This window comes from Kitasatospora cheerisanensis KCTC 2395 (assembly GCF_000696185.1).
GTDB lineage: Bacteria > Actinomycetota > Actinomycetes > Streptomycetales > Streptomycetaceae > Kitasatospora > Kitasatospora cheerisanensis.
On record NZ_KK853997.1, the window covers coordinates 2,696,647 to 2,752,325 of the forward strand.

Sequence of the window (55,679 nt, forward strand, 5' to 3'; positions counted from 1 at the left end):
CGGACCGTGGCGCTCGTGCAGTGGCTGATGGCCATGGAGTTCCCGACCGTTGAGCTGCTGCCGGTGGAACAGCCCGTCGTGGTCGGCCGGCACGCCGTCACGTTCTGGCGACACCTTCCCCAACCACCGCGAGTCGTACCGGCCGCCTACCTCGCTGATCCGCTCCGCGCCCTTCATCAACTTCCTCTTCCTCCTTTCGCTGTCCGCCCGCTCGACACCGTCGCGGCCATCCGGCGATCCATCGCCGCCACTGCGGAGTTGCCGACACGTGATCTGGACTTCCTCAGCGCACATGTGTCCGCGCTCGAAGCTGCGCTCGCCCAGATCCGGTACGTACTCGCACCTGGGCTTCTGCAAGGCGATCCGCAGCACCGGAATGCACTGCACCGCCACGACGCGGCGGTGCTGTGCGACTGGGACACCGCGTGTTTCGGCCCACCCGAACTCGACCTCGTGACAGTGGAGATCCATTGCAGGAGATTCGGGTACGGCCGCTCCCACTACGAGGAGTTCGCGGACAGGTACGGCTTCGACGTCACCAGGTGGGATGGCTACCCGGTGCTGCGTGATCTCCGTGAGCTGCGGATGGTCACGACGAACGCGAAACGTGCCCCGGCCGGCAGCGAGACCCTTGCTGAGGTCCGGCGGAGAATCGCCGGAATCACGGAAGCGGACGTCGAGATGCGATGGAGCATCCTGTAGCGGATGCCTCGGGCAAGCCGTCATCTCCCTGCTTCGGTTGCCGGTCCTGCAAATCAGCCAATGTCGGGGAAGACGTCCGCCGGGAAGGTGCCGAGCCAGAACGCTGCGGTGGAGGGCAGGTTGAGGCCGGCGGTGGAGCCGTCGTGTGGGAGGAGTTCGGTGGGCGCGAGGTAGGCGTCGCCGGGGTCGAGGCGCAGGCGGATGCAGGCCGGGTCGCCGCCGCTGGCGATGTACCGGCGCAGGTCGTCGGTGTGCGGGCAGCGGGCGGTGTAGTCGTCGGGGTGGACGGTGCGGGTGATGTGCTGGGCGTCGTGCCGGCCGAGGATCAGGTGGCGGGGGCCGGGGCCGAGGTTGACGCACAGGCGGCGGCGCGAGAGGTGCCTCCGCAGGTACGGGAGGCGGTCCCAGTTGTCGAGGTGGACGCCGAGTTGCTGCCCAGTGTGGTGGTTGAGCGTGGTGGTGGCCTGGCCGGGCGGGCTGGTGACGGTTCCGAGGTAGTGGACCGGGCCGTCGGCGACGGTGGGCAGCAGGGTGGTGCCCGTCGGGGTGGCGAGGGCCTGGTCGAGGTCGAACGAGGGTGGCAGGGCGACGAGTTGGGTGAGGACGTTGGCGGGGGTGCCGGTGGTGGCGGCTAGGCGGCGGGCGTCGGCCGGGGCGAGGGGGGACCACTGGCCGGCGGGCACCACTGCGCCGGGCTCGTAGGCCGGGTCGCGGTCCTCGATGCGCAGCGTCCCCGTCTCGGCGCGGGCGGCCAGCGCGGCCAGGCCGGAGGGCGGGACAGCGATGGGCATGCCGGGTCTCCTTGTCAGGGATTGTCGAGCGGGCGGACGGTGGCGCCGAGTTCGGTGAGCAGCGCGCGGGTGAGCTGGTCGGGCTGGGCGGGGTCGAGCAGGATGCCGCCGGTGAGGTTGGCGGTGCCGCGGATGGTGCTCAGGTCGTTGCCGCGCAGGTCGGTGTCGCGGTGCTTGCCGTGGCCGAAGGCGGTCCGGTCGAGGGTGCAGTCGCGGAAGACGGCGCCGGTCAGGTCGCAGCCGGTGAAGGTGGCCTCGGTGAGGACGCAGCGGTCGAAGACGAGGGGGCCGGTCGCGCGGACGTTCTCGAAGGTGGCGTAGTCGAGGCGGCAGCCTTCGAAGAGGACGTCGTTGAGGGTGACGTTGCTGATGGTGGCGCCCATGAGGCGGCTGTGGGCCCAGTGGGTCTGCGTGGCGCGGCTGCCGGACCAGGCCAGGGTGCCGATGGTGCTGGCGGTGATCTCCAGCGACGACAGGCGGACGCCTTCGAGGGTCGTGCGCTGGGCGGAGAGGTTGCGGATGCGGCCGACGAGGAGCGCGGTGTCGATGAGGTCGAGGTCGCGCAGGTCGACGTCGGCGTACAGGAAGTCGCGGACGGTGTCGCCGCCGAGGAACGCGACTGGGTTCAGGTGCTGGTCGGTCTCGTCGAGGCCGGGCAGGGTGACGCGGGTGGTGCCGTAAGTGCGGGTCTTCACGGTGGTGCTCCGGGAGTTCGGTCGGGTGCCGGGCCCGCGGCGCTGCGGGCCCGGCCGGTGGCACTGATCGTGGCAGGGGCGCGGGCGGCTACCGGTTGTTCGGGAAGTCCGACCAGCTCGGGCCGTTGTGCCAGTCGCTCCAGGGGTTGACGGGGGTGTTGTCCCAGCTCGGCGTGTTGTTCCACGGCGAGCCGGGGTTGTTGGCCCAGGTCGCCTGGTTGTCCCAGCCGCCGGCGGCTGTGGTGCTGCTGCCGGCGCGCTGGAGGAGGTGGTCGAGCTCCGGGGAGTCGGCGGCGGCGAGGGTGGCGAGGGCGTTCATGCTGCGGTGTCCTTCCTGGTGGTGTCGGCGGCGGCGAGGACGAGGGCCTGTTCGGTGGAGCGGCAGTACGCGGTTTCCGTGGCGGTGAAGGTGCCGTGCTCGAAGTAGCGGTTGCCGGCCTGGGAGCCGCGGCAGAAGTCGAAGAACTCGCAGCCGGCCCGGCAGTTGTCCAGGCCGGTCAGGAACTCGGCGACGTAGCGCAGCCGGTGGGCGTCGGCGAGGATCGCGGCGAGCGACTGCTGAAGGACGTTGCCGGCGCGGAAGTCGTCGTGCGCGGGGGCGGTGGTGTCGGCGAGTTCGGGGCTGAGCAGGACGACGTCACCACTGGCGGCGACGGTGGGGATCGGGTCGTGCCTGGCGTCCTCCCACTGCGGGCGGGTGCCGTCGCGGGTCATCCGCAGGTAGGTGCCGAGCCGGTCGAGTTCGCGGACGGGCGGCGCGTCGGGGTGGGCGTGGCTCCAGGCGAGCACCCGGGCCCAGAAGCCGACGGTGTCGTGGAGATCGGGCGTTGCCCGGCTGGTGTTGACGCCTTCCTGCTCCTCGATGTTCAGGCCGATCGACCGGCATCCCAGGGAGGCGAGGAAGTCGAGCAGCGCCTCGGGCGCGTTCAGGTTCTCGCGGCCGACGACCGAGATTACCGAGAACGGCAGGCCGTGCTCGCGCAGAGTGTCGATGCCGCGCAGGATCCGGTCGAACGCCGGCCGCCCGGCCCGGTCGACGCGGCGGGCGTTGAGGGCGCGCGGGCCGTCGATGCTGACGCCGACGCGGACGCCGTGGGCGGTGAACAGGTCGCACCAGCGGCGGTTGATCAGGGTGGCGTTGGTCTGGACCGCGTGCTGAACGCGGCCGGCGGCGCGCAGCGGCTCGAACGGGGCGAGGAGTTCGGCGAAGCGGGTTCGGCCGAGGGCGAGGGGTTCGCCCGCGTGCCAGATGATCCGAACCGGCGGGCCGCCCGCGTCTGTCAGCTCGGCGACCGAACGGGCGACGGCCTCGGCGACCTGAAGGGGCATCGTGGTCTTCACCCCGCGCCCCGGCAGGTAGCAGTAGGAACAGTCGAGGTTGCAGAAGGTTGTGGGTTGGAGGACGACCTGCCTGGGCCGGTCCGCGATCCACCGCCGGTAGCGGGCCCTCGGTGGTTCGAGGAGCGCCGAGCAGGTTTCGGGCTGGGCTGGTGCTGGTTCTTGCACGTCTACCTCCGGCTGTCGAGGGCCGATGCGATCAGCGTCCGGGCCTGCGGGCCGCGAACGACCAGCACCCGCAGGCCCGCATCGGCGAGCTGTCGGTGGCGCGAGGCACGTTCAGGGGCCGCGCCCAGGTGGGCGAGGGACGGCAGGACTATCCCGTACAACCCGGGACGGTCCGTGATTGCGGAGAGGTCGCCTCCGGTGGTGACGTCCGTGAGGTCGAGTTCCCGGCTGCGGCAGAACTCGGCCAGGGCCTCGGTAAGGGCCGACTGCCGAGCGGGCGTCTCGGTGGTCAGGCGCAGAAGACCGACGACGGCGGGCGCACGAACGGGCCGCTGCTCGGTGAGTTCCACACTGCGTTCCCCTTTCTGCCGGCCGGGCGGCTCGGCTGGGTCCAGCGTGCCGTCGCTCCGCAGAGGCGGGTATGCCCTGCCGTGGCAGTTCCGTGGCAGTTCTGACACCCCGACAGGTCGTGGAGTGCTTCGATGGTCGCCGAGCCGGGAGGTGGTCATGGCGGCGGTGGGCGAGTGGACCGGAGTGGAGGCGCGGGCGCTGCGGCAGGCCAGCCGCAGGAGCGTGCGCGACTTCGCCGCGGATCTGGGTGTGGCGGTACGAACGATCACGAACTGGGAGCGGCTGGGCGCCGGGACTCGGCCACGCCCGGATACGCAGGCCATCCTGGACACGGCTCTGGGCCGGCTCGATGCGGCAGGCGTGCTCCGGTTCGAGGCTCTCCTGTCCCGATCCCGCGGTCCTGCCGTCGCCGCGGTGCGAGGCGGGCCGAGGGTGTGGGAGTACGAGACGTGGACGGAGGACATCGAGCGGGCTGTCACCGCCGCGTCCCACCAAGACTTCACAGCCGCCTCCGACTTCCTGGAGCGGTGGCGAACCCGGTGGCCACCGCAAGACTTGGACGACCGGGGTCTGTACCTCTTCGCGCGGACGACGGCCCTGGCTGGTGATCTGCTCCGGGATCGGGGGGTGCTGCTCGGGCCCAGGTCGGCAGCGCGCTCCTACGCGGACGCCCGGTCGTTGTTCGAGCAGCTCGGCATCCCCCGCAGGGTCGCGCAGCTGGACTTGTCGCTTGCGGTCGTCACGGAGATGTCCGGTGACCTCCGCGGGGCCGCGGCACGGTACGCCGAGCTGAGCCGCGACAACCGGCTGAGCGACCGGGACCGGCTCCGGGCGCAACTGTGGGTGGGCACCGCGCTGGACAAGCAAGGGCTTCACGACACGGCGATGCCGTTGATGGCCTCGGCGATCAACGGATTCGAGGCGGTGAACGAGCAGGAGGACTGGGGCACCGCGCACCAGAAGCTGGCGCTCGCGCACCGCGGTGCCGGGAACCTCGGGGAGGCCGCGCGGTTGATCGGTGTGGCGGAGTCCGCCGGCGGCAGCACGTCGCCGATGCAGCAGGTGCGGCTGGCCACCGCGCGCGGGCACGTGCTCCTGTCCGACCGGGCGACCGTCCAGGAAGGGCTCGCGGTGCTCGACAAGGCGGCGGCCACGGCCGCGACGTACGGTATGAGCCACCAGCTCCGCAGCATCGACGGCATCCGCAAGAACGTCGAACTGGGAGGCAGGGCAGCCAAGTTCAGGTAATCAGGAGAGATACGTGACCGGCACGACGAAGCGCGAGATCACCGACCGGCAGTGGGCGGACACCGCGCTGCTGTGGGACTACCAGCAGATGGGCCACGCCCTGCGGCCGTGCGACGTGGCGATCGGCCTGGGCTCCCACGACCTCGGCGTGGCGGCGGAGACCGCCGGCCTGTACCTGCGCGGCCTGGTGAAGCTGATCGTGTTCACCGGCGGCCCTAACCCGAGCAGGCCGGACCACTTCCCGCGCGGCGAGGCCGTGCACTTCGCGGAGCACGCGCTCTCCCTCGGCGTGCCGGAGAGCGCGGTGCTGATCGAGCCGAAGGCGCGAAACACCGGGCAGAACATCGCGTTCTCCCGCCAGGCCCTCACCGAAGCCGGCGTGGCGGCGTCGTCGGTGCTGCTGGTGTCCATGCCGTACATGGAGCGCCGGGCATATGCGACTTGCCGTCAGGTGTGGCCGGAGGTGGAGGCGGTATGCGCGTCCACCGCGATGAACCTGCACGACTACGTGAAGACGATCGGCGACGACCAGCTCGTGATCGACAGCCTGGTGGGCGACCTCCAGCGGGTCATCGAGTACCCGAAGCAGGGCTTCGCCGTCGCCCAGGACGTACCGGAGAGGGTGCACGATGCCTACCAGCGGCTCATCGACGCCGGGTTCACCAGCCGACTCCTCTGACCGGCCCGCCGGCACCGCCGACGAGCTGGTGTGCGCAATCCACCAGCCAAACCTGCTACCGCGGCTGTCCACGCTGGCGAAGATCTACGCGGCGGACGTGTGGGTGGTGCTGGACGACGTCCAGCACACCCGCCGCGACTACCAGCACCGCGCCCGGCTCGGTGCCCTTCACCACGACGCAACCCGGTGGCTGTCCATGCCCACCCACCTGCCGAATGGCCGTGCCACCTTGATCCGGGACGCCCGACTCGCCGAACCGGCACTCACCCGGCGCCGGATGGAGGGCATCCTCCACGAGCAGTACCGCACATCCCCGTTCTGGCCGGCGTTCGCCGAACAACTGCGCCCACTGCTCGACCTGTTCGACACGACTGACCGGACCGCCGACATCACCGAAGCATCCACGCTGCTGCTCCTCGACCTCCTCGGCTGGCGAGGCCGGGTAGTGCGCAGCAGCAATCTGCCGGCCCGAGCCGGGCGAACCCAGCGGCTCGTGGACCTGTGCCGGGCGGTCGGCGCCGACACGTACGTCTGCGGCACCGGTGGCCTCCGGTATGTTGCGCCGACCCGGTTCGCCGATGCCGGGATCGACTTGCGGTGCTTCGTCGTGCCGGACACCGGCGTATGGGTCGGTGCCCGGACTCTCAGCGCGGTGCACTCTCTGCTGGTTCGTGGTGTTGAGGCTGTGGCGGAAGCCGCGACGGGGCATACCAGGCGGGTGCGACTTGGCGGCGCGTTTCCGTCGTGAGCTTCCCACGTGAACGCACACGCTTTGAATCAGCGAGAACACTTTCTGTTACCGTACACGTCGAGTCAACGCTCGTTGGGGGGCAGATGACTGGGTTCCACGTCGATCCGTCGCAGATGATCGTCTCGTCCGCCGGGTTCACCGACCTGCAGACGTGGGCGGCGCAGATCCACAGCGGGTTGGTCGGTTCGTTGGACGACGCGGCCGGCATGGCGGGTGACGACGACACGGGCCGGGCGTTCGCCGCCCGGTACGACCCGGCCGCGCAGTCGGTGGTGAACGCGCTGGGCCGGGTGTTCGGCCAGTTGGGCGGGACCGCGAACGGCCTCTACTCGATGGCGATGAACTACATCCGCACCGACGCGGACGTCGCCGAGAGCATGATGCAGCCGCAGGAGTTACCGAAGTCGTCGGACCCGCAGTGCGAGCAGGAGCCCCGGGCGGTCACGATCCCGACCGCGGTGGGCCGCCAGAACTGGGCGGTACGAGAGATCATCGCCAAGTTCTGGCCCCAGGGCGATCCGGTGAAACTCCGCCAGGCTGGCCAGGACTGGAAGCGGGCGGCGCAGCTGTTCAGCCAGCTCGGGGCCGAGGGCGATGCCCGGGTGCGGGCGGTCACCTCCAGCAGCACCGCGCAGGCAGTAGACAGCATGGCCGCGAACTGGGCCAAGGTGCATGACGGTTGCGCCACGTCCGGTCCGCTGCTGAACACGATGCAGCACGTCGCCCACCAGCTGGGCGTGGCGTGCGAGGCGTACGCCACGGGCATCGAGGATCTGCGGGACACGCTGGAGAACCTGCTGCTGATGGCCGGGGGCGTCGCGGTCGTGGGTGTCGCGCTGACCGTCTTCACGCTCGGGCTCTCGGACGTGGCGGCAGCGGGCGGTGAAGCGGCGATCGTCGCCGAGGCCGGCGCCGCCGCGATCGCGCTCACCGCGGAGATCGAGGCGAGCGCCGAGATCGCCGTCCTGGCCGAAGCCGCCGCCATCGTGGACGCGGCCGCAGCCGCCATCGTGCCCGTCACCATCGTCGGCGGCGCCACGCTAATGATCGCCGCCGTCGCATCGCCCGCGAACGCGGCACCCGGCCTCACACCGGGAAGCACGCCCGCACCCACCCCAGGCGTCGGCCCACTGCCCCACGACCCCGCGAGCGCCTTCCCCCTCCTGCCGCCGGCGCAGCAGCAGGAGGTGCGGACCTGGATGGCGCAGCTGGCCCTCGACGGCCGGACCTCAACGTCCCCCGGTCCGATCGGCAAGCCCAAGATCGACGCGCAGCGGGCATACGAGCTGCGGGTGGCCGGCGGCACGCAGTACGAGCTGTACACGACTGTGCCGGACCCGAAGAAGCCCAGCGGGGAAAAGACCATGAACGCCGACGGCGTTCGCGCCGAGGACGGCGCGGCCATCGACGCCAAGTACGTCGGCCAGCAGAAGGGTTGCAGGTCGCCACTGCGGCTCGGCAATGTCGACAACGTCCCGGACTTCGTCTACGAGAACACGATGAAGAGCCAGTCGTTCGAGATGACCAAGTACAAGTCGGCGTTCGAGGACCCCCGCAACAAGGTCAACCACCTGGAGGTCATCACCAACGACGACAGGTCCGCGGCGTACTTCGCCGCCCTGATGACCGCGCAGCAAGTGCCCGGGGAGACCCGCGTGGTCCCCTAGGTCGAAGCCGGCATTCCAACTTCCCTGCCTTGGAGGACACCGTGGGAGCCCAGTTCTACGTCAGCGTCGACCAGTCCGCAGCCCCGGCCTGGCCGTTCACGCAGCAGCAGCTCGCCCAGGCCGTACAGAGGCGCTGGCCCGAGAGCACCAGCGGCGCCGACCCCGGCAACGAGGTCCTTGAGATCGACGTCCGGGTCGGCGACGCGCACTGCGAGATCGCCTACCACTACGACCGGCACTTCTTCGCATTTCCCGACCAGGCCCCTCTCAGGACCCCGGTCGTCATCATCCACACCCTCCTGCGGGACCTCGCCCCCACCACCCCGGCGGTCTGGTGGGCCGACTACGACGGCACCCCGGAGCCCTTCGACCTCCGCGACGACGCGGAGCAGGTCGCTGAGGACTTCGGCGAGTGAGTCACACCGTCGGCGTCGGACCGATGCCCACCTCGGCGTCCGGACGCAGGCCGAACGCCCTGGCACAGCGGGGGTGCGCGATGGGCCACTGGGCGGCGTCCTCGACGGTGCGGACGGTCCGGGCGGCCTTGTCGGGGTCGGGATGGCTGGTCCATCCGCAGTCTGCGCCGTCGGTCACTTCGACGTGCGGGATGCCGTGTTCGCGGGCGACCGAGAGGGTGCCGGCGTTGTAGGCGACGGCGGTCCGGGCGAGAGTGGCGGCTTCGGCCCAGGCTCTGACGGGCATCCGCGCCCCGTTACGGTAGACGACCCGGTCGAGGGGGTGCGCGGCAGCAAGCTGGGCGGCGCTGGTGGGGGTGAAGCTTCGACGGGCGGCGGCCCGGACGGCGCGATGGAACGCCGCTGCGACGCGCGCGGCTTCCTGTACCCGCAGCGACAGATCGGTGTAGGTGTCGGCGGTGAGGGCTTGCAGGGTTGCCCGGTGCGCCGGGGTCCAGCTGAAGGGCCGGTTGATGCTGGCCGCGGCAGCACGGGCGGCGGCCTCGTAGCGTTCGGGCACGACGCGCAGAGCGAAGTCCCGGACAGCGCGGTCGGCGGCATGGCGGAACGCCTTCGCCTCGGCCGCGAAGTCGGCGAGCGCGGAAGCAGCAGCGGTCCGGTGTCGGCGGTCGAGTGTGGCAAGGGCGGCGGCCTGTGCGGCGGCGAGCCGGGTCCACGCCGCTTCCAGGTCTGCGGCGGCCTTGTCGTTCGGCTCGGCAGCGGGCCGGGGCTGTGTCATCGGGTGCGGTGAGAGGGCACGAGGACCGTGGTGGCGAGGTCGGTTGAGGTGTCGGCGACTTCTCCGTTGGTGGTCTCGTCGGGGCCCTGCATGTCGTGGAGTGCGGCGAGCTGGCGTTCGAGGCCGGTGAGGTTGGCGGTGCGGTCCATGGTGACCACGCCGTCCACGACCAGGCGCAGGGGGTCGGCGAGGAGTGCGGCGCGGCGCTCGTTGAGTACTTCGACGGCGACGGCGCGGGCGGTGCCGAGGCGGCGGTAGCGGTCGGTGAGGTCGTCGGTGCTGGTGGCGGGGCCGAGTTGGGCGTGTAGCCAGGCGAGGGCGGCGGGGTCCACGGACGGGATCCTGTCGGTGATGCGGCGGACCGGTGCCCCGGGGTGATCGGGGCGCCGGTCCTGGGCGGCTAGTCGGCGTCGGAGCGGGGCTTGCGGGTGCGGGTGGTGGGCTTGGCCGGCGGCGTGCCGTCGTCGGTGCTGGCCGCCTGGCCGCCCGGCTCGGGGCCGTGGTCGTCGGCGTCGGGTCCGGGGTCGGGAGGGTCCTCGTCATCGGCGGACTGCCAGGCTCCGGGGTGGGTGATCAGCTCAGCCAGTTCCTCGGGCGGCACGTCGCCGGGCAGGAGGATGAGGTGGTCGCCAGTGACGGGGTGGTCGAGGTGGACGGCGAAGGCGAGCCGGCGCGGCATCACAGCACCTTCGCCACAATGTGACAGTCCGGGGTGTGGAGGACCGGCATCGACACGGCACCGCCCTTGGTCCAGATCTGGACCGGGTCGCTCTGGACGTCGCGGGTGATGATGATGCCCGGGGCGTCCTCGCGCAGGATCTCCGGGTTGGTGCCGCGGGAGAGGACCAGGGCCTCGGCAGTGACGCCGTACTGGGTCTGGCCCCACTTCGCACGGTCCGGCGGGAGCATGATCCAGCGATCGTCCGGCAGGACGCGGGTGGCCGCGCCGTCGACGTTGACCTGCGCCTTGTACAGAACGACGGGCGGCAGGCCGTAGTCGGCGCGCACCGCGTTGACCTCGGCCTCGTTGAGGGTGCGGGTGGGTGTCGTGGACGGGTTGACGGAGCGGTAGTAGGCGGCCCGGTAGGCGTTGTTGCGGGTGAGCGCGGTGAACGCCTTCTTGGAGGTGAGGACGATCTCCGGCTCGGGCGCGCCGAGGTCGTCGAGGTACTGCATCCAGCCGAGTTCGTCGGCGATCGGGTCGGAGGTGGGGTCCGACCACGCCTTCGCGGCCACCGGCATGTTCCCGGCGGGGACGCCAAAGTCGACCTCGATGGTCAGGCCGTTCTCGTTGGTGAGGGAGAACTTGCCGTCCACGAGCACGTCGCCGGCGGCGAGTTCGAGGCGGGAGCGGATCGCCTCGACGTGCCGCTCGACGTCGTCGTAGAGCAGTTCGATCAGGCGGTCCTGGTCGGCGCCGTGGGACTGCTCCAGCAGGATCTGCTGCTGCTCGCCGACGACGAGCTTCTGCCCCAGCGGGGGGAGCAGGCCCTCGCGGGTGGTCTCCCACGCGGTGCGGTCGGCCAGCGGCACCGAACTGTCGTAGGCACGGTAGGACGCGGTGTTGACGCGGCGTCCGTTCTGCTTGAGCCGCCACTTCACGTCCCGGGTGACGAGCGTCGGGAAGACGAGGGAGGTGAGGAGGAAGTCCTTCGGGGTCGGGATCGACCGGGCGAAGGTCGTCAGGTCGTTGGCGCTGACGCCCTTGATGAGGTCCTGGAGAGACATTGTGGGCGGTCCTTACACGAAGCGGATCTGGGCGCCGACGGACGACGGGGTGACCTTGGTGGGGTCGATTCCGCCGGGGACCTTGGCGGTGCGGACGACGCCGTGCCACAGCAGCGCGGCGGCGATCTTCGGCTGGCCGGGGGCGAACAGGGCCTCTTCGAAGGTGAACCCGGCCAGCACCTGGCGGCCGTCGGCGGCGGCCGGGTCGAAGGGCCCGTACAGGCCGGACGCGGTGACCTTGCCGAGCGGGATGCCGGACAGGACGCGGTGGTAGGGCTGGACAGCGTCACCGACCGTGTAGTGGGTGCCGGCGACGAGCTTGGAGGCGTCGAGGGTGACGGTCTCGGTCTGGTCGGTTCCGTGTAGGGAGGCGAGCCAGGGTCGGCCCGCGTTCAGCGTCACCGTGGTGGTGATCGGCTGGACGGTCAACGTGCCCTCCGGGGGCGGGAGATGGCGGTCCCGCACTCACCGGTTGGTGGTGCCGTCCACGGGAACGGGGCGTGGTCCCCTGCTCCCGGTGCGCTGCCGGGTCAGATCGAGGTTGGTCAGGTCAGGTGGTGATGTAGCCGCGGCGGCGGGCCATGTCCAGACCGGCGGAGCCCGCGGTGGGAGTCTGGCCGCGGGGCGGCAGGCCGCCGGCGGGCGAACCGCTCGGTGCGGGCGGCGGCGTCACCGGCGCGGCCTGGGCGAACAGTTCGGGGCGGCGCTGCGCGAGTGCGGCGGCGGCGTCGGCGACGGCCTGCTGGTCGGCGTCGTCCGGGACGGCCAGCAGGCGGATCGCGTCGTCCAGGTTCTGGCCGGTCGCGCCGAGGCGGCTCAGCGCGGCGTGCCGGACGGCCTGGTTGAGACGGTCCAGGGCCTCCTGCTCGCGCTGGATCGCCTCCTGCTCGCGCTGGGCGGCGGCCTGTTCGCGGCGCTCGACCTCGGTGAGGGCGGCCTGCTGGGCGGTGCGCTGCGCCTCCACCCATGTCTGGAGCGCGGCAACGTCGGCGAAGCCGAGGTCGGTGACGAGCTTCTTGACGCCGGCTCGGGAGCCCTGGTCCTTCTCACGGGCGAGAAGCCGCGACAGGGTGTCCTGGGTGATGAGGGCGCTGCCGGGGTCGGCGGCCGGGGGCTGTGCCGGGGCCGGGTCGCCGACGGGCGGGGTCGCCTGGGGCAGGGGGGCAGTCATCGGATTCCTCCGCAAGCAGCGCCCCCGCGCCAGTGATCAGTGTAGCTACTCCTTCGACATGACGGTCTGGGCAATCACGCCGGGCACCGAAACAAGCTCCCAGGCACTCTCCTGGGTCCAGCGGAACACGGCATCTCGTTCGGCAGGGTTGGCGAGCCACAACTCATCGAGGACGGCGGGAACGGCGGGCTTGCCAGGGGGCTGGTAGGCGCGGCGGAGCGCCATGCCCACAGTCATGGAGTCCGCCCATGCAAACAGCAGCGTGCGCAGGCCCTTCTCTTCCTTGGCGCGCTGGAGCTTGTCCAGCTTGTTCTTCGCCGTGGCGCCGCGCAGGAAGTCGTCGACGTAGGCCGTGAAATCGCCGACGTTGTAGCCGGAGATGGTGAGCGTGCCGATCCGGCGCGGGGGGTCCAAGTCGGCGCCGTTCCGGCGGCGGGCATCCAAGTCGAGGTCGATTCGGGTAACGGAAGCCAGGTTCAGCGCGCGAAGGTCAGCGGCGAGGGGCCCATCGTCGTATGCGCTGACCCGAGTGACCCTTTTCTCTTCCTTGCCGCTCTGGAGGTGCTCCAGACCGGCAAGGAAGTCGAGCAGCGCCTTCTGGTCCCGGCCTCCGACGCGGGAGTCCAGAGTGAACTCCACGACCCAGCTCCCAGTCAGCTGGGGGAACTCCTTCTCGCCGTAGTGCCTGCGGAGCGCCGCCCCCAGTTCGGTGTGGCGCTTGTCGAACGTGGAGGTGATCTCCAGGGCGATGGTCGGATGTACCTGTCCGGGCTCACCGAGGAGGGCGTCGATCATGGCGGGCGCGGAGTTGTCGTCCCGCTTCAGCGTGGTGGTGCCCAGCACGTGGTTGACGACGGCCTCGGCGGCCAACTCCTCGGCCCGGGGCGGCTTCGGCTTCTTCGGCATGCCCACCAGGGTAGCCACGGGCCCGGCGACTCCCTATGGGTTTCCTTGGGGAAACCCATAGCCCCGGACCTGTGGGTTGCCCCAGGGAAACGCATGGGTTTCCCTGGGGCAACCCAGTACGTTTCCTTGGGGAAACCCCTTTCTTTCCTTGGTTTCTCCCTCTCTCCTACCTATCCCCCAACCCCCCACGGCTTCGCCGCAGGGGGCTCTGAGAGCCCCCTGGCGGGCTTTCAAGGCAGCTGGGGTGATCTTGTGCCTATCGGCCTATCCGAGGGGCGCAGAGGGGATCTCAGGGCCTCCAGGGGGCAGGTTGAGGAAGGCCCTGACGACGGCGGTGTCGCCGGTGGCGTCCGCGAGTTGCCCGGCCGCTGCGAAGGCCCGGGACTGGATGCGGCGGACCTCCTCGGCGATGTCGGTGATCGGGTAGCCGGCGTCGGCGAGCATCCGCACGCACGTCTCCAGGGAGAGCAGCCCGGCCTCGTAGCCCTTCGCGGCCTGGTCGAGGGCCTCGGCCTTGTCGGTGGGCACGTGCGGGCCCCACACGATCTCGGCCTGCGGCAACTCCCCTACCGGCCAGCCGACCTGCCCGGCCTGGAAGAGACGGCCGACGAACTTGAACAGCAGCCGGTACTTGTGGGCGCGGGCGAGCCGCATCTCCCCGACCAGGGCGTCCAGCGGGCCGAGGGCAAGCGCGAGCGCGTACCCGGACGGGACTTCGGACGGCTGGACGGTGCCGAGCCCGGACGCGGTGAGGCGGCTGTTCGCGGCGAGCCGGTCGAGGAGGTGATCGGTGCGCTCCCGCAGCTCCCGCAGTTGCGGGGACGTGTCGAGGGTCGACATCGACCCGCCCTCGTTCAGCGACCACACCGTGCCGGCCTGCACCCGCAGCGGCACTGCGGTGCCGGTGGCCCGGTCCTTGGGCAGCCGCACCCCGGACAGGGCGATGATCGGCGTGCCGGTCGTCCCGGACGAGGCGGACGAGTCAGTGTCGGTCGCGGCGAGCTCGTCGAGGACCTGCATCACCCGGGAGATCACCGGCTGCCCCCACTGCTCGCCGGTGTCGGGAACGGAGTTGGTGAGGTGCACGATCGGCAGGAAGTCCAAGGCCAGGTCGAGGCCCTGGAGGACTTCCCCGTCCTTGCGGACCCGATAGCGGGCCCGGTGGGCAGGCAGGTTGTAGACGCTCTCGCCGGCCTTGAGGTCTTCGAGCAGCCACTCTGCGTCGGTCAGGTAGCAGGTGACGGCCGAAGGACGGTCCGGTGCCCAAGGGTAGACCCGGGTCACCCGGCCCGTGCCCGCCTCGATCCGGTCGCCCGGCCGCAGCACCATCTCCCCGTCCGGGCCCTGCACCCACTCCCGGTGCCCGGTGCCGTCCGGGTGGACGACCGACACAGTGGTCCCGCCGATCGGGCCCAGCTCGTAGGTGATCCGCCGCACCCTCGCCCGCTGCCCGGTGGCCGGGTCGGCGGGCAGCTCCCACGCGAAATGCACCCGCGACGGGAAGCCCGTGGTGTCGACCTCGTCCTCCGTCAGCTCCGGGAAGTACCAGCCCGGGTCCATGGTGCGCAACATCGGCCGTCCCGCGTCCGCGTCCCAGGCCAAGGTGTAGACGGCATCGCCGTAGCGCACCGCAGACCGCTCGGCCTGCTGCATCCGCATCGGCAGCAACTCCCGGCGGGCCCAGTCCCGAAGGCGATCCTGCACGTCCCGGGCGAGCACGGCCTCCGGCCCCGGGTCCTGCCCGATCGCCTCGGCTCCGGGCACCACAATGCTCTGCGACGCCCCGAGCAGGTAGCCGAGCGCGGAGGTGTTCAGCTTCGCGGCGTCGCCAAGCTCGCGCCGGTCGAGGCCCGCCTCGTCGCCAGCCGCAGCGGTCAGGCCGCCGGCCTGGTTCTGGTCGTAGGCGGCAAGGATCTTGTACGCCTGGAGGCGGCGCCAGTCCTCGGGCGGTACCCAGCCCGAGGCGAGTTCAGCGAACGGTCCGCTTCCCCGCCTCGGCGGGCTGGACATGACCGGCTTGTAGTTCAGCCAGCTCCAGGCGTCGATGATCAACTCGCGCAGGCCCACGGCCGCTGCCCTCCCAGGCAACTTGGCCCCACGCCGAAGATCAGACTACGGGGTGATCAACCCGCTTCCGCCGCCGTCCGCCGGCTGCCACGATCAGCACACCACACCGGGAGGGGCAAACATGGCAGATCTCGACTTCGGCGCCTACAGGCTGTACCTCAAGGAACAGCGGCACGCGATCAGCATGCTGACCGGGTTCGGCGCACACCGCCTGACCATTCATCTGGAGTGCTCGGCCACCGGGACGTTCCCCGACAAGGCGGCCCACTCCGTGGCCGGCGAGTTGTGGGCCGACGACCTCGGGCAGTCGGGCTGGCTCGGCCACCTCGTCCAGGAGTGGCCCGTCGAGGCCGCCAGCCCCGGCGTCACCATGGGCCTCACCATCACGCTCACCGACACCCAGCTCGCCGCCCTGGAGAAGGCCCGGCAAGGAGCCGACCTGCGCCTGCGCCTGCACCTCACCGTCACCGCCCTGAACGGCGACGGCGGCTGGCCGGCATGCACGACTCAGGTCACGTTCACCGTGCCGCACAACGAGTGGTCGCAGGTCGTCACCGAGGCCGGCCACGGGGCCTTCGTCACCGTCCTCGTCCCGATCACCGCCGACGAGCATCGGAGCACCGCAGCCCGACGGCTGCGGGAAGCCCAGACCGCGATCCGCGCAGGCGACTTCGAGACCGCGGTGTCCAAGGCACGCCTTGCCATGGACGCCGTACGCCCGGCCAACCACCAGAAGGCGTACTCCGCGGCGAGCTCCAAGAAGGCGAAGGACCGCGACCAGGACGAACGGTGGACCGTCCTGCTCCAGGCCACCTACGACTTGTTCGGCGGCGCCCACCACGACGACCCCGACACGACCGAGCACTTCACCTGGAGCAGGGCGGACGCGATGACCGCGCTGGCGCTCACCGCCGGGCTACTCGACCGCCTCGACGGTAAGTAGCCCCGTTACGCGGGAACCCGGCAGCCTTCGTCGAAGCCGCCACGGTCCACCAGCAGCTTCTGGGCGGGGGTGAGCTTCGCCCACTCCGCGTCGCACAGCGCGGTGTCGCCCTGGCGGCCGCCCGCCTGGACGATGTGGAGCTGGGCATACCGGCCGACGACCTTCGAAGCTTCCCGGTGCTGGGCGCCGTCGCCGGCGAACTTGGCGGCCCACTCGGGAGTCCCGGCTGACGGCGACGCCACGGCCGACGGCACGGAGCCGCCGGCACCGGCTGGCGGCTGCCCGCTGCCGTTGGACGCGCAGGCCGCCAAGCCCCCGAGAAGTACAAGTCCCGCTACAGCGGCACCAAGCCGCACCCCACCCTTGATCATGGACAGGGAACGTAGCAGGGGACACGAACAATCCGCGACGGAACCGGGCCGCCGTCTCACCCAGCGGCGCTGCTCCCCGAAGACAGTTCGGCCAGCTGCGCCCACAGCCCGGCCGGGTAGAGGTCGAGGGACAGCGCCACCTCCAGGCGCGTGATGGTCACCATGTCCGCGGACTTCTCGCCGGCCACCAGCCGGTTCACTGTGGCGTGGCCCACGTCGGCGCGCCGCGCAAGTTCGCGGGCGGACCAGCCCTTCTCGGCCAGCGCATCGCGCAGCCGCTTCGACACGGCCCTTGCCACCACCGCTTCCACCGGTGCGTCCGGAGCGAACTCGACGTCCGGCCACTTCCCGGACAGCGCGTACCAGGCGGCGGGCTGGATCTCACGCGACGGCACCGGCGTCCTCCTGTGCATCCGATGGCATTGACCGCCCCATCCTGCCCGGTCACCAGCCCCTACCCCAACGTTCCGGCCCCTGATGCCGCTTGCCCCGGCACGGGTGGATCACATATGGTCCACCCAGGTGGATCACACGTGATCCACCTGGGTGGCCGGTGTCGCCGATCTTCAACTGCCCGAGCTGTGTCGTGGCCAGCGGGCAGAGCGGGGGAGGTCGGCGCCCCGGCCGCCCAGAGGAGGACCGCCGGGAGGGCAGCGACATGAAGACGTGGGCGCTTTACGCCGGGATCGACTGGTCCAAGAACCTGAACGACCTAGCCGTGGTCGACCGGACCGGCCAGGCAGTCGCCGCCCACCGCTTCGAAGCCACCCCCGCCGGCGTCCGCGAGGCCCTGGCCGTGATCTCCGCGCTGCGCGCCAGCCACGGCTTCTCCCGCAAGTCCGTGCCGGTCGCCATCGAGGCCAGCCGCGGCCTGCTCGTCACCGCACTGCGCCAGCACGGGCAGACCGTAGTGCCCGTCCACCCGGCGACCGTCGCTCGCTACCGGGGCCGCATCAACCCAGGCAACCGCAAGAAGTCCGACGCGGGCGACGCCGCGCTGCTGGCCAACATCTTGCGCACCGACGGCCACCTCCACCGGCCACTCCCCCGCCACAGCGAACTCGTCGAAGCCCTCGGCACCCTGACCCGCGCACAACTGCGCGCCGTCCGCACCAGGCAGCACCACTACCTGCAACTCCGCTCCCAACTTCGCGCCGTTCACCCCACCGCGGTCACGGCTTGGGCGCACCTCGGCGGCCGCCTGTTCCGGCCCGAGGCCCGGGAGGTCATCGCGCTCGCACCAGCCAGCGGCAGCGCCGCCCGACTGACGCGCCGACAGATCCGTGCCGCCCTCGAACGCGCCGGCCGGACCCGTTTGCTGGACGCCGAGACCGAACGGCTGCACGCATTGTTCCAGGTCGCAGCCCTCCGCAACCCTCCGATGGTCGAAGACGCGCTCGGCCGTGAAGTCCGCGCCACCGTACGGCTCCTGTCCGAAGCCTGCGCCAGCGCCGACGAACTCGCTGAAGCCGCAGGCGAGCTGTTCACCCAGCACCCGCAACACCCGATCTACCTCTCCTTCCCCGGCGTCGGCCTGCTCACCGGCTCCCGGCTGCTCGCCGAACTCGGCGACGACCCCAACCGGTTCGCCACTGCGAAGGGCATGGCCGCCTACGCCGGCGCCCGCCCCTTCACCTGGGCGAGCGGCGACTCCCGCAAGGTGCTGCACCGCCGGACCGCAGCGAACAAGCGCCTCGCCGCCTGCGGGCATCACTGGGCGTTCTCCACGCTGACCAACTCTCCGGAGTGCCGCGCCTACTACGACCGACGGCGCGCGGCAGGCGACCGGCACACAGCGGCCTTGCGCCGGCTGTTCGCCCGGCTGCTGTCGTCACTGCACCATTGCCTGCGTCACGACGAGGAGTTCGACGCCTCCGCCTGGCCGCGCGCGCCCGAGACGCCGGCCGGCTGACCCCCGGGTCGGCGGACAGGCGGCCGGGCCGGGAGAACGCCTGATGATTCACCCCGGACCACGAGTCCCGACGCGGGAGCGGTGCCGCGTCCGGCCGCCTCTCCGTCGACCCGGAACCCCAGATGGACAGGCGGCCGGAGCGAGACGCCCGATTCTACGAGCCGGGCCCCGAGCCCCGAAGAGGGTACGGCGCCGCCCGGCCACCACCCACCATCTTCAACTCCCGATGACTGGAAGGACTTTGATGCGCGGCCTCCTCAACGAAACATACCTGAACGACCTCTGCGAGCACCTCGCGGTTCGCCCGCCGACGCGCGGCACGTGGCTGGACCGGGCGCGAGGCTGGTCGGCCCCGCCGGGCGACCGCCGCCACGGAGCCTGGCTGCGGATCGTCACCACACCGCACATCCTCTACCAGGTCGCCGTCGAAGCAGAGGTACCGCTGCCCGCCCACACCCGCGACGCTCACCCGCTGCAACTCGTCGCCGAGGAGAACGCGATCGCCACGACCCTCGCCGTGTACGCCGCGCTCATGCCGACCGCCCCCGGAGGCGAAGCCCACCTCGCGGGCGGCCCCAGCATCGGCACGATCATCGGCACCTCGACCAAGCGCGGGCCCGCCCACGAGGTCACCGCCCGAGCCACGATCCGGGAGATTGCCCGCAGCGGACGTCCCGCCATGTCCCGACTCGTCCACGACGCCGGCCGGGCCCGCGGCTCCCGCGTCGACCTGCGCACCGTCGTCGCCGTCGCCTTCGGCATCGCCGGCAGCCAGCGCCCCCAGCGCCTCACCACCAACCCCACTGGGCACTGGCCCAACGCCCTCGACACAGAGCAGCAGGTGTGGGAGCCCGCCACGGAGGTAATCGGGGACTTCACCGCCGCCGCCCGGTAGGGCCGGGGACCGTCACCTCCGCGGTACCGCCGCTGGGCCGCTCACCGCCCACCAAGACGGTGCTGTGCAGCGGCCCGATCGGCAGCCCCATCCCGATCAGTTGAACGGCCCTCGACCGGTAGCAGGCGGAGCTGACGCTAGGTTCGCTCGATGTCCCGACGCGTTCTAGCGATCTTGTCCATGAAACGAACCGCGCGCCGACCAGGCGCTTCCAGGTCCGCCCGGCCATGGTCGGCCGCCTCGTTTCCGGAGGTGAACAGCGGCAGAGGCGACTCGTATCCGATGGTGGCTTCATACGCCGCAACGGTCAGGCGCCCACCCGCAACTGCGACTCGAAGCGCGAGGAGACTACTCGCGTCATGGCACCCGGCCCAGCCAGCGCAGATTCGGCTGGCCGGGCTGCCCTTGTCGTTCTGGTGGCACGAGAAGATCGCAGCGGGTTGATACGGCGTCTCACGGTCATAGCGGCGTAGCTTCTCGTACTCCTCGTCCGCCCATATCCCAGAGGGCACGTCTCGCCTGTAGGGGCAGCTGTCGCACGGGCGTGGAGCTGGCGGACGGATTGAGTCGGACACCCCGCAAGTATCGTGCATCCCAACGACACGACAGGCCTGGTCCGACCGTCCAAGCCCTCAACGCTTCCCCGACGATCGGCCTATCGGCGGCCCCGCAGTCGACCATCATCCATGCCCTGCCCAAGCGCGTCGGTCTGACCACTGCCGGCCAGTTCGGTGAGACCGTGGACCGCGGCGTCCATCCGGTCGGGGCTGTTCATGCCAGCCACCCAGGTCACCATCTGCCCTTCCAGCTCCGTGAAGTGGCCGACGTGGTGAACCCGGCCCTGGTCGTACAGCTGCGCCACCGGTTCGGCCCGCAGCCGCTTGCCAACCTTCGCGTTGACTTCGACGATCATCGGCATCAGCTCGCCGCGGGTCTCCCCGTCGCGGGCGAGCTGCTCCCACGCCTGCGAGACCACGGACTTGGCCATGTTGCCGCCGTAGTTGGCCTCCACCACGATGGCGTCCGCGCGCAGCGACAGCGCGAGGCGGCATGCGGTCAGGCCCCAGTCGTTCGCGCCGAGGGTGCCGGACTTGTCGGCCAGCACGTACAGGTGCTCGTCGTAGTCGGCGCCGAGGCCGACGATGCCGGTCTCGTCGTTGACGGTGGAGTCACCGCCGGACGGGTCGACCGCGACGACGACCCGGGCCAGCTCGACTGCGGCGAACTCGACCGGGGTGAGCCGGTGCTTGTCGATCCAGGCTCGCTGCCACACCCCGCCCTCGACGGGGCGGGGCTTCTGCTGGAACAGGCTCCACCACACGCGCTCGCCGACGGCGCGCCGGATCGCCGCCAGGGCCTTGCGCCCGTAGCGGGCCGGCCACAGCGGTTCGCCGATCTTCCGGCCGAGCGGGTCGTCCTCGCTGTCGGCGATGGCGGGCAGGTCGATGATCGTCCAGTCGGAGGCGGTCTCGCCGGCGAGGATCCGCCCGGCGAGGTCGTCCTCGTGCCAGCGGGTCTGGATGACGATCACGGACCCGCCCGGCTCGACCCGGGTGAGGAGAACGGCCTGCCACCACTCCCACAACCGCCGTCGCATCGTGGGTGACTGGGCGTCGGCGTCGTCCTTGATCGGGTCGTCGACGACGGCCAGGTTCGCGCCCTTGCCGGTCAGGCCGCCGCCGACACCGGCCGCGAACAGGCCGCCCTCCTTCGAGAGGATGTCGAACCGGTTCGCGGCCTTGCTGCCGGGGTGCAGGTTCAGGCCGAACTGCTCGCCCCACTCGGTGATCGCGTCCCGGATCCACCGGCCGTGGTCGTCGGCCAGGTCCGAGGAGTACGAGGCGATCATGACCCGGTGGTCCGGGCGCTGGGCCAGGTACCACAGCGGCGCCCACCGTGCCGCGCGCCGCGACTTGCCGTGCCGGGGCGGCATCGTCAGCAGCAGCCGGATCGACTCCCCCGCGGCGATCCGCTGGAACACCTGGTCGATCAGGTCCAGGTGCGGGGCCTGCATCTCCTTGCCGTCGGTGAGGACCGCGGCGAGCGCCCCTGGCGAGTGCCGCAGCGCCAACTCCCGCTCCACCGCCGCCAGCCGGGTGCGCAGCGCCGGCGACGCCCGGGCTGCGATCTCCCGGCGCCGCTCCGCCGACAGCTTCCGGTACTGCTCGACCAGGACGTCGACGCCGCTCACCGGCCGCCCCGCTCGGCGTCCGGGTCGGTCAGCGCGATCAGCGCCGCCAGCTCGTCGGCGGTCGCGTCGGTGACCTCGATCGGGCCGCCGTCCTGCCCGCTGATCTCCGTGCGCAGCGGCCGGTCCAGGCCGCGCAGCCGGGCCCGGCGCTCCATGATCCGCAGCGCCCGGTCGATCGCGGGCAGCTCGCCGTCGCGCACCGCCCGCCGGTACGCGACGAGGAACAGCCGGTCCAGCCGGGCGTCCTCCAGGGCCCGCAGCGCCTCCACGTCGGCCTGCGACGAGGCGATCCGCTGTTCCAGGGCTTCCGTGATGTCCCGGTTCACGGACCGGATCAGGGTCTCCTCGTCCGGCGCGGGGCGGCCCTTGGCGTACAGCTCGTGCCCGTACCCCAGCGGGTAGGCGATCCGGTCGGAGTTCAGGGTCGGGTCGGCGGCGAGCTTGCGGCCGACGGTCAGCGGGTCGGCGCCGGCCAGGCGCAGTTCGACGGCGTCCGCCCGCCGCTGAGCGATGGCGGCGCGCTGAGCCCGAGTGGGGCGGGGCATGGGCGCTAGTCCTCCAGGGTGCGCCCCCGCGCCACCACCCATGATCCCCTACCACGGGCGGGCCTCACATTTCAGGCGATTCCCGAAGATCACCCCGCTACGAAAGGCCGCTCGGTAGCGTCGGCCCCATGGACTTCGACTCCCTCCGCGACGTGGTGCAGCGCACAGTGCTGTCGCTGCCTCACGGCCCGCGTGGGCGAGGGAAGCTGCTGCTCCCCGGCCAGGGAGCCAACACCAGCAACTCCGACTGCGAACCTGACTTCGTGGCCGTCAGCGGCATGGACCTGGTCGTCATTCAGGCCAAGTCGATCGTGGCGGCACGGGGAAGCCAAGCCGAAGTAACACGGTTCACAGAGCATTTCCTCGCAGAAGCATCCCGACAGGCGGAGAAGGGCGCCGACCTGCAGGACGGCCTCAGTGCCTCAATCGTTCTCGCCAGCAGCACACTCGAAGTCGGCTGTGACCTGACCGGCGTGCTCGCCATGGCCTTGTCGAAGCCGACATCAACACGCTCCCGGGAGCAGTTGGTTGGCAGGGGCTTGCGGGCTTTCATCGGCGGCAACGCACTACGCCGTCGTGACGACCAAAACCGCCAGCATGTCGACCTGTCTCCGCTGAATAGCAAGCTGTTCAGCAAGCCTCCCAGCAACGCCGCCCCCGGCGCTGACCACCAGCGTTGGCGGCGCCAGGTGGAATCGGGCTACCTGCTGCTGCGCAGTCGAAGCGCCGGCGTCTCCCTCTTCGACAGCAAGGCCGCCCTCTGGCAGCGTCAACTGGAATCGGCGTACCTGCTGGTGCGCAACCGCCGCGCCGAGTCGGCGCGACTGCTTCTCCCCGGCTACATCGTGGCGGGCCCCAGCGGCTTCGGGAACAGCAGCGAGACCGACCGGCTGGCGACAGCCTGCGGCCTGACCCGCCTCAGCGTGGCCCTGATCCCGCGCCCGCCCAGTACCGCAGCCTCCGGGGCTGGTGCCCCCGGCCGCGCGGCCAGGGAGAGAGCTGCGTGGAATTCTCGTGGGCACCGTTTCAGCCTGGCGGCCTGACGCTTCCGTCCGCCCCAGCTGACCCCTCAACTCTCTCTGGGTCCTTGTACATACAAGATCAACGAGAGGATGACCACTCTCATGAGTGGCGACATCACGATCAGGTTCGGGCTGCTGGAGCTCACCATGCCCGCCACCCCAGCCGGGTACGGCATCGCGCTCCTGGCCCTCGGCGGACTAGTGTCCGCCTACTACGTCTACGTCGTCAGGAAGCGCCGTCGGGACGACGAGTTCCCGCCGGGGCCCAACGGCTCGGGTGAGTCCGTTCCGTTGGAGCCCGGCGACCCCGACGGGCCCACCCCGGTCGACTCCCGGCCCCAGTTGCCAGAGCCCCGTGGACAGCGCAGCCGCCCCCAGCCGAACCGTCGTCGGCGGGCCCGGCAGCGGCAGTCCCGAAGGGAGCGGCGCCGGCCTCCGGCCCGCCACTGAACACCCCGCTGGGCCCCGCCACGTGGCGGGGCTCAGCCCGTTTCCGCCCCAGCGGCTCCAGCCGGGCGGGTACGATCCGCTGTGCGGCGACCAGTGTGCCGCGGTGCCCTCCAGCGGGATCGGCACGCCCACGGCCACGGTGGGCCTGGTGTTCGGCACGGCTGCCGGGGTGAGGATCGCAGGCTCGGCACGGCCCTCCACGAGGGCCTGGCCGTTGACGCCCTCACCCGCCCAGCAACCCGGGAGCGCCCGTGGCCACCACCGCCTTCACCAAGACGCTGCCGGTCGGCCGGGCCGTGTCCGCCACCTCCCTCGTCACCGAGTTCGGCGCGGTCCCCTAGACCGTGACGGACAGCACGGTGGTGCACGGCTGGCGGGAGGAGGCGACCGAACACGGCGTGCCAGCGGACCGGGTGCCACCCGAGTACACGCACCTGATCACCGGGGCACGCGACACGCCGAGCGGAGAAGTCCGAGGCCGACGGGACGCCTCACGGTCTCGCTCACTGCTCACGGAGATGGCGCATCACGGTCGGGCTCCCCGATCCGGGGGAAGCTCCCCGACACCGAGGTCGATGCGGGCGCGGTGGGCGCGGACGGGGTGGCGCCAGCGCCCGGCGCTGTCGCGGGCGGTGTCAGCCGACACTTCCAGCACTACCTGGGGCTCGACCAGGCGGACGTCGAGCTTCTCCCGACTGCCCCAGCCGGCCGAGAACGTCCATCCGGTCCACGGGTGTCCGGTACCCTGGGCGGGCGTCAGCCGCCCAGCCAGGTCCCGAGCCAAGGCAGGGCTGAGGCCGGTGGTACGGCCGACGTAGCGCAGTTGCCCGTCCGGGTCCCGGCGGCCGAGCAGGACCGTACCGGGCATCGCCGGGGTGCCGGTGACCGCGCCAACGATGGCCTCGGTGGTCGTGCGGACCTTGTACTTCCGCCACGCCCGCCGACCCGGCAGGTACCGCTCGTCCAGCCGTTTGAAGCAGAGGCCCTCCAGCCCGGCCGCGGTCCACCCGAGCCACTCCCGCGCCACCGCCGGGTCGGTCGTCGACGGGCACAGCGCCAACGGCCCCGCCGCCGGCAGACCGGCGAACAGCTCCTCCAGCGCGGCCCGGCGCCGCACATACGGCCACCGGCTCAGGTCCTGCCCGCCGTCGTGCAGGAAGTCGAAGGCGACGTAGTGCGCCGGCCATTCCCGGGCCGCATGCTCCGCCCGCGCCCCGCGCGAGGCGAGCCGGCGCTGCAGCCGCTCGAACGCCAACCGCCCGCCTTCCCACACCACCAACTCACCGTCCAACCCCACCCCCTCACCCAACTGCGCCTGCGCGGCGCGCACAACCTCCGGGAACGCTGCCGCCATCTCCGCCCCGCGCCGCGACCGCAACGCCACTCGCCCACCCTCACCGACCGCCAACTGCGCCCGGTACCCGTCCCATTTCGGCTCCGCCGCCCAGCCGATGGGCAGGTCGGGGCTGCTCACCGGCTCGGTAAGCATCGGCTCGGGCAGTGTCCACGAGGTCACGACTCCCATCGTCGGGGCGGGAAGCGGCGGGTGCAGCCGGTGCCGTCCCTGGCCGGCACCGGCTGCGCCCGCCGCGTCCTGGTGCTGCGGGTGGTCAGCGGGCGCGTACCACGGTGATGACGGGGTTGTCGCAGCCAGCGGCGATCCGCTGGACGGCGGTGTGCTCGGTGAGGTCGACGCTCAGGCCCCAGCGGGTTTTGACGGTGACCCAGTCGGCGATGTAGCGGCAGGTCGCGCTGGCGGCGGGGGGCATCCACTGGGCGGGGTCGCGGTCGGCCTTGGACTGGTTGGCGCTGTCGTGGACGGCGAGGAGGGAGCGGCGGTCGTCGAGGTCGTTGGCGTAGGCCTGGCGCTCGGCCGGGCTCCAGGCCGCCGCGCCTGAGTCCCAGGCCTCTCCGAGGGGCACCATGTGGTCGATGTCGACGTCGAACTTGTCGGTCTGCGTGGTCTCGTCGTACCAGGACTTCCACACGCCGGTGCCGGCGACGATGGTGCAGCGCCCGGTGATCTCGGGCGCGACGACGGCGTCGCGGAGCAGGACCTCGTTGCGGGTGTTGCAGCCGTCCCGGTCGGCGTCGATCCAGTGTTTGAACTGCTCGCGGGAGTAGCCGTCGCGGGGGCCTTCGTCCTCGACGGGCAGGGCCGCGACCAAGTCCGACAGCGGGGCGCTGACCACGTCCCCGGCCGCGGCCGCGGCGGTGCTGGAGGGCAGGAGAAGGGCGGGAACGGCGAGGGTGGCGACGAGCACGGCGCGCAAGGTTCTCATGACCGGGTCTACGCGCCCGGCAGGCAACCGGTGACGGGCCGGTGCCGGAATTCATTCGATCGAACGGCAGCTGGTCGGCTCAGGACACCCCGGCGCGGTTCCCGGGTGCCGCCCGCGCCGCCTCACGTCTGCCGCAGCACCCGCTCGCACTCCAGGCACCGTACGGCGGCGAGCTCGGGCGGGTACCACCGCTGCCCGGGGCGGGTGCGCTGGTACTCGGAGTGTTCCATCTGCGCGGTGTCGAGGCCGCACAGCGTCACCGGGAGCGGATCCAGCGGCACATCCGGATCGGGCCCAGCGGCGTGCACAGCCACAACCGCCGGGTCGGCGCCGCCCGGGCCGACACCTTGGTCGGCGTCCCGCTCGACCAGCACGATGATCGACATGCCTCCGAGCCTCGTCCCGTCCACCGCCCGGCGCCACCCGGCAGGTCGCCGGCCACGGCCAGTGGACGAGCGCCGTGCTTGCCTTGGTCGAGGGCGGGGTCCGTGCCGTTCAGGGCGTGACAGCGTCAGCGGCGAGGTCTACGGTCTGCACAACGCTCGTCCGCCGGGCAGCCCGAGGCCGACGGACGTGCCAACGATCCCCGTCCCGGGTGCCCCACACGCGCGCGGGACGGATACGGCCGGCGGAGCAGTGGCCGGCCAGTACGCGGCTCTCCGCGGTGCCACGCCCTCCCCTGTCGCGTGCACCCCGGAGGGCCGCCACGCAGCGAGAGACCAGGCGACTCGCGGGGGATTCCGCCCGGGGCCAGATCGACACGCCGAACCAATTCCGGCCGCCAGTCGACTTTGTGACGATCAATCACATGAACGACGACCGGCACCCGTTGTCAGTGCCCCGGTCTACAGTCACTTCTCGTCGATGCCGGCGCCGGTTCGCGGAAGGGGTGAGGTCTGTCGTGACACAGGTGGAGACGCTGCGCGCGTACAAGTTCGCCCTGGACCCGACCGCTGCGCAGCTCGCCGACCTCGCCCGGCACGCAGGCGCGGCCAGGTGGGCGTTCAACCACGCCCTCGGCTCGAAGGTCGCCGCGCACCGCCAGTGGCGCGCCGCCGTCGATGCCCTGGTCGCCGGCGGCATGCCGGAGCCGCAGGCCCGCAAGGCCGTGAAGGTCCCGGTGCCGGGCAATCAGGCGATCAAGAAGACGCTGAACGGGTTGAAGGGCGACTCCCGCTCCGACCCGGCACTCCCGGACGGCTTCCACGGACCTCCCCGGCCCTGCCCCTGGTGGCACGAGGTGTCGACGTACGCCTTCCAGTCCGCGTTCATCGACGCGGACCGGGCGTGGGGCAACTGGCTGGACTCCCTGACCGGCCGACGCGCCGGCGGCCCGGTCGGCTACCCCCGCTTCAAGCGCAAGGGCCGCGCCCGCGACTCCTTCCGTCTGCACCACGACGTGAAGAAGCCGACGATCCGCCTCGACGGCTACCGGCGGCTCCAGCTCCCGCGCCTCGGGTCGATCCGCGTCCACGACTCCGGCAAGCGCCTGGCCCGCCTGATCGCCAAGGGCCACGCCGTGATCCAGTCCGTCACCGTCTTCCGCGGCGGCAACCGCTGGTACGCCAGCGTCCTCGCCAAGGTGCAGCAGGACATCCCCGACAAGCCGACCCGCGCCCAGACCGGCCGGGGCACCGTCGGCGTTGACTGGGGCATCAAGCACCTCGCCACGCTCTCCCAGCCCCTCGACCCCGCCGACCCGGCCACCCTCCACGTCGCCAACCCGCGCCACCTCGACGCCTGGAACCGGCAACTCGCCACGGCGCAGCGCGCGCTGTCCCGCACCGAGCGCGGGTCGAAGCGCCGCGCGAAGGCGGCCCGCAGGGTCGGCGCCATCCAGCACCGGATCGCACAACGGCGCGCCACCACGGTGCACCTGCTCACCAAGCGGCTCGCCACCGGGTTCGCCACCGTCGCCGTCGAAGACCTGAACGTCCGCGGCATGAGCGCCTCCGCACGCGGCACCGTCGAACAACCCGGCAGCCGCGTCCGACAGAAAGCCGGCCTCAACCGTGGCATCCTCGATGCCGCCCCCGGCGAACTCCGACGCCAACTCACCTACAAGACTTCCTGGTACGGCTCCACCCTCGCGGTCCTCGACCGCTGGCACCCGTCCAGCAAGACCTGCTCCTCCTGCGGAACAGCGAAACCCAAGCTGACCCTGAGCGAGCGGGTGTTCACCTGCACCACCTGCGGCCTGACGATCGACCGCGACCACAACGCGGCCGTCAACATCGCCAGACACGCCGTCGTCCCCCTGGTAGAGGGGGACGCTAACGCCCGCAGAAGTCCACGCCCGGCCGATGCAGGCCGGGACGGACACGCCGAAAGGCAGAAGCGGGAAGGCCCACCACCCGGTGGGTCACCTCGGCGGGAGTAATCCCCCCGACAGCCCCCACACCCCGGACAACTCCACAGAGGGTCAAGAAAGCGCAAAGCCCGGACAACATCCCAGGTCGCAAAGGGTCCGGCCCGGGCGCGCAGGGGCTGACCGACGCACCTTCTCGGCCCCTTCCCGGCGAGTGAGTCCGGCCCGGGCGCGCAGGGGCTGACCGGCCCTGTCCACCAGCCTGCGTTCGCTGCTGCTGTCCGGCCCGGGCGCGCAGGGGCTGACCGTCTCGTGCGCCACCTGCTTGCTGACCCACCACGTCCGGCCCGGGCGCGCAGGGGCTGACCGTTTCGACCAGCGTGCACTTGATCTGAAACGCAGTCCGGCCCGGGCGCGCAGGGGCTGACCGATATGGGAACCGGCATCCAGAGCGGCTCGTCGTCCGGCCCGGGCGCGCAGGGGCTGACCGAACGACAAGTGGTCGACAGGCAAGGAGTACACGTCCGGCCCGGGCGCGCTGGGGCTGACCGTCCTGTGGCGCCGGCGAGGGCGAGTCCTGCCGGTCCGGCCCGGGCGCGCAGGGGCTGGCCGGCAATCCGCTTCAGATCTACCGGGTTCCAAGGTGCTGTACCTGCTGCTCGGCGACGTCTCGGAGGGTCACCGAGCAGCAGGCGGCTCAGCTGGTGGCGAGCACGCCGAAGTGCTGGTCGATCAGCTCGGCGACTTCGACGTCCCAGCCTTCGGGGAAGCCCCGGCTGTCCACATTCACCACACCGGCGACGCCGAGGTAGGCGTATGCGCGATCACGGGCGACAACCGTGGGGAGTTGCTTCACGAGGAAGCCTCGGATGGCGTGCACGGAGGCGTCGCCGAAGCCCGAGTCCTCCAGGGCGCCCCCGAGATGATTGACCACGCGGCCTACGGTGGCGTGGCGGGGAAGGGAGCAGCGGAGTGGACCTTGGTCGTGCAGCTGTCCGCCAGTCAGGTCCTGGAGGGCTTCGCCGACCAGCTGTGCCACGGCGATAGTCCGGGGGCGCTTTCCCCTGAGCACGGTGACGTACCAGCGGGAGCCCTGGCGCTCTACGGACCCCTGCCGGGCGAGGTCCGCGATCTCGCTCGGGCGGAGGCCGGCGAGGAGCGCCAGCCGTTCGACCGTGGCGTACTCGGTGGGCACGCCGATGGTGCCGCGCAGGAACCTGCGGGCCTCCGGGATGGTGAGCGGGCGGGTGTCCAACCTCGGCGTCCCCTTGTGAGGGCCGGGGGACGAGAAGTGGCGGGGGCGCGCACTGCGGCTGTCGGGGGTGGTGGTGTTCACGGGCGGGCGCTCTCGGTTCGGGCCGTCGTCGCGGTCGGCGCGTCGGCGGTGACTTGCCGTTCGATGGCGGCGATGGGTGGCTGGTGCGCGGCCCGCTGGGTCTCCCCGGCCGGGCGGGCGGCGGCGCGGCGGGTCGGGGCCTCCTTGTCGGGGTGGGAATGAGTTCGCCCTGCCCGACGCCGGGGCGGGTCACGGTGACGCGGGGCCGGTCGCCGTGGACGTCCGGGACGCCGCGCACGGCCACGAGGTAGTGAGCGAACCACCAGTTGCGGCAGGTGCGGAACTCGCGACTGGCGGCGCGGGGGTCGTCCGGCGGGATGTGCACGTCGGTGAAGGGGATGGGCCGGACGCCGTCCAGGTGGACGGTGAGGTCCTGGACGGCGAGGGTCTGGGTGTGGCCGGGGGCGGCTTCGAGGGCGAGGTGGGGGTTGTCCTTCCAGCTGTAGGGGGTGGTGACGCCGCAGAGGTACCAGGCGATGGCGTGAGGGAACTCGTTTAGTTCGACTGTGACGCGGGTGATGTGTTCGTCGACGGCTCGGCTGTAGCGGCCGTGGAGGGAGACGGCGCAGTGTCGGCTCAAGTCCGCGCCTGTGACGTACTTGAGCCATAGGTGCCGGTACCGGCGTTCGCCGACCTGGACTGTGATGCTTGGGGTCAACTCCTCTATCCCATCTGATAGTTGATTCACACCATTTGTCTACATTTTATACTCCTTTAGGTGATTGCCCTAACTGCCGTCACGCTCAGCGCAGGCCGCCATCAGCGCCTCCACCAGCGGCTTGTGCCGGTTGTGCCGGTAGTTGCCGGGGTACTCCATGTTGAACTCCAGCTCCAGCGCGGCCCGCCGCTGCTCCGTCGGCAGCGCCCTCGGCCTCTGGCACACCGCGTAGATGTTCCCTCCGGTGGGATTGCCCCGGACTTCGACCTTCTCGAAGTACCGGTCCATCAACTCCCTCAGCGATTCCGGCGTGTGGAACCGCTGCATGGTCCACACCCCCTGCCTGAACGTCGCGGTGAACCCGTTCTCGTCCAGGAATTCCAGCGCCCGCCGGTAGCGGCCGTTGTTGCGCGCCTTCTTGCCGGCCATCCGGCGCTCGACCGAGCCGAGGGACCTGGTGCCCGTGAAGAAGGTGCCGTCGGCTGCGAGCAGGGAGTTGCAGGCCGTCACCACCGCGTTCTCGAAGTCCAGGCTGGTGACGGAGTTAAGGACCGAGTCGAGCACGACGACGTCGTACAGGCCGTTCGCGCGGACGTCTCGCTGGAGGTCGCGGATGTGCGAGACCGTCGCGGCGACGTCGAGGGCGTTCAGTTTGCCGGCGGCCTTGACGTGGGGCTCGTACCAGTGCGCGTCCCAGCCCTGCGCCTTGACGCGCTTGATGTATGCGAGTTCCCCGGCGCCGAAGTCGACCACGCGCTGGCCGGGGCGCAGCGCCGGCAGGACGTGCTGCTCGTACGTGGTGGACTTGTTGGAGTCGCCTTCGTCGCCGCCGAGGCGGTGCATCTGGCACCAGTGTTGGTTGTAGGCGCGGATGCCGAGCTGCGTGTAGTCGTACACGCCGTACTCGCCGTCCAGCCACACCGCCAGCTCGTCGGCTTCCTGCACGGACATGCGGTAGCACAGCAGCGGCAACTTCAGATCGGCCACGACCACCGCGTAGTCGTTGTTGAGGATGACCCGGCCGGCCGAGTCGGCGACGACCGAGCCCCAGGCGCCGTACCGGGTGACGAGGCGGCGGATCTCCGACTGGATCGCCGCGTTGGAGCGGGAGACCGCGGTGACGTCCTCCGGCTCGATCCACTCCCAGCCGTGCGCGTCCGGCGCGGATGCGCGCACCCGCACCTTGCTGCCGTCCGTCTCCACCGAGTTGTGCAGCAGGTTGAACTGCACTTCGTCGCCGGTGCTGACGTGCCCGTCGAGGAGGATCGCCGGGACGTGGCTCTCCCCGATGGCCTTCAGCGACTTGGTGCGCTGGTGGCCGGCGATCAGGATGCCGTTGCCGTTGACGATGACCGGCTTCACGCAGCCGTACAGCTTCAGGGACTGCTGAAGGCGGCCGAACGCCTCCTCGGACAAGCGGCGGGGGTTGTACGGGGCCGGCTTGAGACCGGCGACCGGATAGGCCTCGACGAACTCAGGCACCGGTCTGCTCCTGCCCGGCCTCGTGCTGGTCGAGGAGGTAGTGCGCGAAGCCGGTGTCGGTACCGCGCGCGGTGTAGAAGGCGTCGTGGACGTTGTTGAGTCGCTCGACCTCCTCCCGGGTGATCTGCACGCGGGTGGTGTCCCACTGCACGAAGCCCCACTGGAGGTGCTCGTCCGCCGTCCGCTCGCCTTCGCGTTCGATGGTCTCGGCGGCGAGCTGGGAAGGAAGTTCGATGCCGTCGAGGAGTTCATCGACCGCGTCCTGGTCGTAGCCGGTGCCGTCGAGGCTGCCCAGGCCGGACAGGATGTCGGCCAGCAGCTCGGTGTCGTACCCGGCCAGGTCGCTGGTGCGGTTGTCGACGATGACGATCTTCGCGGCGTCCTCGTCGTCGACGTCGACCCAGGTCACGGCGATCTGGTCCCAGCCGCGCTCGATCGCGGCGTCCCAGGTGTGATTGCCGGCCAGGATCTCGTTCGGGCGGCCGGTCCGCGTACCGCGGTTGACGACGATGGGCTTGAACTGGCCGTGCCAGCACAGGGATTCGGCGACGGCCGCGACGTCGCCGCGCCGCGGGTTGCGATGGTAGCGGGTCAGGTCGCCGATCGGGACGGCGAGGGGGAGGAGGGAGTCAACGATCCGGTCGATCGGTTCACGCACGGAACTGGTCCTTCGTAGGCCGATTCCCCGCGCCCTACGGGCCAACAGCCTAGACGATCAACGATCTCGGGCTGCCTGGCGCTTGCCGCCACGGAGTTGAACCGGAATCTGATGGCGCGTCGGACCTTTGGACAGCACCGAGGGACAAGCCCGAGGTTCACTCTTCCGCCAGACGTAGGGCGGACCGAGCGGTGCGCCCAGTCGGCGCCGCAGTCCCCGAAGCGATCGGCGCAACCTGCCCGCTGCCAGCCGCTTTGACTGCACGTTGCGCCCAGCCCGATACTCGGTGGCACGCCGGGGCGTCACAGTGCCGGCGTGGCCTTCTCCCATCAGTGTGAGGGCCGTGCTCGTTGGGTGATTGTCGCCCGTGCCGGACGCACGGGTCGCGGACAGCTCCACGCCCTTACCCCGCTCGACGGGGCCGAGTACAAGTAGGACCGCGCCGCCGGTGCCCAGTTGGAGCCCGGCCGCACCTCTGGACCGCGCCGGCGGGTCAGGCCAGCTTCGTTCCGCGACGCGGGAGGGGGTCGGCCGGACCCGCTCCGTGCGCCGCCGGCTCCTCTCCCCTACTTGAGAGGGGACTCTAGTGGTACAGGCCGATCTCGCCCCGGCTGGTTGGGCGGTGGTGGCCGTCGCCGCGATCGGCGGCGTCACGTTGGTGGTGGGCACGCTGTTCGACTTCTTCGCGTTGGTGTGCCGGAAGGCGACCGTGCTCGCTGGTGAAGTTCAGTCGGTCCGCCGGGCTTGGCGTGCTCTGCGTGGCGAAGGCGACGAAGCCGCTGACGACGACCGCGTTGGCGAGCGGCGGGGGGACGTTGCTGCCAGCCGCCCTGTCCGGCCGTAGCGGCTAGGGCTCACCGCAGCGCGTGGGGAACTGGTGCGCCCCGCCGGACGAGAACAAGTCCGGCGGGGCGGGTACGGGGTGTGGCCTGCTCTCCACGGTCCTCGTCCTGGGCTTCTTGTGATGTGATCCCGCTCGTGCAGAGGCGGCGAACAACGTAGCTGTTCCCGAAGGCAAGGCTGCTGGACAGCAGCGAGTCGAAACCCGGCATCGCCACTGCGCGCCCACGGTTGGCTCAGCAGGATGGCGGAGGTCGCGCCGGCGTTCAGCCGGTGGCGGCCCTACGGGCCATGTAGTCGGTGATGTCCTCGATGGTGACCCAGCGATTCAGGTCCTGGAGCACGTGCTCGCAGAGCTCCCGAAGCGTGGAGTTGGACTCGCTGCCGACAGCAATGCCGACAGCGAGTAGCGCCGCATCGCGGGTGGCGAACCGGCCCGGAAGCCACTCCTGGCCGTCGCGGCCGTGGTGCAGGATGAGCCAGCTCGTACCCTCTTCTGCGCCAGCGGTCGTGATGAGTTCGTATCGGCCGATCTGGTCGAACTTGGCTGCCATTGGGTCACCTCGCCGTTCAGAGTGTGTAGGGGCATCGGAGGTACGAGTGTGCCCGGCCGGATGGTGAGGCCCGGCCGGGCGGGTTCAGGAGGGTGGTCTACTCGCCGCGGTCTTCGTCCTGAGCTTCCTGCGGCGTGATCTCACCTGCGCAGAGGCGGCGGACGGTCTGCGTGCGGTCGTAGAGGCTGCTCTTCCCGGAGGCGAGGAGCCGGGCGGCGGCGGCAAGCCGGGCTTCGGCTTGCTCGGCCCGGTGGAAGAGGGCGTCGAGTTCGGGGTCGGTGATGGTGCTGGCCGTGGGCCGGGGCTCGGTCTGAGGCGGCTGGGGGTCGGTCATGTGGTCGGGCTCCGTTCGGGTGGTTCGCCGAGGAGGCCGACGAGACGATACCCGGTGCGCCGCGGGCGGCCGGTGCTCGTGGTCGCGGAGGCGTGAAGCGTGTTGAGGAGGATGAAGCGGCGGAGGGCCGAGCGGCGGCCGATGGTTTCGATCTCGGCCCGGTTGCCGTGGACGGCGATGATCCGGATCCGGCGCTTGCCGTCACCGGGGTGGCACGCCTCGTAGACCTGGTTGCTGCTGACCTGATGATCGGTCATTGGTCGTTGCACCTGCACAGGTTCGAGATGGGGTCACACCAGGAGTCGCAAGAGTTGCACCAGATGGCGCCGGGAACGGGCGGGGTGCGGTCGGGTTCGGGAATCACGGATGCCTTCATCTTCTGCTGACGGGTACGGAGCGCCAGGTCGAGCAGTTCGCGGTGCTGGGCGGCCTCGGGGTCGGGCCACCGCCGGCTGTACTTGCGGTGCCGGGGCGGGGCGGGCGAGAGCGGCGGCGGGCAGGCGCTTTCCCAATCGAGGGCTGCCAGGGGGCCGTATCTCTCGCGCATCAGGCGGTCGTACGCCTCGGGGTCGGCCGCGTCGTTGGCGGCGTAGGTGCTCATGCTGGTCCCTTGGGTGCGTGCAGGCCCGCCCGACGCGGAACGGAAGGGCGGGCCTCGTGACGAGCTGGCTGGCCCTCTCGCGGCATGCTCATGGGAGCTGCCCGGTTCCGGCAGGTGGGGCGCGGGGGAGTGCCGCCTGCCGGAACCGTGAGAGGGGTGTCACGGTGCACGTCGCCGGGGGCGGGTCCGGATGGGGCGGGCTCACCCCCTGGCGACATGCTGACCGTATCATCAATCTGTCCCCATACAAGTCAGGGCTTTGAGGAGCTGCCGGTCGCCGCCCTCAGCTCTTCGACGGTGCAGCCTTCGAATGGGGTGGTCCCGTATTCGTCGGCGTCCGGATCGCTCCCTGGCTCGTCGAACAGGGCGGCCTGCTTGCCGGTGGAGTACCAGGCGGAAGGTTCCATCTGGAGCCAGTCGGGCCGTTTGGGCACGGGATCTCCTCAGGGTTGGCGCTGGGCCCCCTTGCGGGGGCCGCGAGCTGTCGGCGGGTCAGGCGGCGACGGGCTCCAGGGCCTCGTCGACGGTCTCAGTGTGCACGGCCTCGCCATCGGCGGCCTGGGCCTGCTCGGCGATGGCCTCGGCGAGCAGGGTGTCGAACTCGGCGTCCAGGTTGGCGGTGCCCTCCGGCTCGCCGGTGGGGGCCTCGGCCTGGTCGGCGTCGGAGTTCTCCTCGGCGAGGTTGGGTGCGGCGCCGGCGGTGGAGACGATGATCTCGCGGGCGTCGGCGCGGACCTTGGCCTGGCGCATGGCGAACCGGGCGTCCTGGACCGCCTTGCTGACGCGGTCGAGCTGGCCGATGCGGGCCCCGAGCTGGCCGCCCAGGAGGTCGTCCAGCTGCTCCGGGGTCATCTTGGCGATCTGCTCAAGCTCGCCGCGGATCTGCTCGATGCGGTCCAGCAGGTTGCGGGTCGCCTTCCGGGCGGCGGTGCGCTCCTCTCGCTGCTCCTCGGTCAGCTCCTCGACCTCGAACATGGAGGGCTGGCGCTCCTGCTCGCGGACCTGGTGGGCGAAGTGCAGGAGGTCGTTCTCGGTCATCGCCTCCTCGCTGTTCTTGCCCTGGGTCCACTTCTTGAGGACGGCCTGCTGATTCTCCACCTTGAGCTCGGAGATGCGGTGGGCGGCGGCCAGGCCGATGTGGCCCTTGGTGAGGTGGTGCTGCATCTCGGGGATCAGGTCGAGGAGCTGGATGCGCATCTTCACGTAGGTCGCGGTCTTGCCGAACATGGCGGCCACGTCCTTGGTGGTGAGCTCGGTGCCGTCGTCGTTGCGGTCCTCGGTGATGATGCGGCGGAAAGCCGCGCCCTCCTCCAGGGCCGTCATGTCGGCGCGGTTGACGTTCTCGGCGACGGCACGCCGGAACGCCTTGATCTCGGATTCGATCTCGATGATCTGGGCCTTGATCGTGGTCAGGCCGGCCGCGCTGGCAGCCCGGTAGCGGCGTTCGCCGAGGATCAGCTCGTACTTGCCCGCACCGGCGGGCCGGACCTCGACAGGGGAGATGACGCCGAACTCCTCCACGGAGGCGATCAACTCCTTCATCTTCTCCTCATCGAAGTACTCACGGGGCTGGTGGGGGTTCGGGAGGATCTGGTTCAGCCGCAGGGTCTTGGTGGTGGTCTTGGCGGTCGTCTTGGCAGTGGTCTTGGCGGTCATGGCGTTGCTCCCATCTCGGTGTGGAGGGCGTTCCCCCTCCTTCTGTCTTTATTTTATACTCAATCAGCGTGGGGGTGCAACATCTGGAGACAGAAAAGCCAAGAGCTTGGACGGAATGCCCAAGCAATTTGTCCGCAGCCAGTCAAAGCCAGGTGAGGTGCGAATTCAGGCCCGGGCAGTGATTAGGATTCGCCGCCCCGGGAAGGATCGCGGCCGGGGGAGATATCGCCCGTCTCACGACTGTTGATAAGGAGGAGGGCGGCCAAGGCTCCCCCGCCCGCCAGGGGGCTTCCGGCTCCGGGCTCAGATTCCACGCCTGAGCGGTGAAGTTCTGCGAGCACGCGCAAGACGCTTGCGCTGTCGATCGCCACCGGAAAAGCCCCCCTGTACCGTGCGCGCGAGAGAGGCCCGGGTCGCGCGAACCCGGCCGACGCCACCGTTCAGCGCCGGTCCCCACCACTGAGCTGCTCAGATGGCTGTCAGCGGCTGGCCATAGCTTGCATGCGTATCAACTGGGTGTCAATGCGTAAAGCCCTGTCATGCGATCCGCGAAGCGGATATCCTACCTGTTGCCGATCGCCAACAGAAAACCCTTTGGAAGGGAACCCGGGAGCCCAGGATGAGCACTCCAGCTGCCGCCGGCCGCCGGCCGTGGAGCTTGGCGTCGAAGCTTGCCTACCTGCGTGCACGCCTCACCCCGGAAGGCGAGAAACCCCCCACCACTAGAGAGCTCGCCTCCCGGACCGCAGACGAGCACGGCAAGCCCGCGCTCGACCACACAGTGATTCATGCCACCCTCTCGGGGTCCAAGACGAACCCCCCCTCGCGTACGATCCTCGGGCTGGCCCACGCATTCGACTGTCCACCTGCATTTCTACTGCCAGGGTCTGACGATCTGAAATCGCTGGAGGTTTACCACGACTACGAACAAGCCCGTGAGGCCTTGCGCCTGATCGCTCCCCTCGGCGAGTCAGGGGCCGAAGGTCTCCTCCAGGCCGCGCACGCCCTGCGCGCCGCACGTGGCCTTGCCCTTCCCGACGCTCCCCCTTCCCCTGCGGTTGCAGGCCGAAGGCCCCGCTCCGGCCGGCGGCTCTCACGCGCCGAATCCGCAGAAGCGAGCCGACGGGAGATCAACGGCCCGTTCAGATAGAACCGTCCCAGCCTGTGGCGGCCTGCACGAATCGAGATCGAATCCGCCGTGGACATCACGACGACACTGCTCCGTCCAGCCTTGGCCGTCACCTTCGTGGCGACCGTCGTCGCCGTGTGGTCGGCGACACGATGGAGCGGATGGCACAGCACAATCCACCGCTGGTCCCGCTCCATCACCACCATCGGGGGCCTGGTCGCCCTCGTCCTATCGGTGCCCGGTGTCTACGATCGCCTCGAAACCGTGCTGGGCGTGGAGAACCTGCCTGTGCTCCTGGCGCATCTGGCCGCCGTGGTCTCGCTCAGCGGCGTACAGCTGCTGCTGGTCCCGTGGACGTACCAGCCTGGCGCCTACCGATCGGCCCTGCTGGTGCGTACCGGGGTCGCCGCGGCGGTGGCAATAGAAGCCGTCGTGCTGTTCGTCGTCGCCAATGACAGCGGGCAAGGCTTCACCGACGACTATGCCGTCGACGATGGCGTGGCCGCCTTCCTGCTGGCCGTTGCCGGCTACTGGGCGCTGGCCGGTGCAGCTATCGCCTGGGACTGCGCGCTGCTCGCGATCGACAACGGCCGGGCGGGGCACCACGTCATCGCCGCCGGGCAAGGACTGATCGCCGCCGGGGCCCTGTGCTGCGCCCTGTGGGGCGTGACGGAGAGCGCGTTCGTCGTTCTTACTCAGACAGCCGGACGGGCATGGGCCACCGGCCTCCAGTGCGGCATCAGTTCCGTCTGCATCGCGGCCTTCGCCGTCTTCCTGTTCGCCGGGGTCACGGCGTGCTCCGTGCCGTCCCCCCGTCGCCGCCGCTGCTGACCCGGTCCCGTACGTCGCCCACGGGGGGCGGGGGAGGCTGGTTGCGCCACCAGAGCTTTACCCTGCCAGGCTTGATCGTGCGCACTCCCTGCCCGCCGGGGAACACGTCGACGCGGTGGAGCATCAGCTGCGCCAGTCCGGCCTTCGCCTCGGCGGGTGCCGCGTTCCACCAAGCCACCAGTTCGGGCACACTTCCGACGACCGGGGTGGCGGCCGCACGTTCCAGGACCCGGATGCGACGGCTGATCTCCTTCTTCCTCTGCTTCGCCTCCGCCTTGGCCGCCTTGGCTGAGCTGGCGGTGATCTCGTGGCGGAGCACCATGCCGGCGAGCGAGTTCACACCGGCGTTGAGGGTGTCCAGTTCCTCGCGAAGGTCGGCAGCCAGGGCCCGGGCTTCTTCCCGGGCGGCTTCCAGGTCGCGCTGGGTGGCTGGCAGAGCAAGCCTGGCGACGATCTGTTCGCCGAGGTGGTCTTCGAGCAGTTGGGCCGAGATCCGGACTCGTCCGCACGTGCCTGGCCGGTCAGCGCGCGGCCCGTCGGGACAGCAGTAGCCGGGGTGGCCCGCGTTTGTCCGCAGACCGTGGAAGCTGGCCCCGCACAGCCCGCACACGACGAGGTCACTCGACCCGTACACGTACTCGTAGTCGGCGGTCCGGCTGCCGGAGTCGCTCTGCGCTTCCTCGGCGTCCCGGTGTTCCAACTGGGCGAACTGCTCCGGGGTGAGGATGCCCGGATGGCCGGCGGCGACCAGGCGTCCGTCCGGCTTGCGCTTGAGCCCGGCGATCGCCGGGTTGCGGAACAGCCGGGCGACGGTTTGCCCGGTGAACTCGGAGCCCAGGGTGCCGACGAGCCCCTTGTCGTGCAGGTACGCCGCTGAGACGGAGAAGGCTCCGCCGTTGATCCGCAGCAGTGCCGCTTCCCGCAAGGCGTTGGCCTCGTCGTCCAAGAGCGCGGACTTGGCCGCGTCGCGGAAACCGAAGAGTCTCGGTGCCACCGTATCCTCCATCGAGCCCTCGACGTGATGGAGACTCTTGGAAGAGTCTCCATCACGTCGAGGGCATCACACATCGCCTGATGAGACATGCCCTTCGACACCCAAGAGCTTCCAGAGCGACGCGGTGAGCACTCGGCGCGAGCCGCCCACGGTGATCACGTCCAGCGGGAAGTTCCCATTCCGAATCGCTTCGTATGCCGTGTTCGGCCCGGTCCCGAGCGCACGGGCTGCGGTTACCACGTTGATGGTCACCGGCAGGCCCAGGACTTCTTGCAACGTCATGCCGCGTTCCGTCCGTGCGCCGTCGTTGGCCTTGCTGTCGATCTTCATCCCAGTCAGTCGCGTTTCTCCCCCGCGCCAACCGTGGTGCTCAGCGTACCCGCGACGGCAAGGCCGACGATGGGTGACGACGAGCAGTTAACGATAACGCGAAACAGTGAAGGATTCACAACCATAGAACCGCGGCTTGCACTCGGCGACCAGCCCGAACAGCCTTGCAGCGCAAGGGTATTGCGTGTACAGCGAGTGAAAAATAAGGCAGAATAGAACGCACATTCTAGTCACCGTCCGTGGCGGCCCACGGACGGTCAGGAAGCGATGCGAGAGGGCGCGGCTCGGACCGATGTTCGAGGAGAAGACCTACAAAAAGTGCATGTGCAAGGGCCTGCTGACCCATCGGCGCGGACCCCTCAAGGGCCAACCCGTCGTTGACGAAACCGGCCAGCAGAAGTCCGGCTGGCTGGGAACAGGGTGCCCCAAGTTGGAACAGCGGGATCACGGTACGTGGTGGTTCTATATTGAACTTCCGCCCCGCCCGGACGGCAGCCGGCACCGTGTTCGCCAAGGCGGCTTTCGCACACAGAAGAAGGCGGCCAAGGAATGCAAGAAGGTCTGGGACGAGAGCCAAGCCGGCCTCGACGTCGGCGTCCGGGAGACCATCGCCGAGTACCTTGACCGGTGGGCCAGCGCCAAGAACGACGTAGCGATCGGTACCACCGACAAGTACCGCGAGCACATCGAACTCCACATCAACCCGTTCATCGGCCACCTCGACCGCAAGGCCCTCCGCAAGGTCCACATCGACCGGATGTTCGCCGCGATCGCCGACCGGAACACCGCCATCGAGGTCCACCGCGACTACGTGCAGCTCCTCACGGCCGACTGCGACCGCAAGCGCGAAGCCTGGCGCCAAGGCGCGAAGCAGGACCGCGCCGTCCTACGAGCGGCTTGGCATGAGGCACGCGAACTCCTCGCCGCCGAACGCAAGAAGATGCGGCGCGTCACCGGCCTGGCCACCCAGCACCGCGTACGCGCCACCCTCTCCAGTGCCCTCGGCGACGCGGTACTCGCCGAAGAGATGACGAAGAACTGGGCGCACCTGGTGCGGCTGCCGAAGGCCAAGCCCCCGAAGCCCCTGCTGTGGACCCCCGCCCGGGTCGCCCGCTGGCGCGCAACTGGCGAGATCCCCAGCAAGGTCATGGTCTGGACGCCCCAGCTCCTCGGCCAGTTCCTCGACACCTACGTCGACGACGAGCTGTTCGACCTGTGGCACTTCATGGCCCTCCGCGGCCCTCGCCGCGGAGAAGCCTGCGCACTGCCCTGGTCCGAAGTCGACTTCGACGAGATGGAAGTGACGATCAGCCAGCAGGTCGTCTACGTCGCCAAGAAGCTGTTCGCAACGGAGCCGAAAGCCGACTCCGAGCGCACCATCAAACATCGACTCCGAGACGGCGCGACTCCTCGCCAACCGCCAACTCCCGCCAGGCCGAGCAGCGCGCGAAGGCCGGAGCGGCGTGGAAGGACACCGGCCTGGTCTTCACCAAGGAGAACGGCGAGGGCTACCACCCCGACTACCTCACCTACCGGTTCAAGAAGCTGGTCGAGGACGCCGGGCTGCCGCCCATCACCCTGCACGGGCTGCGCCACGGCGCCGCATGCCTCGCCCACGCCGGCGGAGCCGAAGCGAAGGACATCAGCGACCAGCTCGGCCACTCCGGCATCCAGATCACCCTGGACACCTACACCAACGTGTTCAAGGAGGCCCAGCAGGCCCAGGCCGAAGCCGCCCTGAGCCTCGTTCCCCGCGCCGGCCGACCGGCCGCCGAACCTGCGGCACCTGCGGCAGCGCCCACGCCTGCCGAAGCTCCGGTCCAGGCCGAGCCCTCGGTGCCGGTGCCGGTGCCGAGGGGCGGGCGGTTGACCGCGCTACGGCGAGCGCGAGAGAAGAGAGCAGCAGCTGTCCAGGCCACCGCGAAGAAACAGCGAGTTGGTACCGGCCTGACCCAGGCAGCGGGGCGGCGATCCGGAGATCGCCGCCCCGCTGCCGTCTCCGAACCCGTCAAAGTGCTATTCGGGCTCGGACTGGGCTGCCAACACATCGGTGAACCCGAAGCGCCGGGCCAGGTCCTGGTGAAGGGCCTCATACTCACGAAGTTCTTCCAGGAACTCCCGCCACACGGCGTCTCCTTCCGGGCCGAGGTGGGCGGTGGCCAGCTTGAACGCGGCCAGGCTGTCGTTGACCCGTCGGCCCCAGTTCTGGTTGTTGTCCCACCAGGCCCGGAGGACTTCCCGCAGCGTCTCCAGGTCGAGGAACCGCCCACACGGCACTACCGCCAGGTCGGCAACCGAAGCTCCGGAGTCAAAGCTCTTGACGTCGCGGAGAAGTGAGGCAAGGTAGCGCGTGTAGAAGGCGTCCTCCCGGTTGGCGATCAGGTAAGTCCTCGCGAGGTAGTGCAGGTTCCCCACTGCCTGCACCAACGAGGGAAACCCCTGCCGGAGTTCAGCGTTGACGACCAGCCCAAGGACTTCGAACTCTTCGCCCACGAGGCTGGGCTTGAGCTTCGCCTTGGCGCCAATCTGCTCGACCCGGGTCTCGAACAGCCCTCGAAGGGTCTCGGGGGCGGCCTTCCAGAAGGTCGGCATGTTCCCGAGTCTGGCGAACGCGGCAAGCTGTACGTCTGGCGATGCGGTGCCCAGCTTCGTCATCTGCTTGACCATCGCGTTCGTCACCAGCTCGGCGTCCCGGTCGGCGAAGCAGCGCAGGCACTCAGCCATCCGGTCCGCCAGCTGGTCCGCCGGCAGGGTGACTTGGGGGTCGTCGATCTGCAGAACGGCAAAGCGGGCCGCGAACTCCACCACCTTGTTTCGGGCCGCCGGGCGGACCCGATCGAAGTAGGTGTGGGTGAGGTGGGCCGGGTGCAGGACGAAACCCGGGTCGGCGACGGCGGCGGCGAAACTCGCCACGATCTTGCGACCCTGGCTCGGAGGGTGGATCAGCAGCGCGTCCAGCGCGGCCAAGAGGTGGGCGCGGGCGTACTCGGCGGTCGGCTCGTACAGCTCGCCGAGAGGCCGCAGGGAGGGGTGGGCACTCTGGTGGCGGTCCTCGCGCAGCCGGTCCAGCTGGACGTGCTGGCTGGAGTCGATCAGCTCCAGCGCGAGGGCGGCGTCGAGGATCTCCCGCTCGACTTCGAGCATCTTCCCTACGCCCTCCCGGCGCTTTTTCTCGTCGCTGGCGCCGCCGAGCTGCTGGGCTTCCTCGACCTTCTGCGCGAGGGCCTTGGCGTCCGGCTCGCCGTCTTCGGCGAGGACCTGCGCCTTGGCGATGAGGTCGGCGCAGACTGCGGTCCAGGTGAGGACGATCGCGGCTCGCGGAACGCCGGTGGCGTAGCTCCGGTAGGCATCTTGGACGAGCGGTCGTACGTCGGGGTTGTGGACGCGGGTCAGGCGTTCTTCGAGGTCGATCACCGGCTGGCCGTTCTTCCTGACCTCTCCGGGGTGCCCGCGCCGGGTGCCGCGGTGAGGTGCTGCTTCCGTTGTCGGCCGGGCGGGTGGCGGCGGCCGGGTGAAAGCGTGTCAGACGGGGGCTCTGCTGCGCCATGTCCACTAGAAGTCCACTAGAGGGTGAACTTCCGGGCCGGAGGAGGGCGAGTGGTGAACCGGTGCTCTACGATTGACGCGACCCCCATCGGCGTTTCGCCTGGTCAGAGGGGCCCATCGGCTGACGATCGGTCAGCGGCCGAGGTAGGGCGGGTGGGACTCGAACCCACGACCAAGGGATTATGAGTCCCCCTGCTCTAACCGGCTGAGCTAACCGCCCCCCGACTCGACCCGCCGGGGCCGACTAGCGGTCCTGGCAGCAGCAGACGGCCCCTCAGGGCCGCCCCGGCAGCATAGCCGGTCGATCACCCGTGGTGCGCGCCGGGGGCTCATCCGGGTACCCCCGTCCGTTCCCGCTCGCGCCGCCCGTTCGCGCCCCCTGCTCGCCGGTCCCGCCGCCACTGCAAAGGGCAGGCCGCAGCGCCGCGACAGCGCGGCGGTGACGCCCGCTCACCGGGTCGGCGACGGGCGGGGACGGGCGGCCGGGAAGCGCCGGCCCGTACAGCAGTTCGCACCCGGCCGACGGTGTTCCGGCGTTCCCGACACGCGGGCGGGCGGCCCGCCGCCGAGGCGGTTGCCGGTGTGGCGCGGGCCCTGGTAGATCTTGCTGCGTCCGCCGCCCGAGATCCTCGGGCGGGCCGCCGAGCGGAAGCGAGTGACGGTGCCGCGCACCTCTCCCCGAACCGGCCGTGTCACGGCCGCAGCGGCCTGCGCAGTGCTCCTGCTGGCGGCGACCGCGACCGGCTGTGACTCCGCCCCGAAGGCCGAGGACAGCCGTCCGACCGCCCGGCCCGCCCCGGCGGACGCGGCCGGCAACCGGATCGGGGCGCTGTTCGTGGACGGCACCGACGGCATGCGGGCCTGCACGGCGGGCGTGGTGCACAGCCGCGGCCGCAACCTGCTGATCACCGCCGCCCACTGCGCGGCCCCGCGCGGCACCGCGCTGGACGACCTGGTGTTCGCCCCCGGCTACCGCGACCAGCGTGCCCCGTACGGCAGTTGGACGGTCTCCGAGGTGCTGTTCGACCCGCGCTGGGGCACCGACGAGGACGAGGGGTACGACGTCGCGTTCCTGATCGTCGACCCGCTCAACGGCCGGCAGATCGAGGACGTGGTGGGCGCCGACACCGTCGCCACCGGGCTGGGCTTCGGGCTGAACGTCACGGTCACCGGCTACCCCAACTCCTCCGGTTCCCCGATCACCTGCCAGGGCCGCACCACCTCGCGCAGCTCCACCCAGCAGCGCTTCGACTGCGCCGGCTTCACCGACGGCACCAGCGGCAGCCCCTGGGTGACCGACAAGGGCGAGGTGGTCGGGGTGATAGGGGGTTACCAGCAGGGCGGGATCAGCCCGGAGGTCTCCTACAGCGTGGCCTTCGGCGACCGCCTCGCCGCGCTCTACCGGCAGGCCGGCGGCTGACGCGTCCTCGGCGCCCGGGTCCCGTCGGCGGCCAGGGGCCGAGGACGGGTGCGTGACGGAAAACACGAAAGCCCCTCGGTCTCACCGAAGGGCCTTCGCTCTGTACCGATCACCGTGACTTCCGGTGAAGCTCCCCCAATTGGACTCGAACCAATAACCTGCCGATTAACAGTCGGCTGCTCTGCCAATTGAGCTATGGGGGACCGCGCTCCTCCAATTGGACTCGAACCAATAACCTGCCGATTAACAGTCGGCTGCTCTGCCAATTGAGCTATGGAGGATCGTGCTTCCGCCTCGCCCACCCCGGTCTCCGGATCTCTCCGGGGCCCACGGTGCTCGCTGCGGGACATACATTAGCGCACTCAGGGGGGTGTTCCGCCAATCGCTTTCGGCTCCGGCCTCCCCCACCGCGGCGGCGGGCCGGTCCGGCGCGCCCGCGCGCGCCGCACGGTGCGGACGGGGATGCTGGTGCACGGCGGATCCGGCTGGCCCGGACCCGCCACCGGCAGGGCGGTTCACGGCCCGGCCGGACGGGTAGACGCGGCACACAATCGCGCGGCGACGAAGGGTGGAACCAGGGCATGTGGAAGGTGTCGTTGATCGTGGGCATCGGGATCGGGTACGTCCTCGGCGCCCGGGCCGGGCGGGAACGGTACGACCAGCTCGCCGGTGCGGCCAAGCAGTTGCGGGAGAACCCGCGGGTGCAGGACGCGGCGGGCAAGGCCAAGCAGCAGGCCGGCGCGGTGGCCGGGAAGGCCGCCGGGGCGGTGGCCGACAAGGTCGGGGAGAAGCTGCCGAACGCGCTGACCGAGCGCGTCCCGTACTTCGCCAAGCACCAGGGCGAGGACGACGGCTGGGGTACCGTCCGCCCCTGATCGCACCGCACGGCTCCGGCCCGGCACGGAACGCCTCCGACCAGGCACGGAGGGTCGGCGGCGGGGTTGGTTCCGGTACCGACTGGGCAACACTTGCGGCAGTCGGGCCCGCCCCGGCCGTCGACTGCGGCATGATCTCGGCATGGCCATCGTCGCGGGCATCGACAGCTCCACCACTCGCACCCGGATCGTCGCGTGCGACGCCGAGACCGGCGCCGTGCTGCGACAGGGCCGGGCCCCTCATCCGCTGCCCGAGGGCGACGAGGCCAGAACCACCGAGGTCGACCCGCAGACCTGGCTGCACTCGCTCGGCGACGCCGCTGCCGGGGCCTGCTGGAGGGCGTCCGGGCGATCGGGGTGTCCGCCCAGCAGCACGGCCTGATCGGCCTGGACGCCGGCGGGGTGCTGGTCCGGCCCGCACTGCTGTGGAACGACCCGCGCTCGGCGGGCTCGGCGGCCGCGCTGCTGGACGCGCTCGGCGGCCCGGAGCCCTGGGTGGAGGCGATCGGCGCGGTACCTGGCCCGACGTACACCATCGCCAAGCTGCGCTGGCTGGCCGAGTTCGAGCCGGTGTCGGCGCAGCGGATCGCCGAGGTGCTGCTGCCGCACGACTGGCTGGTCTCCCAACTGCTGGGCGGCGCCCGCCGGCGCACCACGGACCGCGGCGACGCGTCCGGGACCGGCTACTGGTCGCCGATCACCGGCGAGTACCGGCAGGACCTGATCAAGCTGGCGTTCGGCCACGAGCTGAAGGTCCCGGACGTTCTCGGCCCGGCCGAGCCCGCCGGGCACACGCCCGAGGGGCTGCTGATCTCGGCGGGCACCGGGGAGAACATGGCGGCCTCGCTGGGCCTCGGGCTGGTCCCGGGCGACGCGGTGGTGTCGCTGGGCGGCAACGGCACGATCTTCGCGGTGCACGACCGGGCGGTGGTCGACCCGTCCGGCCTGGTGTCCTCGTTCGCGGACGCGACCGGCCGGCACCTGCCGATGGTGGCGACGCTGAACGCCGCGCAGGTGCTGCGCTCCACCGCCGGGATGCTCGGCACCGACCTGGAGGGCCTGTCCGAGCTGGCCCTGCAGTCCTCGCCGGGCGCGTACGGCATGGTGTTCCTGCCGTACCTGGACGGTGAGCGGACCCCGAAGCTGCCGCAGGCGGCGGGCACCCTGACCGGCCTGCGGGCCGAGTCGATGGGACCGCAGCACGTGGCGCGGGCCGCCGTCGAGGGCATGCTGTGCAACCTGGCCGAGGCGCTGGACGTGCTGCGCGGGAACGGCGTCACGGTGAACCGGGTGTTCCTGCTGGGGACGGCCGGCCGGCTGCCCGCCGTCCAGCAGATCGCGCCGCTGGTGTTCGGCCTTCCCGTGGTGGTGCCGCCGCGCGGCGACCACGCGGCGCGCGGCGCGGCCCGGCAGGCCGCCTGGGCGCTCGCCGGGACGCCCGAGCCCCCGCAGTGGGAGCTGCCGGACGTCACGCTGCTCGCCCCCGACCAGGAGCACGACCTGGCGGTCGGCAACGCGGTGCGCCAGCAGTACGCGGCGATGCGCGAGCAGCACCACCCGGAGACCGCCGCCAGCTCCTGACGGGGCGTCGGGAACCGCTCCGCGGCGGGCTGCTGAGGATGCGTCAGCTGTCCCGTGGTGGCAACGTGGGGGCTCTCACCACTGGAGGGACGGTTCGTCATGGCGTTGCACAAGGGGCAGGGGTCGGAGCACGGGCGGGAGGACCGCCGGCTGCCGTTCAGTCCGCTGCACGTGCTGACCGATCCGCTGGGGGCGATGCAGGTGGCCCCGCCGCTGCACCGGCTGCCCCGGGTTCCGATCCCGCCGTCGGTCGCCCACCAGCTGATCCACGACGAACTGATGCTGGACGGCAACGCCAAGCTCAACCTGGCGACCTTCGTCACCACGCAGATGGACGAGTACGCGGACCGGCTGATGGCGGAGTGCCGCGACAAGAACATGATCGACAAGGACGAGTACCCGCAGACCGCCGAGCTGGAGCGGCGCTGCGTGGCGATCCTCGCCGACCTGTGGCACGCGCCCGACCCCGGGGTGGCGGTGGGCTGCTCCACCACCGGCTCCAGCGAGGCGTGCATGCTCGCCGGGATGGCGCTCAAGCGGCGCTGGATGCGGCGAAACGCCGACCGGTACGCGGCCGGGGCGCGGCCCAACCTGGTGATGGGCATCAACGTGCAGGTCTGCTGGGAGAAGTTCTGCAACTTCTGGGAGGTCGAGGCCCGGCTGGTGCCGATGGAGGGCGACCGCTTCCACCTGACCGCCGACCAGGCCGTGGCGCACTGCGACGAGAACACCATCGGTGTGGTCGGCATCCTCGGCTCCACCTTCGACGGCTCGTACGAGCCGATCGCCGAGATCTGCGCCGCACTGGACGAGTTCCAGAAGCGCACCGGCCTCGACGTGCCGGTGCACGTGGACGGCGCGTCCGGCGGCATGGTCGCGCCGTTCCTGGACCCGGACCTGGTGTGGGACTTCCGGCTGCCCCGGGTGGCCTCGATCAACACCAGTGGACACAAGTACGGCCTGGTGTACCCCGGCGTGGGGTGGGCGCTCTGGCGGGACGGCGAGGCGCTGCCCGAGGAGCTGGTGTTCAAGGTCAACTACCTGGGCGGCGAGATGCCGACCTTCGCGCTGAACTTCTCCCGGCCGGGCGCGGAGGTGGTCGCCCAGTACTACACCTTCCTGCGGCTCGGACGCTCCGGCTTCCACGCCGTCCAGCAGGCCTGCCGGGACGTCGCCCAGTACCTGGCCGGGGAGATCGAGAAGCTCGGCCCGTTCCGGCTGGTCACCCGGGGCGACCAGCTGCCGGTGTTCGCGTTCAGCACGGTCGCGGAGAGCCCGTTCGACGTGTTCGACGTCTCCCGGCGGCTCCGCGAACGCGGCTGGCAGGTCCCCGCGTACACCTTCCCGGAGGGGCGGACCGACCTGGCGGTGCTGCGGGTGGTGTGCCGCAACGGGTTCACCCGCGACCTGGCGGACCTGCTGCTCGCCGACCTGCGGCGGCTGCTGCCCGAGCTGGAGCGCCAGCCCGCGCCGCTCAGCGAGCTGGGGGTGCCGCAGCGCTCCGGGTTCCACCACTGACGGGCCGTCAGTCCAGGTAGCCGCGGAGCTGGTCGGCGGAGGCGTGCTCGCGGAGCTTGCGGAGGGTCTTCGCCTCGATCTGCCGGATCCGCTCCCGGGTCACGCCGAACAGGTGGCCGATCTCCTCCAGGGTGCGGGGGCGGCCGTCGTCGAGGCCGTAGCGGAGCTGGACCACCTGGCGCTCGCGTTCGCCGAGGGTGGCCAGCACCGCTTCCAGGTGCTCGCGCAGCAGCAGGAAGGCGGCGCTCTCCGGCGGCGAGGCGGCGTCGGCGTCCTCGATCAGGTCGCCGAGGGCGACGTCGTCCTCCTCGCCGACCGGGGTGTGCAGCGAGACCGGCTCCTGGGCGAGCTTGAGGACCTCGCGGACCCGCTCCGGCGACAGTTGCAGCACCAGGCCGACCTCGGCGGCGGTCGGCTCCACGCCGCGCTCCTGCAGCAGGGCGCGCTGCACCCTCAGCACCCGGTTGATCAGCTCGACCACGTGCACCGGCACCCGGATGGTGCGGGCCTGGTCGGCGAGGGCGCGGCTCATCGCCTGGCGGATCCACCAGGTCGCGTAGGTGGAGAACTTGTAGCCGCGGGCGTAGTCGAACTTCTCCACCGCCCGGATCAGGCCGAGGTTGCCCTCCTGGACCAGGTCGAGCAGGGTCAGGCCGCGCCCCACGTAGCGTTTGGCGACCGAGACCACCAGCCGCAGGTTGGCCTCGATCAGGCGGCGCTTGGCGATCCGGCCGAGCACCACCAGCCGGTCCAGGTCGTCGGTGAGCCGCTCGTCGGCGCCCGGGGTGCGGTCGAGCGCCAGCTCGGCGAACAGGCCGGCCTCGATCTGGCAGGCGAGTTCGACCTCCTCGGCGGCGGTGAGCAGCCGGATCCGGCCGATCTCGCGCAGGTACTGGCGGAGCAGGTCGGCGGCCGGGCCGGTGCCCTCGTCCAGGGCGGCTTCCGGGGGCTCGTCGGGGAGTTCGTCGGCGGTCGGTCCGGGTGCGGCCTCGAAGGCGTCCCCGGTGGCGTCGGCGGCCTCGGCGTCCCGGGCGGGTGCTCCGGGGTGCGGGCCGGTGCAGGCGACGCGTTCGGGCCGGCCGGGCCGGGCTGGAGTGGGATCGCGGCGTCCCGGGCGGGGCGGTCCGGTGCGGGCGGGCGAATGACAGCTCCACGGGCATCCCTCCAGGGGCCGCGCGCGGCCTGGGGGTGCCGCGCCACACCGGAGGGGATACCCAGCCCGGCGGGCCCGGGCACCTGCGGGCGTCCGCCAGCCGCACATCCGGCACCCGGCAGGCCCGCGGATGCCACCCGCACGGGCGGCTAAGGCCGGGTGCCCGGACGGCTCAGAGCGCGGCGACGCCGCGCGAGCGCAGCTGCTGCCCGTACTGCTGCAGGGCCCACAACTCGCTCTGCACCGGGTGCAGTTCCTCGGCGGTGGCGCGGTCTCCCAGCCGGCGCAGGTGGGCGCGGACCTCGTCCACCCGGCGGTCCACGGCCTGCAGGCGGAGCTTGACCAGGAACTCCCCCGCGTAGACCTCGTCGACCTTGCGGCGGGAGCGGATCGGCTCCACGGTCAGCTCGGTGACCAGCCCGCGGACCTGGTCGTCCGGGCTGGCCTCGCGGACGGCGCCGGTGAAGTCCTGCAGGCTCGCCCCGTACGCGGCGCCGCCGCACTGGCCGATGGCGCGGCGGACGGCCCGGTAGGGCGGGGTGGGGAACTCGTCCTCGCCGTACTGGTCGAAGGCCGGGCTGACCAGGTCCGGGTGCTGGAGGGCGAGCTTGAGCAGCTCGCGTTCGACGAACTGCCCCGGGTCGCGCGGGTTGAGCCGGAACACCGGCCGCTCCGGCCGGACGGGCTGCTGCCCGGCGGGCGCGGCGCGGCGCAGTTGCCGGTTCTGGCCGTTCTGCTGATTCTCCCGCTGCCAGCGGGCGAGCTGGGAGATCCGGCGGACCACGAACTGCTCGTCCAGGATGCCGACCATGCCGGCCAGTTGGACGGCGTACTCGTGCTGGATCGACCGGTCCTTGATCTTGACGATGATCCCGGCGGCCTCTTCGAGGGCGGCGGCGCGGCCCTCGGCGGTGTCGACCCGGTGCCGGGCGACCGCCGAGCGGAGCGCGAACTCGAACAGCGGGACGGGGTTCTCCACCAGGGTGCGGACCGCCTCGTCGCCCTGGGCGAGGCGCAGTTCGCACGGGTCCATGCCGCCGGGGGTGATGGCGATGGAGGTGCGGGCGGCGAACTTCTGGTCGTCCTCGAAGGCCCGCAGGGCGGCCTTCTGGCCGGCGGCGTCGCCGTCGAAGGTGAAGACCGTCTCACCGCGGTAGGTGGAGGTGTCCATCAGCAGCCGGCGGATGATCTTGATGTGGTCCTCGCCGAACGCGGTGCCGCAGGTGGCCACCGCCGTGGTGACGCCCGCCAGGTGACAGGCCATCACATCGGTGTAGCCCTCGACCACCACCGCCCGGCCGGACTTGGCGATCTCCTTGCGGGCCAGGTCGATGCCGTACAGGACGTTGGACTTCTTGTAGATCGGCGTCTCGGGGGTGTTCAGGTACTTCGGGCCGTTGTCGTCCTCGCGCAGCCGGCGCGCGCCGAAGCCCACCACGTCGCCCGAGCTGTCCCGGATCGGCCAGACCAGGCGGCCCCGGAAGCGGTCGATCAGGCCGCCGCGCTGCCCCTGCGAGGCCAGGCCGCCGACCGAGATCTCCTTGTCGGTGAAGCCGCGGCCGCGCAGGAAGCGCACCAGGTGCTCCCAGCCGACCGGGGCGTAGCCCACCCCGAAGTGCTTGGCGGCGGCCTCGTCGAAGCCCCGCTCGGCGAGGAAGCGGCGGCCGATCTCGGCCTCGGGGGTGGCCAGTTGCTCCTGGAACCAGGCGGCGGCGACCTTGTGCGCCTCGATCAGCCTGGTCCGCTCGCCCTGCTGGTGGCGCGGGCTGTAGCCGCCCTCCTCGTAGCGCAGCGTGATGCCCGCCTGGGCGGCCATCCGCTCGACCGCCTCCGCGAACGAGCAGTGCTCGATCTTCATCAGGAAGGTGATCGTGTCGCCGGACTCGCCGCAGCCGAAGCAGTGGAAGACGCCCTTGCCGGGGTGCACGTAGAACGACGCGGACTTCTCGTCGTGGAACGGGCACACGCCCTTCAGCTGGGCGCCGCCGCCGTTGGCCAACTGCACGTAGTCGCCGACCACGGCGTCGATCGGCAGAGCGGCACGCACCGCCTGCACATCCTCGTCCCTGATCCTCCCGGCCACTTGGAAAGTCTACGGGAGCGGGTCGGACAATCCGGGGGCACCGGCCCGGGGCGGATCAGCCGGGCCGGCCGACCAGCTTGGCGTGCAGCGCGAGGGCCGAGGCGTCGGTCAGGGTGGCGATCTGGTCGATCACGGTGCGCAGGGCGGCGCGGTCGTCCTCGGCCTCCGCGTGCATCGCGGCGAACACCGGGTCCAGCCCGTCCGGCGCGGTGCGCAGCAGGGCGTCGGCGAGCTCGGCGATCACCACCCGCTGGCGGGAGCGGAGCTGGGCCTGCTCATCGCGCTGCATCACGTACCGGACGGCGACCGCCTTGAGCACCGCGCACTCCAGCCGGACCTCGCGCGGGACGACCAGTTCCGCCGCGTAGCGGGTGAGCGGGCCGGGGCCGTAGCGGGCTCGGGTGGCCTGCTCGGCGGCCAGGCAGAACCGGCCGATCAGCTGGCTGGTGAGGTCCTTCAGGCCGGCCCGGGCGCGGGCGGTGCCGTCGTACGAGGCGGGCCACCAGTCCGCGGCGAGCAGCCGGTCGAGCGCCTCGCCGAACTCCTCCGGGCCGGTGTCCGCGGCGAACCGCTCGGCGATCGCGAACAGTTCGGCGCGCTCCTGCGGGGCGCGCAGCGCCGCCGGGTCGATGTGGCCGGCCTGCAGGCCGTCCTCGACGTCGTGGGTGGAGTACGCGACGTCGTCGGACCAGTCCATCACGGTGGCTTCGAAGCACCGGCGGCCGACCGGCGCGCCGGAGCGCATCCAGCGGAACACCGGCAGGTCGTCGCCGTACACGCCGTACTTGGTGGAGGCCGGGTCGGTGGGGTGCCCGCCGCGCGCCCACGGGTACTTGGTGGCGGCGTCCAGCGCGGCGCGGGTCAGGTTGAGGCCGACGCTGCGGCCGGGCCACGGGGAGAGCCGGACCTCGGGCTCGTCGAGCGGGGCGAAGCGCTTGGGCTCCAGCCGGGTCAGGATGCGCAGCGACTGGGCGTTGCCCTCGAAGCCTCCGCACGCCTCGGCGGCCTGGTCGAGCGCCTCCTCGCCGGTGTGGCCGAACGGCGGGTGGCCGATGTCGTGGGCCAGGCAGGCGGTCTCCACCAGGTCCGGGTCGCAGCCGAGCGCCGCGCCGAGCTCGCGGCCGACCTGCGCGCACTCCAGCGAGTGGGTGAGGCGGGTGCGCGGGAAGTCGCTGCGCATCGGCGCGACCACCTGCGTCGTTCCGGCCAGGCGGCGCAGCGCGGCGGAGTGCAGCACGCGGGCTCGGTCGCGCTGGAAGGCGGTGCGGCCGGGACGCTTGTCGGGCTCGGGCACCCATCGTGCTTCGGACTGCGGGTCGTACGGAGTGGTGTTCTTCATATGTCCGCCACCGTACGCCGGGTGACGGACATTCGGCCGTGCGCCGCGCGAACAGCGGGCGTCGGGCGGGTGCTCGGGCGGGTGCCCTCCGCCGTACTCCGACAGGCGGCCGGAAAATGCAGAGACTTCTCTGCAAAGAGGTCTATGCAGAGGACTCTCTGCACCCTAGTGTGATCCCCATGAACGAGCACCGCCCCGAAGAACACCCCGCCGCACCCGCACCCGCACCGAAGGACGAACCCCCGCGCCGCCGGCTCGACGCCGGTAGCCTGCGCGGCCTGGCCCACCCGCTGCGGATGCGGCTGCTGGAGGAGCTCCGGCTGAACGGCCCCTCGACCTCCGCCCGGCTCGCCGACCGCACCGGCGAGTCCACCGGCACCATCAGCTGGCACCTGCGGCACCTCGCCGAACACGGGTTCATCGAGGAGGAGACCGGCCGCGGCACCAAGCGGGAACGCTGGTGGCGCGCCGCACCGGGCGCGATCACGGTCGCCGCCGCCGACTTCGACGAGGACCCCGCCGCCAAGGCGGCCGTCGCCCTCTACCAGGCGGAGAACCTGCGCACCCAGTTCCAGCGGGTCGCCGACTCGCTCGCCGCCGAGTGGGAGGGCGACTGGCACGGCTCCGGCCTGATCAGCAGCTGGAGCAACCTGCGCCTGACGCCCGCTCAACTGCTCGCCCTCGGCGAGGAGCTGAGCGCCGTCGTCGCCCGCCACACCCCCGACCCGGACGCCGCCCCCGATCCCGCCGCGCGGCCGGTCCTCGTCCAGATCCAGGCACTGCCCCGAAAGGACCCCGATCGGCCATGACGTCGCCCGCCCCCGCCGAGTCCCGCCGCTTCCCGTCCCGCAAGGCCGCGCCCGCCGCCGGGACGCTCCCCCCGGGGTCGCTTCCCGCCGACCCGGCCGCCGGCCGGCCCGCCGGACTCCTGCGCCGCCACCGCGACTTCCGGCTGCTCTGGACCGGCGAGACCGCCAACAAGTACGGCTCCGCCGTCACCGGCCTCGCCCTCCCGCTGATCGCGGTCAGCACCCTGCACGCGAGCACCTTCCAGATCGGCCTGCTCGGCGCGGCGGGCTGGCTGCCCTGGCTGCTGATCGGCCTGCCCGCCGGAGTGTGGGTCGACCGGCTGCGGTCCCGCCCGATCATGCTCACCGCGACCACCCTCTCGCTGGTCCTGTACGCCACCGTCCCGCTGGCCGCCCTCGCCGGGACGCTCACGCTGTGGCACCTGCTGGCCGTCGCCCTGCTCGCCGGAGCGGCCGGGGTGTTCTTCCAGACCGCGTACACCGCCTACCTGCCGCAGCTGCTCGACCCCGCGGACCAGGCCGAGGGCAACGCCAAACTGCACGGCAGCGCCTCCGCCGCGGGCATCGTCGGACTCGGCAGCGGCGGCCTGATCGCCCAACTCGCCGGGCCGGTCAACGGACTGCTCGCCAACACCGCGACCTTCCTGCTCTCGCTCTGGTGCACCGCCCGGATCGGCCACCGCGAGACCGTGCGCACCGACCGGCCCCGCCGGGCGCTGCGCCAGGAGATCGGCGAGGGCCTGCGACTGCTCGCCTCCGACGTCTGGTTCCGCACCTTCACCCTGTTCGGCGCCGCCTCCAACCTGGTGCTGACGGGCTATCAGTCACTGCTGGTGGTCTTCCTGATCCGCGAGGTCGGCATCGGCGAGGGCACCGTCGGACTGCTGGTCGGCCTGGCCTCCACCGGCGGCATCGTCGGCGCGGCGTTCGCCCGCCGGGTCGCCGCCCGGCTCGGCACCTCCCGCGCCATGCTGGTGCTCGAACTCGTCCTGCCCGCCCTGACCGTCCTGATCCCGCTGACCGGCCGCGGCCTCGGCCTGGCCTGGTACCTGATCGGCGGCTTCGGCGCCTCCGCCGGCGTGGTCGCGGGCAACGTCATCAAGTCGACCTTCCAGCAGCGCTACTGCCCGCCGGAGCTGCTCGGCCGACTCTCCGCCAGCAGCGCGGTGCTCAACTTCGGCTCCATCCCGCTCGGCGCCCTGCTGGCCGGCTTCCTCGGCACCCAGATCGGCGTGCGCCCCGCGATGTGGCTGATGACCGTCGGCGTGCCGCTGGCCGCGCTGATCCTCTGGTGCTCGCCGATGCGCCGCGTCCGCGACCTGCCCACCGAGCGCCGGCCGCTGGACACCGCCGGCCTGCCCGCGGCGACCTGCACCGACTGACCCGCCGTCAGCCCTGACGGCCCGTCCGGCGCAGGGCGCTGGAGACGCCGGACCGGTACCGCTCCAGCACCAGCCGCGCCAGCAGCGGATGATCGCCGAGCGGGGCCGACGTCAGCGCGCCGCCCGCCGCGGCCGCCAGGCGGGCGAAGTCGCCCGGGGCGGTGAAGTACGAGGCGACCGCGACCCGCCGGTGCC

Annotated in this window: 56 protein-coding genes, 3 tRNA genes, 2 pseudogenes and 1 CRISPR repeat array (1 of these 62 running past the window's edge); of the genes and pseudogenes, 21 read left to right on the plus strand and 40 right to left on the minus strand. The window is 71.1% G+C overall.

Annotated elements, in window-relative coordinates:
- Positions 1-702: phosphotransferase family protein (locus tag KCH_RS12160; RefSeq protein WP_035862530.1), on the plus strand; the 702-nt coding region annotated here is incomplete at its 5' end.
- Between the two features lie 53 nt (positions 703-755).
- On the opposite strand, the gene KCH_RS12165 is transcribed toward KCH_RS12160, so the two are convergent.
- From KCH_RS12165 to KCH_RS12185, 5 genes are all read right to left on the minus strand, one after another.
- Complete coding sequence (locus tag KCH_RS12165) at positions 756-1,493, minus strand: hypothetical protein (RefSeq protein ID WP_035862532.1); 738 nt, start codon at positions 1,491-1,493, stop codon at positions 756-758.
- Between the two features lie 14 nt (positions 1,494-1,507).
- Positions 1,508-2,188, minus strand: coding sequence for a pentapeptide repeat-containing protein (locus tag KCH_RS12170; RefSeq protein ID WP_035862534.1), 681 nt, complete (start codon positions 2,186-2,188; stop codon positions 1,508-1,510).
- Between the two features lie 88 nt (positions 2,189-2,276).
- Positions 2,277-2,507, minus strand: a complete 231-nt coding sequence (gene amcA, locus KCH_RS12175) for a multiple cyclophane-containing RiPP AmcA (RefSeq protein ID WP_035862537.1) — start codon at positions 2,505-2,507, stop codon at positions 2,277-2,279.
- Entirely contained in the window at positions 2,504-3,694 is a 1,191-nt protein-coding gene (amcB, locus tag KCH_RS12180) for a cyclophane-forming radical SAM peptide maturase AmcB (RefSeq protein WP_208865945.1), read from the minus strand. Before amcB ends, amcA begins: the two co-directional genes overlap by 4 nt.
- A 2-nt stretch (positions 3,695-3,696) precedes the next feature.
- Complete coding sequence (locus tag KCH_RS12185; RefSeq protein ID WP_051652998.1) at positions 3,697-4,044, minus strand: hypothetical protein; 348 nt, start codon at positions 4,042-4,044, stop codon at positions 3,697-3,699.
- A 157-nt stretch (positions 4,045-4,201) separates the two neighbouring features.
- Between KCH_RS12185 and KCH_RS12190 the strand changes: the two genes are divergently transcribed.
- Genes KCH_RS12190 through KCH_RS12210 form a run of 5 tightly spaced genes read left to right on the plus strand, consistent with a single transcriptional unit; the run spans position 4,202 to position 8,806 of the window.
- Entirely contained in the window at positions 4,202-5,293 is a 1,092-nt protein-coding gene (locus tag KCH_RS12190; RefSeq protein WP_035871663.1) for a helix-turn-helix domain-containing protein, read from the plus strand.
- 13 nt (positions 5,294-5,306) lie between these two features.
- Entirely contained in the window at positions 5,307-5,972 is a 666-nt protein-coding gene (locus KCH_RS12195; RefSeq protein WP_035862541.1) for a YdcF family protein, read from the plus strand.
- Positions 5,923-6,720 carry a WbqC family protein gene (locus KCH_RS12200; RefSeq protein WP_084223512.1) on the plus strand — a complete coding sequence of 266 codons (798 nt, stop codon included), beginning with the start codon at positions 5,923-5,925 and terminating at the stop codon, positions 6,718-6,720. The genes KCH_RS12195 and KCH_RS12200 overlap by 50 nt, the downstream gene beginning before the upstream one ends.
- The gene (locus tag KCH_RS12205; protein WP_157032013.1) at positions 6,717-8,390 is read left to right on the plus strand and encodes a restriction endonuclease fold toxin-2 domain-containing protein; all 1,674 of its coding nucleotides are present in this window, start codon (positions 6,717-6,719) and stop codon (positions 8,388-8,390) included. Before KCH_RS12200 ends, KCH_RS12205 begins: the two co-directional genes overlap by 4 nt.
- A 41-nt stretch (positions 8,391-8,431) precedes the next feature.
- Positions 8,432-8,806, plus strand: a complete 375-nt coding sequence (locus KCH_RS12210; protein ID WP_157032014.1) for a hypothetical protein — start codon at positions 8,432-8,434, stop codon at positions 8,804-8,806.
- 1 nt (position 8,807) lies between these two features.
- On the opposite strand, the gene KCH_RS12215 is transcribed toward KCH_RS12210, so the two are convergent.
- The 8 genes from KCH_RS12215 to KCH_RS12250 form a co-directional block, all read right to left on the minus strand.
- A complete protein-coding gene (locus KCH_RS12215; RefSeq protein WP_051653000.1) occupies positions 8,808-9,584 on the minus strand; it encodes a hypothetical protein in 777 nt (258 codons plus the stop codon).
- A complete protein-coding gene (locus KCH_RS12220) occupies positions 9,581-9,916 on the minus strand; it encodes a hypothetical protein (protein ID WP_035862547.1) in 336 nt (111 codons plus the stop codon). The genes KCH_RS12215 and KCH_RS12220 overlap by 4 nt, the downstream gene beginning before the upstream one ends.
- A 68-nt stretch (positions 9,917-9,984) precedes the next feature.
- Entirely contained in the window at positions 9,985-10,263 is a 279-nt protein-coding gene (locus KCH_RS12225) for a hypothetical protein (RefSeq protein WP_035862549.1), read from the minus strand.
- A complete protein-coding gene (locus tag KCH_RS12230) occupies positions 10,263-11,312 on the minus strand; it encodes a major capsid protein (protein WP_035862551.1) in 1,050 nt (349 codons plus the stop codon). Before KCH_RS12230 ends, KCH_RS12225 begins: the two co-directional genes overlap by 1 nt.
- A gap of 12 nt (positions 11,313-11,324) precedes the next feature.
- Positions 11,325-11,741 (minus strand): head decoration protein, encoded by a 417-nt coding sequence (locus KCH_RS12235; RefSeq protein ID WP_051653001.1) that lies wholly within the window; start codon positions 11,739-11,741, stop codon positions 11,325-11,327.
- A 121-nt stretch (positions 11,742-11,862) separates the two neighbouring features.
- On the minus strand, positions 11,863-12,483 hold the full coding sequence (locus tag KCH_RS12240; protein ID WP_035862554.1) for a hypothetical protein: 621 nt from the start codon (positions 12,481-12,483) through the stop codon (positions 11,863-11,865).
- Between the two features lie 45 nt (positions 12,484-12,528).
- Entirely contained in the window at positions 12,529-13,389 is an 861-nt protein-coding gene (locus KCH_RS12245) for a hypothetical protein (protein ID WP_157032015.1), read from the minus strand.
- A 264-nt stretch (positions 13,390-13,653) separates the two neighbouring features.
- A complete protein-coding gene (locus KCH_RS12250) occupies positions 13,654-15,456 on the minus strand; it encodes a phage portal protein (protein ID WP_035862557.1) in 1,803 nt (600 codons plus the stop codon).
- A gap of 121 nt (positions 15,457-15,577) precedes the next feature.
- On the opposite strand from KCH_RS12250, the gene KCH_RS12255 reads away from it, so the two are divergent.
- Positions 15,578-16,399 carry a hypothetical protein gene (locus KCH_RS12255; RefSeq protein ID WP_035862559.1) on the plus strand — a complete coding sequence of 274 codons (822 nt, stop codon included), beginning with the start codon at positions 15,578-15,580 and terminating at the stop codon, positions 16,397-16,399.
- A 5-nt stretch (positions 16,400-16,404) separates the two neighbouring features.
- Here KCH_RS12255 and KCH_RS12260 read toward each other — a convergent pair whose 3' ends face one another.
- Both KCH_RS12260 and KCH_RS37185 read right to left on the minus strand, forming a co-directional pair.
- A complete protein-coding gene (locus tag KCH_RS12260; protein WP_157032016.1) occupies positions 16,405-16,641 on the minus strand; it encodes a hypothetical protein in 237 nt (78 codons plus the stop codon).
- Between the two features lie 185 nt (positions 16,642-16,826).
- Positions 16,827-17,165, minus strand: a complete 339-nt coding sequence (locus KCH_RS37185; protein ID WP_051653002.1) for a helix-turn-helix domain-containing protein — start codon at positions 17,163-17,165, stop codon at positions 16,827-16,829.
- Positions 17,166-17,428: 263 nt separating this feature from the next.
- On the opposite strand from KCH_RS37185, the gene KCH_RS12270 reads away from it, so the two are divergent.
- The gene (locus KCH_RS12270; RefSeq protein WP_035862564.1) at positions 17,429-18,682 is read left to right on the plus strand and encodes an IS110 family RNA-guided transposase; all 1,254 of its coding nucleotides are present in this window, start codon (positions 17,429-17,431) and stop codon (positions 18,680-18,682) included.
- 244 nt (positions 18,683-18,926) lie between these two features.
- A complete protein-coding gene (locus KCH_RS12275) occupies positions 18,927-19,577 on the plus strand; it encodes a hypothetical protein (RefSeq protein ID WP_035862566.1) in 651 nt (216 codons plus the stop codon).
- Positions 19,578-19,714: 137 nt separating this feature from the next.
- On the opposite strand, the gene KCH_RS47180 is transcribed toward KCH_RS12275, so the two are convergent.
- The 3 genes from KCH_RS47180 to KCH_RS41265 form a co-directional block, all read right to left on the minus strand.
- On the minus strand, positions 19,715-20,170 hold the full coding sequence (locus KCH_RS47180) for a DUF6283 family protein (protein ID WP_084223516.1): 456 nt from the start codon (positions 20,168-20,170) through the stop codon (positions 19,715-19,717).
- A 62-nt stretch (positions 20,171-20,232) separates the two neighbouring features.
- Positions 20,233-21,768: a terminase large subunit domain-containing protein gene (locus KCH_RS12280; protein WP_035862567.1), complete on the minus strand. Its 1,536-nt coding sequence runs from the start codon at positions 21,766-21,768 to the stop codon at positions 20,233-20,235.
- A complete protein-coding gene (locus KCH_RS41265) occupies positions 21,765-22,313 on the minus strand; it encodes a hypothetical protein (protein ID WP_035862570.1) in 549 nt (182 codons plus the stop codon). The genes KCH_RS12280 and KCH_RS41265 overlap by 4 nt, the downstream gene beginning before the upstream one ends.
- Positions 22,314-22,441: 128 nt before the next feature.
- Here KCH_RS41265 and KCH_RS12290 point away from each other — a divergent pair, with 128 nt between their 5' ends.
- Both KCH_RS12290 and KCH_RS12295 read left to right on the plus strand, forming a co-directional pair.
- On the plus strand, positions 22,442-23,356 hold the full coding sequence (locus KCH_RS12290; RefSeq protein ID WP_035862572.1) for a hypothetical protein: 915 nt from the start codon (positions 22,442-22,444) through the stop codon (positions 23,354-23,356).
- Positions 23,357-23,437: 81 nt separating this feature from the next.
- Positions 23,438-23,785 carry a hypothetical protein gene (locus KCH_RS12295; protein WP_157032017.1) on the plus strand — a complete coding sequence of 116 codons (348 nt, stop codon included), beginning with the start codon at positions 23,438-23,440 and terminating at the stop codon, positions 23,783-23,785.
- Positions 23,786-24,311: 526 nt separating this feature from the next.
- Here KCH_RS12295 and KCH_RS12300 read toward each other — a convergent pair.
- From KCH_RS12300 to KCH_RS12310, 3 genes are all read right to left on the minus strand, one after another.
- Positions 24,312-25,259 carry an ATP-dependent DNA ligase gene (locus tag KCH_RS12300; RefSeq protein ID WP_425268761.1) on the minus strand — a complete coding sequence of 316 codons (948 nt, stop codon included), beginning with the start codon at positions 25,257-25,259 and terminating at the stop codon, positions 24,312-24,314.
- Positions 25,260-25,395: 136 nt separating this feature from the next.
- Positions 25,396-26,067 carry an HNH endonuclease family protein gene (locus KCH_RS12305; RefSeq protein ID WP_035862580.1) on the minus strand — a complete coding sequence of 224 codons (672 nt, stop codon included), beginning with the start codon at positions 26,065-26,067 and terminating at the stop codon, positions 25,396-25,398.
- A 122-nt stretch (positions 26,068-26,189) separates the two neighbouring features.
- Entirely contained in the window at positions 26,190-26,453 is a 264-nt protein-coding gene (locus tag KCH_RS12310) for a hypothetical protein (protein ID WP_051653003.1), read from the minus strand.
- A gap of 515 nt (positions 26,454-26,968) precedes the next feature.
- Between KCH_RS12310 and KCH_RS37190 the strand changes: the two genes are divergently transcribed.
- A complete protein-coding gene (locus tag KCH_RS37190; RefSeq protein WP_244305306.1) occupies positions 26,969-28,447 on the plus strand; it encodes an RNA-guided endonuclease InsQ/TnpB family protein in 1,479 nt (492 codons plus the stop codon).
- A gap of 85 nt (positions 28,448-28,532) precedes the next feature.
- Positions 28,533-28,987: a CRISPR direct-repeat array (repeat unit 29 nt; unit sequence GTCCGGCCCGGGCGCGCAGGGGCTGACCG).
- An 85-nt stretch (positions 28,988-29,072) separates the two neighbouring features.
- On the opposite strand, the gene KCH_RS12320 is transcribed toward KCH_RS37190, so the two are convergent.
- From KCH_RS12320 to KCH_RS37195, 3 genes are all read right to left on the minus strand, one after another.
- The gene (locus tag KCH_RS12320; RefSeq protein WP_157032018.1) at positions 29,073-29,630 is read right to left on the minus strand and encodes a site-specific integrase; all 558 of its coding nucleotides are present in this window, start codon (positions 29,628-29,630) and stop codon (positions 29,073-29,075) included.
- An 808-nt stretch (positions 29,631-30,438) separates the two neighbouring features.
- The gene (locus tag KCH_RS12325) at positions 30,439-31,851 is read right to left on the minus strand and encodes a ParB N-terminal domain-containing protein (RefSeq protein ID WP_035862587.1); all 1,413 of its coding nucleotides are present in this window, start codon (positions 31,849-31,851) and stop codon (positions 30,439-30,441) included.
- Positions 31,844-32,509: a ParB/RepB/Spo0J family partition protein gene (locus KCH_RS37195; RefSeq protein ID WP_051653004.1), complete on the minus strand. Its 666-nt coding sequence runs from the start codon at positions 32,507-32,509 to the stop codon at positions 31,844-31,846. Before KCH_RS37195 ends, KCH_RS12325 begins: the two co-directional genes overlap by 8 nt.
- A gap of 622 nt (positions 32,510-33,131) precedes the next feature.
- On the opposite strand from KCH_RS37195, the gene KCH_RS12335 reads away from it, so the two are divergent.
- Positions 33,132-33,353 (plus strand): hypothetical protein, encoded by a 222-nt coding sequence (locus KCH_RS12335; protein ID WP_157032019.1) that lies wholly within the window; start codon positions 33,132-33,134, stop codon positions 33,351-33,353.
- Between the two features lie 262 nt (positions 33,354-33,615).
- On the opposite strand, the gene KCH_RS12340 is transcribed toward KCH_RS12335, so the two are convergent.
- The 6 genes from KCH_RS12340 to KCH_RS37200 form a co-directional block, all read right to left on the minus strand.
- Positions 33,616-33,903 (minus strand): hypothetical protein, encoded by a 288-nt coding sequence (locus tag KCH_RS12340; protein WP_035862590.1) that lies wholly within the window; start codon positions 33,901-33,903, stop codon positions 33,616-33,618.
- Positions 33,904-34,000: 97 nt separating this feature from the next.
- A complete protein-coding gene (locus tag KCH_RS12345) occupies positions 34,001-34,237 on the minus strand; it encodes a hypothetical protein (RefSeq protein ID WP_035862592.1) in 237 nt (78 codons plus the stop codon).
- The gene (locus KCH_RS12350; RefSeq protein WP_035862594.1) at positions 34,234-34,494 is read right to left on the minus strand and encodes a hypothetical protein; all 261 of its coding nucleotides are present in this window, start codon (positions 34,492-34,494) and stop codon (positions 34,234-34,236) included. The genes KCH_RS12345 and KCH_RS12350 overlap by 4 nt, the downstream gene beginning before the upstream one ends.
- Positions 34,491-34,838, minus strand: a complete 348-nt coding sequence (locus KCH_RS12355; protein WP_035862596.1) for a hypothetical protein — start codon at positions 34,836-34,838, stop codon at positions 34,491-34,493. Before KCH_RS12355 ends, KCH_RS12350 begins: the two co-directional genes overlap by 4 nt.
- 251 nt (positions 34,839-35,089) lie before the next feature.
- Positions 35,090-35,272 (minus strand): hypothetical protein, encoded by a 183-nt coding sequence (locus KCH_RS12360; protein ID WP_035862599.1) that lies wholly within the window; start codon positions 35,270-35,272, stop codon positions 35,090-35,092.
- Positions 35,273-35,330: 58 nt separating this feature from the next.
- Positions 35,331-36,494, minus strand: coding sequence for a ParB/RepB/Spo0J family partition protein (locus KCH_RS37200; protein WP_051653005.1), 1,164 nt, complete (start codon positions 36,492-36,494; stop codon positions 35,331-35,333).
- A gap of 1,198 nt (positions 36,495-37,692) precedes the next feature.
- Between KCH_RS37200 and KCH_RS12370 the strand changes: the two genes are divergently transcribed.
- Positions 37,693-38,454, plus strand: coding sequence for a hypothetical protein (locus KCH_RS12370; RefSeq protein ID WP_035862601.1), 762 nt, complete (start codon positions 37,693-37,695; stop codon positions 38,452-38,454).
- Here the strand turns inward: KCH_RS12370 and KCH_RS12375 are convergent.
- Positions 38,411-39,448 carry a recombinase family protein gene (locus KCH_RS12375; RefSeq protein WP_035862603.1) on the minus strand — a complete coding sequence of 346 codons (1,038 nt, stop codon included), beginning with the start codon at positions 39,446-39,448 and terminating at the stop codon, positions 38,411-38,413. The genes KCH_RS12370 and KCH_RS12375 overlap by 44 nt on opposite strands.
- Before the next feature lie 66 nt (positions 39,449-39,514).
- Entirely contained in the window at positions 39,515-39,778 is a 264-nt protein-coding gene (locus KCH_RS12380; RefSeq protein ID WP_035862607.1) for a hypothetical protein, read from the minus strand.
- A 1,215-nt stretch (positions 39,779-40,993) separates the two neighbouring features.
- Between KCH_RS12380 and KCH_RS44360 the strand changes: the two are divergent.
- A pseudogene (locus tag KCH_RS44360) lies at positions 40,994-41,425 on the plus strand (hypothetical protein); the annotation flags it as partial.
- 369 nt (positions 41,426-41,794) lie between these two features.
- Here the strand turns inward: KCH_RS44360 and KCH_RS44365 are convergent.
- Both KCH_RS44365 and KCH_RS12395 read right to left on the minus strand, forming a co-directional pair.
- The gene (locus KCH_RS44365; protein ID WP_051653006.1) at positions 41,795-43,192 is read right to left on the minus strand and encodes a hypothetical protein; all 1,398 of its coding nucleotides are present in this window, start codon (positions 43,190-43,192) and stop codon (positions 41,795-41,797) included.
- A 277-nt stretch (positions 43,193-43,469) separates the two neighbouring features.
- Positions 43,470-43,545 (minus strand) — tRNA-Ile (locus tag KCH_RS12395).
- Positions 43,546-44,039: 494 nt separating this feature from the next.
- On the opposite strand from KCH_RS12395, the gene KCH_RS12400 reads away from it, so the two are divergent.
- Positions 44,040-44,744, plus strand: coding sequence for a trypsin-like serine peptidase (locus tag KCH_RS12400; protein ID WP_051653007.1), 705 nt, complete (start codon positions 44,040-44,042; stop codon positions 44,742-44,744).
- 130 nt (positions 44,745-44,874) lie between these two features.
- Here the strand turns inward: KCH_RS12400 and KCH_RS12405 are convergent.
- Positions 44,875-44,947 (minus strand) — tRNA-Asn (locus KCH_RS12405).
- Positions 44,948-44,952: 5 nt separating this feature from the next.
- A tRNA-Asn gene (locus KCH_RS12410) sits at positions 44,953-45,025 on the minus strand.
- Positions 45,026-45,346: 321 nt separating this feature from the next.
- On the opposite strand from KCH_RS12410, the gene KCH_RS12415 reads away from it, so the two are divergent.
- The 3 genes and pseudogenes from KCH_RS12415 (at position 45,347) to gad (ending at position 48,718) form a co-directional block, all read left to right on the plus strand.
- Positions 45,347-45,619, plus strand: a complete 273-nt coding sequence (locus KCH_RS12415; protein ID WP_157032020.1) for a hypothetical protein — start codon at positions 45,347-45,349, stop codon at positions 45,617-45,619.
- A 142-nt stretch (positions 45,620-45,761) separates the two neighbouring features.
- Positions 45,762-47,200, plus strand: a pseudogene (locus KCH_RS12420) (FGGY family carbohydrate kinase).
- A 99-nt stretch (positions 47,201-47,299) separates the two neighbouring features.
- A complete protein-coding gene (gad, locus tag KCH_RS12425; RefSeq protein ID WP_035862616.1) occupies positions 47,300-48,718 on the plus strand; it encodes a glutamate decarboxylase in 1,419 nt (472 codons plus the stop codon).
- Positions 48,719-48,725: 7 nt separating this feature from the next.
- Here gad and KCH_RS12430 read toward each other — a convergent pair whose 3' ends face one another.
- The 3 genes from KCH_RS12430 to KCH_RS12440 all read right to left on the minus strand — a co-directional run bounded on the left by KCH_RS12430 (position 48,726) and on the right by KCH_RS12440 (position 53,293).
- Complete coding sequence (locus KCH_RS12430) at positions 48,726-49,979, minus strand: RNA polymerase sigma factor (RefSeq protein WP_157032021.1); 1,254 nt, start codon at positions 49,977-49,979, stop codon at positions 48,726-48,728.
- Between the two features lie 64 nt (positions 49,980-50,043).
- Positions 50,044-51,954, minus strand: coding sequence for a DNA primase (gene dnaG, locus KCH_RS12435; protein WP_035862619.1), 1,911 nt, complete (start codon positions 51,952-51,954; stop codon positions 50,044-50,046).
- A gap of 55 nt (positions 51,955-52,009) precedes the next feature.
- The gene (locus tag KCH_RS12440) at positions 52,010-53,293 is read right to left on the minus strand and encodes a deoxyguanosinetriphosphate triphosphohydrolase (RefSeq protein WP_035862622.1); all 1,284 of its coding nucleotides are present in this window, start codon (positions 53,291-53,293) and stop codon (positions 52,010-52,012) included.
- 179 nt (positions 53,294-53,472) lie between these two features.
- Between KCH_RS12440 and KCH_RS12445 the strand changes: the two genes are divergently transcribed.
- Positions 53,473-54,102: a winged helix-turn-helix domain-containing protein gene (locus tag KCH_RS12445; RefSeq protein WP_035862624.1), complete on the plus strand. Its 630-nt coding sequence runs from the start codon at positions 53,473-53,475 to the stop codon at positions 54,100-54,102.
- On the plus strand, positions 54,099-55,484 hold the full coding sequence (locus tag KCH_RS12450) for an MFS transporter (RefSeq protein WP_084223526.1): 1,386 nt from the start codon (positions 54,099-54,101) through the stop codon (positions 55,482-55,484). The genes KCH_RS12445 and KCH_RS12450 overlap by 4 nt, the downstream gene beginning before the upstream one ends.
- 7 nt (positions 55,485-55,491) lie before the next feature.
- Here the strand turns inward: KCH_RS12450 and KCH_RS12455 are convergent, their stop codons facing one another.
- Positions 55,492-55,679, minus strand: partial view of a sirohydrochlorin chelatase gene (locus KCH_RS12455; RefSeq protein ID WP_051653009.1) — the 3' end only. It continues 574 nt past the right edge of the window; only the last 188 of its 762 coding nucleotides appear in the window; the start codon falls outside the window, past its right edge; the stop codon is at positions 55,492-55,494.

Excerpts from the sequence above, each read along its gene's own strand:
- KCH_RS12380 (WP_035862607.1), bottom strand. The coding sequence starts at position 39,778 with ATGAAGATCGACAGCAAGGCCAACGACGGCGCACGGACGGAACGCGGC.
- amcA (WP_035862537.1), bottom strand. The coding sequence starts at position 2,507 with ATGAACGCCCTCGCCACCCTCGCCGCCGCCGACTCCCCGGAGCTCGAC.
- KCH_RS12305 (WP_035862580.1), bottom strand. The coding sequence starts at position 26,067 with ATGAGAACCTTGCGCGCCGTGCTCGTCGCCACCCTCGCCGTTCCCGCC.
- KCH_RS12225 (WP_035862549.1), bottom strand. The coding sequence starts at position 10,263 with ATGCCGCGCCGGCTCGCCTTCGCCGTCCACCTCGACCACCCCGTCACT.
- KCH_RS12215 (WP_051653000.1), bottom strand. The coding sequence starts at position 9,584 with ATGACACAGCCCCGGCCCGCTGCCGAGCCGAACGACAAGGCCGCCGCA.
- KCH_RS12290 (WP_035862572.1), top strand. The coding sequence starts at position 22,442 with ATGGACTTCGACTCCCTCCGCGACGTGGTGCAGCGCACAGTGCTGTCG.
- KCH_RS12245 (WP_157032015.1), bottom strand. The coding sequence starts at position 13,389 with ATGCCGAAGAAGCCGAAGCCGCCCCGGGCCGAGGAGTTGGCCGCCGAG.
- KCH_RS12350 (WP_035862594.1), bottom strand. The coding sequence starts at position 34,494 with ATGACCGATCATCAGGTCAGCAGCAACCAGGTCTACGAGGCGTGCCAC.
- KCH_RS12255 (WP_035862559.1), top strand. The coding sequence starts at position 15,578 with ATGGCAGATCTCGACTTCGGCGCCTACAGGCTGTACCTCAAGGAACAG.
- KCH_RS12230 (WP_035862551.1), bottom strand. The coding sequence starts at position 11,312 with ATGTCTCTCCAGGACCTCATCAAGGGCGTCAGCGCCAACGACCTGACG.
- KCH_RS12340 (WP_035862590.1), bottom strand. The coding sequence starts at position 33,903 with ATGGCAGCCAAGTTCGACCAGATCGGCCGATACGAACTCATCACGACC.
- KCH_RS12345 (WP_035862592.1), bottom strand. The coding sequence starts at position 34,237 with ATGACCGACCCCCAGCCGCCTCAGACCGAGCCCCGGCCCACGGCCAGC.
- KCH_RS12440 (WP_035862622.1), bottom strand. The coding sequence starts at position 53,293 with ATGAAGAACACCACTCCGTACGACCCGCAGTCCGAAGCACGATGGGTG.
- KCH_RS12270 (WP_035862564.1), top strand. The coding sequence starts at position 17,429 with ATGAAGACGTGGGCGCTTTACGCCGGGATCGACTGGTCCAAGAACCTG.
- KCH_RS12430 (WP_157032021.1), bottom strand. The coding sequence starts at position 49,979 with ATGTGCGGCTGGCGGACGCCCGCAGGTGCCCGGGCCCGCCGGGCTGGG.
- gad (WP_035862616.1), top strand. The coding sequence starts at position 47,300 with ATGGCGTTGCACAAGGGGCAGGGGTCGGAGCACGGGCGGGAGGACCGC.
- KCH_RS12450 (WP_084223526.1), top strand. The coding sequence starts at position 54,099 with ATGACGTCGCCCGCCCCCGCCGAGTCCCGCCGCTTCCCGTCCCGCAAG.
- KCH_RS12310 (WP_051653003.1), bottom strand. The coding sequence starts at position 26,453 with ATGTCGATCATCGTGCTGGTCGAGCGGGACGCCGACCAAGGTGTCGGC.
- KCH_RS12190 (WP_035871663.1), top strand. The coding sequence starts at position 4,202 with ATGGCGGCGGTGGGCGAGTGGACCGGAGTGGAGGCGCGGGCGCTGCGG.
- KCH_RS12165 (WP_035862532.1), bottom strand. The coding sequence starts at position 1,493 with ATGCCCATCGCTGTCCCGCCCTCCGGCCTGGCCGCGCTGGCCGCCCGC.
- KCH_RS47180 (WP_084223516.1), bottom strand. The coding sequence starts at position 20,170 with ATGCACGATACTTGCGGGGTGTCCGACTCAATCCGTCCGCCAGCTCCA.
- KCH_RS41265 (WP_035862570.1), bottom strand. The coding sequence starts at position 22,313 with ATGCCCCGCCCCACTCGGGCTCAGCGCGCCGCCATCGCTCAGCGGCGG.
- KCH_RS12275 (WP_035862566.1), top strand. The coding sequence starts at position 18,927 with ATGCGCGGCCTCCTCAACGAAACATACCTGAACGACCTCTGCGAGCAC.
- KCH_RS12240 (WP_035862554.1), bottom strand. The coding sequence starts at position 12,483 with ATGACTGCCCCCCTGCCCCAGGCGACCCCGCCCGTCGGCGACCCGGCC.
- KCH_RS12295 (WP_157032017.1), top strand. The coding sequence starts at position 23,438 with ATGAGTGGCGACATCACGATCAGGTTCGGGCTGCTGGAGCTCACCATG.
- KCH_RS37200 (WP_051653005.1), bottom strand. The coding sequence starts at position 36,494 with ATGACCGCCAAGACCACTGCCAAGACGACCGCCAAGACCACCACCAAG.
- KCH_RS12445 (WP_035862624.1), top strand. The coding sequence starts at position 53,473 with ATGAACGAGCACCGCCCCGAAGAACACCCCGCCGCACCCGCACCCGCA.
- KCH_RS12355 (WP_035862596.1), bottom strand. The coding sequence starts at position 34,838 with ATGAGCACCTACGCCGCCAACGACGCGGCCGACCCCGAGGCGTACGAC.
- KCH_RS12200 (WP_084223512.1), top strand. The coding sequence starts at position 5,923 with ATGCCTACCAGCGGCTCATCGACGCCGGGTTCACCAGCCGACTCCTCT.